This is a genomic window from Longimicrobiaceae bacterium (genome assembly GCA_035696245.1).
Classification (GTDB): domain Bacteria; phylum Gemmatimonadota; class Gemmatimonadetes; order Longimicrobiales; family Longimicrobiaceae; genus DASRQW01.
In genome coordinates, this window is record DASRQW010000369.1 from 1 (window position 1) to 49,521 (window position 49,521).

Sequence of the window (49,521 nt, forward strand, 5' to 3'; positions counted from 1 at the left end):
ATGCGCGGCGGGAGGCTACGCGCCGGCTTCGACGACGGAGTGGTCGCCGAGATCGACCTGGCCCTTCACGCCCTTCACCCGCGCCTCGCTGCCGATGAGCGAGTCGTGCAGGTCCGCGCCCTCGATGGTGGACCTGGCGCCCACGATGGTGTCGCGCAGCCTGCTCCCCCGCACCGTCACGCCGGCCGAGAGCGTCACGTTGGGCCCGATCTCGCAGTCCTCCAGCGTCACGCCGTCTGCCACGTGCACCGGCTCGTGCACCGTCACGCCGTCCTTGGCGGCCGGGCTCCTGCCGCGCGAGGTGGAGAGGACGTGCAGGTTGGTCTCCAGCAGCGTCTCGGGCTTGCCTGCGTCGTACCAGCCCTCCACGGCCACCGTCTTGATCTTGGCGCCGTGGTCCACCATGTACTGGAACGCGTCGGTCAGGTAGTACTCGCCCGAGGCCCCGGGCTTGGAGCTCATCACGTGGTGGATGCCCTCGAAGAGCAGCTTGTGGTCGCGGATGTAGTAGAGCCCGATGTTGGCGAACTTGCTGACGGGCTCGCTGGGCTTCTCGATGATCTCGCGCATATTGCCTTCGTCGTCGGTCACGATGACGCCGAAGCGCTGGTAGTCCTCCACCTCCTTGGCCCAGATCACGCCCGCCACGTCGTCCGGCAGCGTCTTCACGATGGAGAGGTCGGCGTCGAACAGCGTGTCCACGAAGATGATGAGCAGCTCGTCGTCGGCATACGGCTCCGCCAGCTCCACGGCGCCGGCGGTGCCGTTCTGCACCGGCTGCTCCACGTACACGGCCTTGAAGTCCGGGTACTCCGTCTCCATGTACTGCTGCACCTTCTCCTTGAGGTGCCCCGTGATCACCACCGCCTCGTGCACGCCCAGCTCGCGCAGGTCGTCCAGGATGTAGCTCATCACCGGCTTGTCGGCCACCTTCAGCAGCGGCTTGGGCGTGACGTGCGTGTGCGGGCGAAGACGCGTGCCCTTGCCGGCCAGCGGGATGACGACTTTCACTCTGGGCTCTCCGTTGGATTCTGTTTGGGTCGGGATGGCGCGGCGTCCGCCCCGGCACGCCGCCGCCCGCCGCCGAGCACGTTCCGTACCGGCTCCGCGTGCAAGCCGGACGGTGGCCGACCTGCGAGATGCGAGATGCGTGGCCGCCTCGCCCGGCGCGCCGCCTGGCCACCGGCGGCGCCAACATACCCGCCCCTCCGCGACACCGTCAAACCTCCCCGGATGCCCGGCGGATGTAGCCTCGCTCACCAACCGCAGGGCTCGCATCTCCCGATCGCTCGCACACCCGGCGCCGCAGGGCTGCGAGCGCCCACAAGCTTCGGAAGATGCCAATCCGGCCGACACGCCGCCAGGCGCGTAAACGCGCGGGCTACGACGGCGCGAAGACCGCTCCGCGGCTGCGACGGAGAGGACCTACCGCTCCGGACCGTGCCACCCGACCCGAAGGATTCCCCCGCGCTACACGCTCCCCTCACCACACCACCGACACCGAGCTAAACCACGCCCCTGCAAGCAGTTCTCCCCTCTCCCGCTTGCGGGGGAGGGGCCGGGGGAGGGGGCACCGCTTCCGCCCGCCACACATCCACGGCATCCGCTCCATCCCCTTGCAGGCCAGGAATTTGCCGCACCCGGAGGGTATCTCCACAAGCAGGGCGCGCCGGGCCGGATTGCCCGCTTCTTGCACGCGCCCGAGCACGACGCCCCGAGCGGCGTTACGTTGTCCGCGACCCACCAGACCGACCGGACGCCGAACTTGAGATCCATGCCCACCAAGCCCGCCGCCACGCCCGAGCAGCCCGCGCCACCCGCGCTCCCGGAGCGCATCCCGGTGCTGCCCATCCGGAGCACCATCGTGTTCCCCATGGGCGCCACCGCGCTCCAGATCGGGTTCGCGCCCAACGTGGAGGCGCTGCTGGCCAACCCCGGCCGCGACCAGGTGGTGGCGATCGTGGCCACCAGCGACGACGACTTCCCGCTCGACCCCGCCACCATGCAGAAGGTGGGCGTGGCCGTGCGCGTGCTGGACCGGCTGAACCTGCCCGGCGGCACCATCCAGGCCACGCTCCAGGGCCTGCGCCGCCTGCACCTGGACGACGTGCGCCTGGAGGACGCCGGCTACTACACGGCCGCCCCCCGCCACGTGGAAGAGACCGTCCCGCCCGCCGAGGTGACGGACGAGCTGGTGGAGAAGATCCTGAACACGCTGGGCGGCGTGGCGGCCAAGGTCGAGCGCATCCCCGACGAGGTGCCGCGGGTGCTACGCATGAACCTGAGCGACCCCGGCCGCTTCGCAGACCTGGCCGCCACGCTCTGCAACCTGAAGCTGCCCGACCGCGACGACGTGCTCCAGGCGCTGGACGTGGCCGACCGGCTCCGCGTGGTGCTCGCCGCCCTGGAGGAGACGTGGGACCGCGTGCGCGCCATCGAGGACGGCACCGCCGGCCCCGAGCAGCCGTCCGAGGGCCAGCCGCGCGACCGCCCGGCCGAGATCCGCCGCCGCATCCAGGCGCTGCAGGCTGCGCTGGGCGAGGTGGACCCCAACGAGCGCGACGCCAACGAGGCGCTGCGCCGCATTGAGCGCGCGCAGCTTCCGCAGCGCATCGCGGCCATCGCCCGTCGCGAGGCCGAGCGGCTGCGCTCTTCGGGCACCACGGCGACCGAGGCGACCGAGCTGCGCACGTACCTCGACGCGCTGGTCTCCATCCCCTGGAACCGCTGCGCGGCCAAGGGCGGCATCGACCTGGCCGAGGTCGAGAAGGCGATCGACGAGGAGCACCTGGGCGTGGACGAGGCCAAGCAGCGGCTCATGGAGGTCATCGCCGTGGCCGAGCTGCGCGGCGACCTGCGCGGGCCGATCCCGTGCATCGTGGGCCCGCCGGGCGTGGGCAAGCGCACGCTCGCCACCGCCATCGCCCGCGGGCTGGGGCGCCCGTTCGTGCGCCTGGAGCTGGGCGGCCGCGGCGAGGGGCAGCTGGTGGGCACCCGCCGCAACCGCAGCGGCGCCGCGCTGGGGAAGATCATGGCCGCCATCCGCGACGCGGGCGCCAGGGACGCGGTGTTCCTGCTGGAGGAGCTGGACGAGGTGGGCCTCGGCTCGGTGGAGGGCGACCCCGTGGAGGCGCTGGAGGAGGCGCTGGACCCGGACAACCGCGACGAGTTCGTCGACCAGTACCTCGACGCGCAGTTCGACCTCTCCGACGTCTTCTTCATCGGCACCGCGGCGGACTTCTACCGCATCCCCCGCGACCTGCGGAACCTCTTCATCGAGATCCGCATCGCCGGCTACACGCCCGAGGAGAAGATCGCCATCGCGCGCGAGTGGCTGCTGCCCCGCATCGTGGCCGAGAACGGGCTGGCGGTAGAGGACGTGCAGGTCAGCGACGAGACGCTGCTCTTCCTCACCCGCGGCTACGCGCGCGACGCGGGCGTGGGCAACCTGCGCCGCTCGCTGGCCGCCGTCATGCGCCACCTGGCCCGCCGCAAGGCCGGGGGCGAGACCGCGCCGTGGACCATCGGCACGGCGATGCTCGAGGAGATATTGGGCTACCCGCGCTACAGCATCACCCCGGCCGAGAGCGCGCCCGAGGTGGGCGTGGTCACCGGCCTGGCGTGGACCGCCTCCGGCGGCGAGCTGATGTTCATCGAGGCGCTGAAGATGCCGGGCACCGGGCGCCTCATCATCACCGGCCTGCTGGGCGACGTGATGCGCGAGTCGGTGAACGCCGCGTTCAGCTACGTGCGCTCACGGGCCGAGGCGCTGGGCATCCCCAACGAGGCGTTCGGCGACAACGACATCCACGTGCACTTCCCGGTGGGCGCCACGCCCAAGGACGGCCCCTCGGCCGGCGCGGCGGTCACGCTCGCCATCGCCTCGTCGCTCAGCGAGCGCCCGGTGCGGCACGACGTGTCGCTCACCGGCGAGGTCACGCTGCGCGGCAAGATCCTGGAGATCGGCGGGCTCAAGGAGAAGGTGCTGGCCGCGTACCGCGCCGGCCTGCGCCGCGTGATCCTGCCCACGGCCAACCGCCGCGACCTGCGCGACGTGCCGGCCGACGTGCGCGAGAAGATGGAGTTCCACTTCGTGGACCGCATGGACGAGGTGCTGGACATGGCGCTGCTGGAGCACCCGGTGGGCACGCAGTACCTCAAGGACGACTCCGCCCGCCCCTCCGCCCGCCCGGAGAAGCAGGCGGCCGACGCCCCGCGCGCCATGGGCTGACGCCTCCCCCCTCCCTCGTCCGGCAGACGGAGGGGCGATGCTGGAGCGATGAAACCCGGGATCGGGCGCGGCATGCCGCGCCCGATCTTCATTCGCCGCTTGTCACGAGTGCCGCTCACGCCAATATTTCAGGCCACGGCACGCGCGCCTCGCCTCACGGCAGCGGCGGGGGCGGCGTGGTGTTCGACGGCGGCGGCGTCACGATCGTCCCGCTGCCCAGGATGCCGTTGTCGTGCACGGCCGGCGCCCCGCGCTCCGGCACGGCCGGCGCGGTGGGCGAGGAGCCGCACGCCGCGAGCACCGCCGCGGCGGCGAGCACGGCCAGGCCGCGGAAGTGGACGGAGAGGACGGCGCGCGCGGAGCTGTGGTGGTTCGTCATGGTGGTCCTCCTGAAAAGATGGTTTGGTGGGTGGATTGTCGTGGATGGATCTGGGCCGCGGCGGAGCCGCCGGGGCCGGCGGAGTGCAGGCGCGCTAGGTCATCCGTCCTCCTCTTCGAAGTTTCCCTTCCCGCGGCCGGGCACCATGCCCGGGCCGCGTCTCACAAGCTCCGGCGCGGCCCGCACGAAATCCGCACGGCCGCCGCACGGTCCCTCCGCACCGCCCCCTTCCCATGGTTTTGACGGCTTGACCGACGGATTTTCCCTCCGCATCCTGGGCGCGCCCGCGCTGGTGTGCCGCGGCGTGCCTTGCGCCGCCGGGCTGCGGCGCAAGGACCTGGCGCTGCTGGTCTACCTGCGCGTGGAGCACGGCCGGGCGCATCCGCGCGCGCGCCTGGCGGCCTTGCTGTGGGGAGAGACCGACGAGGACCGCGCGCGGCACTCGCTCACTCAGGCGCTGGGCCGCGTGCAGAAGGTGCTGGGGAGCGCCGCGATGGGCTTCGAGCACGATGCCGTGCGCTGGACGGCGCCGCTGCCGTGCGACCTGGACTGGATGGAGGGAGATGCGCACCCGGCCTGCTCCGCCGGGTGGACGGCCGCGTTCCTCGACGGGTTCGGGGCAGGCGCGGGGGCGCGCGACTTCGAGGAGTGGGCCGACGGCGCGCGCGAGCGGGTGCGGCGGGCGCAGGGCGCGCTGCTGGAGGGGTGGGGCGCGGCTGCGGAGGCCGCAGGCGAGTGGGAAGCGGCGTGGCGGCTGGCGGACCGGGCCGTGGCGGTGGACCGGCTGCGCGAGCAGGCCCACCGCCGCCTCATGCGCGCGCTGGCCGCACGCGGCGAGGCGAACCTGGCGCTGCGCCACTACCAGGACTTCGCCGCCTGGCTGGACGAGGAGATCGGCGGCGCCCCCGACGCGGAGACCACCGCCCTCGCCCGCGAGCTCCGCACCTCCGTTGCCAGGCCCGCCGTCCTCGAGAGAATCCCGGAGCCGCGCATCCCGCCTGTGGCGCTGGCGGACGTCGCTCCGCTTCTCGACACGGTAGATGCACCGCTGCCGGAAGATGCGGCGCTTTCTCACACGTCGTCTCTACCCAGGACGCCTGCCATCACGCCTCAAAGGTCAGCGGCCGAAGGGTTCGCCGCTGTGGAGGAAGATGCGGAGCACTCCGGAGATGAGCATACCCGAGATGCGGATGATGTAGACGCGGCGCGAGCGGCCGAAGATCGAAGGGATGCAGCGGATACGCACTTCACCACGCTCTCCGGGCGCGCAGCCGGGACGGAAGGCACGGACGATCTGCAGCCACGTGCCGATCCGGTGCGGCGATTCCGCACCGTCCACGCCGTTGCGACGGCTCTGCTGATGCTGGCGGTGGTCGCCCTGCCGCTCGCCTTGCATCGGGGGAGCGGTGCGGCGGAGATGCGGGATGCGCCGGCGGTGGCGCCGCCCGGCTACGGCGAGGTGATCCGGGTCGCGGGGCACGCCGCGGCGTACCTGTTCATGGGCGACACCGTGTACGAGTACCCGGACTCGGCCACGCTGCGGGCGTGCACGGGCGGCTGGCCCGACGTGGCGCGCGAGGTGCCCACTCTGCCGCGGCTGCCGCGCCGCGTCCTTCCGTCGGTGAACGACCGGCCGTGGATGGGCAGCGCCACGCCCATCGTCTCCGACCACCCCAGCGACAAGACCGCGTACGTGGCGGTGGGGTGCGTGCGTGTGGGCATCCCGAACCCGCCCACGTTCGAGAGCATCTTCGGGCATGGCGGGTGGGACCGGATGATCGAGGTGCCGGACTCCGTGGTGCACAGCCTGCCGCGCCTGTTCGTCGCGCGCGGGCACCCGGTGCGCCCCGCGGGCACGCTCCTGCGCAGCCGCGACGGCCGCGTGCGCTGGATCCTCTTCCACGGTGGCGCTGCGGACGCATCGCCGCGCGCCCTCGCCGCCCACTGCCGCGCCCCGTCCGACGCCCTCGCGGCCACCGACGCCGAGTTCAACTACTACCGTCCCCACCGCCGCATCCTCACCTCATCCGGCCCCTGCGCCCCCACCCGCACCGCATCCACCAACCAAGACTGACGCACCTCCTGCTTGGATCGACGTCCCATCCCGCATCTCCCGACTACGCAACGCTTTCAGCCAGCCCCACACGTTGTCCGCAGGACGAACGCAGTCTGAACCCGGTGTGTGGATACCATAGGAGAGGTTGCGGTGCATTGAACGCAACCGATAAAGACGACCACCCGAACGCAAAAAGGGGCAGCCTTCTCAGGCCGCCCCTCCGTGCTCGTCTTCCGCCTCGTGCGCGTCTTCCAGCTCATCGGGCCGTTCGCGGGGCCGCGCATCTTCCGGCATGTTCTTGTCCGGGATGAAGCGCAGCACCATCGCGGCGATCCCGATGGCGGCAGCGACCAGCGCAAGCTCGCGGCGGTCCAGCGCCATGGCGGCCATCAGCACGGCGCCCGCCGCGAAGAAGAGCCCCAGCCGCAGCTGCAGGTGCCGCGCGGAGCCGGTGCGCGCGCCGCGGCTCACTTGGCGGGCGCGGCGCGGTCGCCGTCCAGGAAGCGCCGCACGCCCGCCTGCATGTCGTCCGTCATCCGGGCGACGACGTTCACGTCGGCCCCGGCGCGGATGCCCGCCTCGAAGCCCATGCCGTCGGAGTGGTACAGCAGCCGCTTGGAGAGCTGCACGGCGCTGGGGCTGCGGTCCGCCATCTCCGCCAGGAACGCGCCCACGCCGTCGTGGAACGCATCGTCCGGGAAGACGTGGTTGATGAGGCCCACCCGCTCCGCCTCGGCCGCGGGGATGGGGTTGCCGCGCACGATCAGCTCGAACGCGCGCTTCTCGGACACGTTGCGCCGCAGGATCGCCATCACCATCGCGGGCACGAAGCCGATCCGCACCTCAGGGTAGCCGAACTGCGCCGACTCTGCCGCCAGCACCACGTCGCACGCGGTCGCTAGGCCGCAGCCGCCCGCCAGCGCCCGCCCGCGCACCGCCGCGACCACCGGCTTGCGCATCTGCCGCGGCAGCAGGAACAGCTCCGCCAGCTCGTCCACGTCCTCCAGGTTCTCCATCACCGACGCATCGGCGATGCGGCGCAGCGCGGAGAGGTCGGCCCCGGAGCAGAAGTCCTTCCCCGCCCCCTCGATGCACACCACGCGCACCTCCGCGTCGGCATCCATCGCCCGCAGCGCCGCTTTGAGGTCCGCCACCAGCTCCGCGTTCAGCGCGTTGCGCTTGTCCGGCCGGTTCAGAGTGATGCGCCCCACGCCCGCCGAGCGGCTGGTGAGCAGCCGCTCGCCGCCTTCGCTCACGCCGCGCCTCCGGAAGCCGCCAGCGCCGCGATCTCGTCCGGCACGTCGATCTCCATCCGCAGCATGGCGGTGGAGAGCACCTTGCCCTGCGCGTCGGTCTTGAGCGACACGGTGCCGCCGCCGCCCAACGAGTTGTGCAGCAGGAAGTTGAGCGCCTCCAGGTTGGGCAGCTCGAACCGTTCCACGCCGCCCAGGCAGATGCCCTCGAAGTGCTTCTTCACGCGCTCGGTGGTCACCTGCTCCACCAGGTGCGGGTAGAACTCGGGCCGGAGCGCGATGACGCCCACGTTCGCGGTGTCGCCCTTGTCGCCCGAGCGGGCGTGGGCCAGGTGCAGCAAGCGGATGCGTGCCATCGTTCTCGGAAGATGTGGTTCGGAAGATGAAGCTCGGCAGATCGCAAGAGGTTCGTACGCAAGCCCGCAGCGCCCTCGGCCGATGCGCGGCCCTCGATCCGCGAGTCCTCCGTGGAAGCGCAGCCGCCGATCCCGGTCCGACGCGGATGCGAAACCCGCGACCGCGCCGATGCCGCGGAAGCAGCCCGCGCAGGCGGGCTTCGTGCCGTTGTTTCCCCCGGGTTCACCCGCCAGGCGTTCGGCCGACGACATTCATTCCATGCAGGGCGACGTCGACGGAATACAAGAAAGCACTCCCCCACGCGGGCTGCAAGCCGTGCGCCCACGCCGGGTCTCATCCACAGTCCTCCGCGCATCTACCGATCCCGCGCCCCGTCCTTCGGCGCGGGCCAGGCTCAGTCGCCGCCGATCATCGACATCAGCGCGCCGCCGCCTACCGAGACGAGCACGAACACGAACGCCAGGCCGATGATGCCGTAGCCCAGCGTGAGGAACACGCTAGCCACGATGGCGGCGAGGACGAAGACGGGAGTCCACGGGGAGACGCGAACGGTATGCATGGGGACCCTCCGGGAGAAGGAGAGAGGTGCTGCGGGTCCGGACCCGCGCCGCAAGAAGCACACCCCTCCCCGTATCTCCCGAATGCCCGCAAACGTCTGTGGTCCGCGGTTTTCCGCGCTGTCGCGCCGCCGCTACGAGTGGTAGTTGGGCGCCTCGCGCGTGATGGTCACGTCGTGCGGGTGCGACTCGCGCAGGCCCGCGCCGGTGATGCGCATGAACTGCGGCTCGCGGCGCAGCGCCTCGACGTTCGCGCAGCCCACGTAGCCCATGCCGGAGCGCAGGCCGCCCACCAGCTGGTAAATGGTGTCCGCCGCCAGGCCCTTGAACGCCACGCGCCCCTCGATGCCCTCCGGCACGAACTTGCGCGCGTCGCTGCCCTCCTGGAAGTAGCGGTCGGCCGAGCCCTCCTGCATGGCGGCCAGGCTGCCCATCCCCCGCACGATCTTGAAGCGCCGCCCCTCCAGCAGGAACGACTCGCCCGGGCTCTCCTCCGTGCCCGCCAGCATCGACCCCATCATCACCGAGTGCGCGCCCGCCGCCAGGGCCTTCACCACGTCGCCGCTGTACTTGATGCCGCCGTCGGCGATCACCGGCACCTGCCCCGCTGCGCCTTCCACCGCGTCCATCACGGCCGTGAGCTGCGGCACGCCGATGCCCGCCACCACGCGCGTGGTGCAGATGGAGCCGGGGCCCACGCCCACCTTCACCGCGTCCACCCCGCGCTCCACCAGCGCCGCCGCGCCCTCGCGGGTCGCCACGTTGCCGGCGATGAGCTGCACGTCCGGGAAGCGCTCGCGCACCCGCGCCACGGCGTCGAGCACGCCGGCCGAGTGTCCGTGCGCCGTGTCCACCACCAGCACGTCCACACCCGCGCCGATCAGCGCCGCCGCCCGCTCCAGGTCGCGCGCCGACGCGCCGATGGCCGCGCCCACGCGCAGGCGGCCGTGCTCGTCCTTGCACGCGTTGGGGAACTGCCGCCGCTTGCGGATGTCCTTCACCGTCAGCAGGCCGCGCAGCATGCCGGCCGCGTCCACCACCGGCAGCTTCTCGATTCGGTGGCGGTGCAGCACCGCCTCGGCGTCCTCCAGCGAGGTGCCGACCGGGGCGGTGACCAGGCCCTCGCGCGTCATCACCTCGCTCACCGGCCGGTCCGCGTCGGACTCGAACTGCAGGTCGCGGTTGGTGAGGATGCCCAGCAGCACGCCCGTTTCGCTGACGACCGGGAAGCCGCTCACCGAGAAGCGCTCCATCAGCCGCATGGCCTCGCGCAGCGTCGCGTCCGGACGGATGGTGACGGGGTCCAGGATGATGCCGCTCTCGGAGCGCTTCACCCGGTCCACCTCCTCGGCCTGGCGCTCGGGAGGCATGTTCTTGTGGATGATGCCGATGCCGCCCTCGCGGGCCATGGTGATGGCCATGCGCGACTCGGTCACGGTGTCCATGGCCGCGGCCACGAAGGGGATCGCCAGCTCGATGCCGCGGGTGAGCAGGCTGCGCACGTCGGTGTCGCCGGGGTGCACCTCGCTGCGGCGGGGCACGAGCAGCACGTCGTCGAACGTAAGGCCCTCGCCCGCGAAGCGCGGGGCCGGGGTGTCGTCACGGGTCATCGGGCCTCCGGAAAATGACGCGCCCGCCGGCCCTCTTCTCCTTGCGGAGAGCGGAGGACGGCGGGCGCCGTTGCGTCAAAAGCGTCGTGCCATGGGTTCCATGGGGAAAGATAAGGGCCCGGCGCGACGGGTGTCAACGCCGGGCCCATGCCCGCTTTACGCGCTACGGCCGGCGGTCAGCCGAAGCGCTTGCCCAGGACCCGGCGGATCGGCTCGGGCAGGAACGACGAGGCCTTGTCGAGCCCGGCAAGCGCCCGCTCCAGGCTGCTCATCTCCCCCTGCCAGTGGTCCAGCAGCACCTCCATCCCGGCGTTGTTCACCAGGCGGCTCAGCGCCAGCATGATGACGTACACGTCGTCGATCTCGCCGATGAGCGGGATGGTGTCGGGCAGGAAGTCGAACGGCAGCGCCACGTAGGCCAGCGCGGCCACCACGATGCCCTTGTCGGCGCGCGAGACGCGCGGGTCGCGGGCCAGGCCCCACAGCAGGCGCCCGAAGTTGGGGATGTCGCGCACCAGCGCCATCACCGAGTCGCGGCCGCTCTCGGCCGCGGGCTCGGCGCGCGGCCCCCGCCGCAGCCGCGGCGCCTGGATGCGGCGCCCGCTGGGGAGGATCTCCTCGTCGTCGCGGTCGTCGTCTTCCTCGTCGCGGAGGCGGAACCCTCGCTGCCTGTGCTCAGCCATGTGTCATCACGGTTGTGGTGGACCTGCGCTGCTGCCCGGGAGCTGCTTCGTGTCGCCCTCCGCGGGCGGGCGGCTGCCGCCCGTGACCGTGTCGGTCGCGGTGGTGACGCCGTTCTCCACGGTGCGGATGATCGTCTTGCCCGCCTCGCTGATGCCGCTGAAGAAACGGTCGGCGGTGCCCAGCACGCCCAGCGTGCCGCGGATGGTGCCCATCGCCAGGCCCTGGCCGCGCATCTTGTCCTCGAGCAGCTCGCCGAACTTCTGCACGGTGCCGGGCTGGCGCAGGCTGTCGCGGGCGTACTTGGAGGCGAGGAACTCGACGTAGTCGAGCGCCTGGTACAGCTGCGCCTCCGGGAGCGCTTCGATGTGCCGCAACAGGCGGCTGCGGAGGACGTCGTGCATGGGAAACCCTTCCGTCGCGGTGGGGGCGCGGGGGCAGGGCGCGAAAAGCGTGCCCGCCCCGGCGCGGATCGGTGCTGCCCGTTGTACGCCGCCGCCCTCGCGGGGGTTTCGCCCCGCCGCCAATCTACCGCGCCCCGCATCCCCCGGAAACCGCACGGTTGTTCGGGAGATGCACATCCACCGAACTCGTCGCCCCATCTCAAAACGACGGCCTCACGCGGAGGCGCGGAGTCGCGGAGAACAACCCTCGTTCTCATGCTGTTCTCCGCGTCCTCCGCGTCTCCGCGTGAGCCATCGTCGGTTCGGACGGGGTGATGGCGGTTCCATCGAGGCGAAGAGGTGTACGGAGGATGTGGGGAAAACGCCGATTGACGCGGAGTCCTCGCGGCGTCAGGTTTGGGTCTTCGCTCGGAGTTCGCGGCTTCGCACCTTTCGGGACGTTCATCCCATGCCCATGTACCCACTGCGCCCGGTCGACGTCTCGGCGGGCGCCACTGCGCTGTACGACCGCTGGCTGGACGAGATCCGCGAGGCGCTGGAGCGCGGCGACGACCGGTGGGAGCTGTGCCGCCGCACGCTCACGGGAATCTTCCACCCCGGCCTGGCCGACGCGGATCCCGCGACCCTGCCGCTCTCCGCGCAGGTCGCGCTCGCGCAGATGGACGCGCGCAACGTGACGCTGGAGCCGGAATACTACTTCGAGGTGGACCTGGAGCGCTTCTACGCGGTGAAGCCGCTGCTGTGGATGTGGCAGATGTTCGACCGCTCGCCGCTGGGAGGCGACGTGCACCTGGGCGTGCGGTTCCGGCGCACGCTGGCGCCGTTCATCTTCAAGCGGGTGGGGCGCAACTTCAAGTGCTTCCACTTCGTGGAGTTCAGCTACGGCTACAACATGGAGGTGGGCGACGACGTGGTCATCCACCGCAACGTGCTGCTGGACGACCGCGGCGGCATCGAGCTGGGCGACCGCGTCTCCATCTCGGACTACGCGAACGTCTACTCGCACACCCATTCCATCGTGGACCCGGTGGACGTGAGCAACCTGAAGACGGTGATCGGCGCGGGCGTCCGCATCACCTACCACGCCACGGTGCTGGCCGGCACGCACGTGGGCGACAACGCCATGGTGGGCGCCATGGCGGTCGCCACCCGCGACGTGCGCGCCTGGCACGTGAACGTGGGCATCCCCGCCAAGTCGGTGCGCGTGAAGCCCAACGCGCCGCCAGAGGCGTACAAGACCGTCCTCCGCCAGCCGGCCGAAGGCGAACTGGCCCAGCCGGGCGAGTGACCGCGCGGACACCACGGAAAGCGAGACGTAGCATGCAGGATAGCAGCGTGCAGGACGCGGGCGCCGCCACGGTGCCGGTGGAGATCACGGACCCGGTGAACGCGCAGATCCTGGCCGTCTCCGAAGACCGCATCCAAGGTTTCCAGCCCGACCCGTTCGCGGAGATCGCGCGGCAGTCCGGGGTGGACGTGGACACGGTGCTGGAGCGCATCCGCGCCATGCTGGCCGCGGGCACCATCCGCCGCGTGCGGCAGACGATGATGGCGACCAACCTGGCGCCCGGCGCGCTGGTCGCCTGGAGCGTGCCGGCCGAGAAGCTGGACGCGGCGTTCAACTACATGTTCCAGGAGGACCCCTTCTCCGGCCACGTCGTCCTGCGGTCGACGGACGGCGCGACGACGGGGTCGCAGTACAAGCTGTGGACCACGCTGAAGGTGCCGCAGGGCTACTCGCTGCCGAAGCATGCGGAGCTCCTGCGCGAGAAGGTGGGCGCCGAGTCCTACCGGGTGATGCCGGCCAAGCGCCTCTTCACGCTGGGCGTGGGCCATGTGCGCCGGCGCGGGATGGAGCCCGGCAGCCGCAGCGAGGAGCCGGGCCAGGTGCTGGACACCAACGTGGTGGAGCTGACGGACCTGGAGTGGCGCGTGCTGGTGGCGGTGAAGCGCGAACTCGCGGTGGACGAGGTGCGGCGCGACCCTTGGCGCGCGCGGGCGGAGGAGGCCGGCATCCCGCTGGACGAGTTCCTGTCCGTCGCCCGCGGGCTGAACGAGCGCGGCGTGGTGGGGCGCTTCTCCACCTTCCTGGAGCACGTGAAGCCGTCCGCCGGGGGCACACGGGTCACGCGCTACAACGCGCTCTTCCACTGGCAGGTGCCGCCGGGGCGCGAGATCGACGCGGGACGCGAGGTGGGGCGCCACCACATCATGACGCACGCCTACTGGCGCGAGGGCGGGCCGGAGTTCGGCAACGTCAACGTGATGGGCGTGGCGCACGGCACCGACAAGGCGCTGGTGCTGGAGCACAAGGCCGCCATCGACAAGCACCTGGAAGAGGCGGGCATCCCCATCGGCTACACCAACGTCTTCTGGGGCGGGCGGAGCGAGATCAAGCCGTCGGAGATCTCGCCCCAGGCGTACCGCGAGTGGTGCGAACGGATCGGCATCGACCCCGAGACCATGCGCGAGAGCTGACCCCTGCGGCACGCGGACACCACGTCCGCGGGCCGCTTCGCTACGGGGCGGCCATCCGGCCGTGGCCGATTCGGATTCGAAGCGGGTTACGATGATGCAATGCCGGCATTACGGAAGTGGCTGCAATAGCGCGGACGGACGCCGGGCGAGAAGTGGCCCTTCGATGCCGGTTTTCAGGAGATGATACTTCTCCCGCCAACTGCTGCGACCGCGAGAGGTATCAGCTTGGGGACGCGAGGGATGCCTTGTACGTGACGGAGGCGGGCTTTGCAACGGGGGACTTGTTTTTTGGTGAAGCGGCAGTAATATCAATGTCCATGAACACAATTCTAAGTGACAAGCAATCCGACCTGCTCAGGTATCTTTACCGGCAGACCGGGCCCGTTCCGGTAGACCACCTGGACGGGCGCTCGCTGCGTGCCCTGCGCTCGCGCGAGTTCGTGGACGAGCGCAAGGGCTGGGTGACGCTGAGCGACGCCGGGCGCACGCACTTCGAGTCGTCGGGACGCCGCGAGCCCAAGCGCAGGCGCAAGGACTCGGCACCGCGCAACCCGCGGGCGGAGGCGATCGCGCGGGCCATCGAGGCCCTGGACGCCGCCCTTCCCCCGGACGCGGAGGTGGCGGTGGGCCCCATGTTCGCCTATGCGGACGACGTGGTGCAGGGCCTGCGCGACTATGCGCGCGGCCTGGCGAAGAGGCCTCCCGCCTCCGCCGCCGCCTGACACGCTGAAGGGCCGGGCACCGCAACGGTTGCCCGGCCCTTCATGCGTCGCTATCTCCCGTCCCGGTCGCGACTTCGCAACCTTTGTTCGGCCGCTCCGCTCCCGCGGGTGCGGCCGAATTCGCTTTACCGTCAATTTCAATCCGCACATTGCGTTGCGTCTGCCGTTCACCTAGCACGGGTCAAGTCCGTTCCGGGACGCGGAGCCGGTCCGTCGAAACGGCTAGGCAGCGCCCGTCCAGTCCGTGAGCCGGTGCACCAGCGGGTCGATGCGCGTGCGCAGGTCCAGGTCGCTCACGTGCGCGGCAGCCTCGCGCAGGTAGGCGATGAGCAGGCCGATCTCGCCCTGCGCCAGCTCCTCGGCCAGGGCGCGCGGGTCCAAGCCCAGGTCTGCGGCCGCGAGCGAGACGGCCTGAACGCAAAGCTCCTCCAGCGTCTCGTCGCCCCGGTCGTCCGCGCGCCCCCCGTGAACGGCCTCTGCCATCGCATGCTCCGGAAGATGTGTTTCGGTCGGGTGGGGCAGCGCGCAATGGCGCTGCGTGTCGTTCATCACCCGACACCGGGCCGGGGACGATGAGGGCTCCGGCGCCCGCGCCAGCGCACCCCTAACCTTGACAGGCGCCACTCCGAACCTAGATGCTGTCGGCGCGGCGGGCGAATCCAAGGGCTGACGCGCCCGGGGGACGCATCCAAGCCGATGGCCCGCCCGGCGCCTGCGACCGCGCCAACGATGTCACGTGAACCAGGAGAGTCGATCATGAGCGAAGCGGGCGACGGGCAGCGCGACAGCCGTATCCAGGATCTCGTCCACGGCTACTTCATCGCGTTCCAGAACGCGGACCGCGCCGCGATGGAGGCGCTGCTGCCGGACGACTTCACGTTCACCAGCCCGTACGACGACCACATCAGCCGGGCGGCGTACTTCGAGCGTTGCTGGCCCCACTCGGGCTCGTTCCGCTTCCGCGAGCCGATGAAGTTCTTCGTGGCGGGCGACGAGTGCGTCGTGCTCTACGAAACGGAAGGCAAGCCCGGCGGCACCTTCCGCAACGCCGAGCTGTTCACCTTTCGCGGCGACCTGGCGCACTCGGTGGAAGTCTTCTTCGGCTTCGTGCCCGGCGCCAATGATCCGAAACTGCCCGAGCCCGGCACCCCGTCGGCATAGGGAGGATACATCTCTCGCTGGCTCCGTGGGACGCGAAAACGGCACGCCGGCGAGTCTGTCGGCGTGCCGTTTTCCGTGCCGGGGCTCGCGGGCTTACGGCTTCGGCGAAGGGGCTGCGGCTGCGGGCTGCGCGGAAGACGCAGGTGCCGCGGAGGCAGGTGCGGCGGCGCGGCGGGCGGCGTCGGCTTCGGAGACGGTCTTGAGGCTGGTGAGGCCTTCTTCAAATGACTTTCCGACCATCTTGTCCATGCTGGCCACGAGCGAGATCGCCTTGCCCAGCGTCGTGTTCGGGCCGGACATCGCCCACGTCACCTTCGTACCCTGCGGCGTGGGCTGGAAGGTGAACTCGGTGAGGGCGTGCGACTCCATCGGCTTCAGGAAGTGCAGGTCCAGCGCGATGCGCTGCCCGGGGGTGCTCTCCTTGATGGACATGCTTCCCTGCCCCGCCTGCGAGTTGCCGGACCAGCTGTACATCGCGCCGACTCCCGCCTCCGTGCCGCCGTAGGTGCGCGTCATGGCGGGGTCCAGCTTCTCGAACGGCGACCAGCGGTTCCACTGGTGGAAGTCGTTCACGTAGCCGTACACCACCTCCGGCGGCGCGTCGATCACGGCGCTGCGCTCCACGCGGAAGGTGTCCGGGCGCGTCGCGATGGCCACAGCGAGCCCCAGAAGCAACACCACCAGGCCGATCCCGATCTTCTTCGCCATCGCACCATCCTCCTTCTCGGGTGAGCATTCCTGTCCGGTGAGCACAACTTGCATTTGACAAGCTTGCATTGTCAAGAGAAGCGTTTTAGCATGGTGGCATGCCGAAGCGAGCGTACGGACAGTTCTGCGGCCTGGCGCGGGCGCTGGAGATGGTGGGCGAGCGGTGGGCGCTGCTCATCGTGCGCGACCTGCTGGTGGGGCCGCGCCGCTACACGGACCTGCGGCAGGGGCTGCCCCGCATTCCCACCAACATCCTCTCCGCGCGGCTCAAGGAGCTGGAGGCGGCGGGGATCGTGGGGCGGCGCGTGCTGCCGCGCCCGTCCGGCGCGGTCGTGTACGAGCTCACCGAATACGGGCAGGAGCTGGACGACGTGGTCCTGCGCCTGGGCCGCTGGGGCGCACGGACGCTGGGCGAGCCCGCGGCCGGCGAGGTGGTCACGGCGGACTCGATGGTGATGGCGATGCGCTCCACCTTCCGCCCGGAAGCCGCGAACGGCCTCCGCGCCACGTTCGAGCTGCGGCTGGGACCCACGACGATCCACGTCCGCATAGACCGCGGGCGGCTGCAGGCGGAGGAGGGCCCGCTACCGGGCGCCGACCTGGTGATCGAGACCGGGCCGATGCTCAAGGCGCTCATGGCGGGCGAGATCACCCCGGCGGACGCGGTCGCCGCCGGAACCGTGCGCCTCACCGGCCGCGAGGAGCTGCTGGAGCGGTTCGTGGAGGTCTTCCGCATCTGAAGGGACGTGTCGGCACAGCAGGGAGATGCGGATCTACCGACGTCTTCAAAACGGCATGGATGCTGGAAGTTCTTCCATCTATCGAGCCGTATGAAAGATGTTGGCGGGGCGTGTCGATTTCGCGGTGCCTCGTTCGACGTGTTGATAGAGCCGCGATGGAGCCGGGCGAAAGCCGCCCGGCGCGGGCTCCGAACCCCAATTGTACAGGAGAGGTCCCATGCGCTTCATGGTCATGGTCAAGGCGACCCCGGATTCCGAGGCGGGCGTGATGCCCAGCCAGGAGCTGCTCACCGAGATGGGCCAGTTCAACGAGGAGCTGGTGAAGGCCGGCGTCATGCTGGCCGGCGAGGGGCTGCACCCCAGCAGCAAGGGCGCGCGCGTCCGCTTCAGCGGCGACAAGCGCACGGTGATCGACGGGCCGTTCGCGGAGACGAAGGAGCTGGTCGCGGGCTTCTGGCTGCTGCAGGTGAAGAGCAAGGAAGAGGCGATCGAGTGGATCAAGCGCTGCCCGAACCCCATGCCCGGCGAGAGCGAGATCGAGATCCGCCAGGTGTTCGAGGCCGAGGACTTCGGCGACGCGCTCACGCCGGAGCTGCGCGAGGCCGAGGAGCGCCTCCGCGCCCAGTCCGCCGCACAGCAGCGGTAGCGCTCCAAACCGCGGACGCCACGCACTCCGCCGCCGCGCGCCCCGCGGCGGCGGGTGCCGTCGACCCCTCATGCATCCGCCGCGACGCCCGGCACCGCATCACCGCAGGTCACTTCCACCTCATCCCGAGAGAACCCCATGAAGCTCAACCCGTACCTCTTCTTCGGCGGCCGCTGCGACGAGGCGATCGATTTCTACCGCGGCGCGATCGGCGCGGAGCTGGAGATGGCCATGCGCTACAAGGACGGCCCGCAGAACTCCGATCACCCGCTGCCCGAGAACTGGGGCGAGAAGGTGATGCACGCCAGCCTGCGCATCCCCGGTGGCGACGCGCTGCTCTGCTCGGATGGTGACCAAGCCGGCGAGCCCACCTTCACCGGCTTCCAGCTCTCGCTGGAGACTGCGACGGACGAGGAGGCGGAGCGCGTCTTCGCGGCGCTGTCCGACGGCGGCAAGGTGACGCAGCCGCTCATCCACACCTTCTTCTCCTCGCGCTTCGGCATGGTGGAGGACCGCTTCGGCGTAGGTTGGATGATCACCGTCGCACAGGCGGCGTGATCCCGCGCCGCCCTGCATCTCCCGCGTGTTCGCAGACAAAGGCGCGGACGGGAGATGCGGGCGCGTCGGCGACCGTCTCGCAGGCGTGGGGACGCGGGCCGTCCGATGATGTCGATCTCGCGCCCGCTCGTTCGACGTGTGGGTAGGGACCGCTCCGGCCGGACGGCCGGGCATGCGGCCTCGAACCCTAAATGCAAGGGAAACAAGACGATGCGCTTCATGATGCTCTACAAGCCGGGCAGCGACCAGGAGAACGCCGGCCCGCCGTCGCCCGAGTGCATGGCCGCGCTGGGGCAGCTCGTCGAGGAGATGACCGCTCGCGGCGCCATGATCGCAAACGACGGGCTCCAGGCCAGCTCCAAGGGCGCCCGCGTGCGGATCGACGACGGGAAGGTGGTGGTGACCGACGGCCCGTTCACCGAGACGAAGGAGCTGATCGCCGGCTATGCGATCATGGAGGCGGCCGACAAGGCCGAGGCCATCGAGTTCGCCAGACGGTTCATCACGGTGATGGGCGAGGGCGAGACGGAGGTGCGGCAGATGCACGACGCGGCGGGCGGCGCGGACGACTGCGCGGCGGCGCATCTGGCGTCCGCCACGGCGTAGCGGCGGCCGCGCGGTGACGGCACACGACACGCACCGCGCGATCGACGCGGTTTGGAGGATCGAATCGGCCAGGCTCATCGCCGCCCTCGCGCGCCGCGTGGGCGACGTGGGCCTGGCCGAGGACCTGGCGCAGGACGCGCTGGTGGCTGCGCTGGAGCGCTGGCCGGTGACGGGCGTGCCGGACAAACCGGGCGCCTGGCTGATGGCCGCCGCCAAGCGCCGCGCGGTGGACGTGTTCCGCCGCGGCAAGATGCTGGACCGCAAGCACGAGGAGCTGGGCCGCGAGCTGGAGACGGCGCGCGAGCATGCCGTGGAGGAGCTGGACGAGGCGCTGGACGACCCGGTGGGCGACGACCTGCTGCGGCTGGTGTTCATCGCCTGCCACCCCGTGCTCTCGCGCGAGGCGCGGGTGGCGCTCACGCTGCGCCTGCTGGGCGGCCTGACCACGGACGAGATCGCCCGGGCCTTCCTGGTGCCCGAGGCCACGGTCGCGCAGCGGATCGTGCGCGCCAAGCGTACGCTCACGGCGGCGCGCGTGCCGTTCGAGGTGCCGCGCGGGCCGGAGATGGCGGCGCGGCTCGCGTCGGTGCTGGAGGTGGTATACCTCGTGTTCAACGAGGGCTACGCCGCCACGGCTGGCGACGACTGGATGCGGCCAGCCCTCTGCGAGGAGGCGCTCCGACTCGGGCGGATCCTGGCCGAGCTTGTGCCGCAGGACTCGGAGGTCCACGGGCTGGTGGCGTTGATGGAGATCCAGGCGTCGCGCTCCGGCGCTCGGGTGGGGCCGCGGGGGCAGCCGGTGCTGCTGCTGGAGCAGGACCGCGGGCGGTGGGACCAGCTGCTCATCCGCCGCGGGCTGGCGGCGCTGGCGCAGGCGGAGGCCCTGGGCGGCGCGCTGGGGCCGTACGCGCTCCAGGCCGCCATCGCCGCCTGCCACGCCCGCGCTCGCACTGGCAGCGAGACGGACTGGGAGCGCATCGCCGCGCTGTACGACGCGCTAGCGGAGGTGGCGCCATCACCCGTCGTCGAGCTGAACCGCGCCGTCGCGCTCGCGATGGCGTTCGGGCCCGCGGCGGGGCTGGCGCTGGTGGACGAGCTCGCGGACGAGCCGTCGCTCAAAGGCTACCATCTGCTGCCCAGCGTGCGCGGCGACTTCCTCTTCAAGCTGGGCCGCCTGTCCGAAGCTCGCGCGGAGTTCGAGCGCGCCGCCTCGCTCACGCGCAACGCTCGCGAGCGGGAGCTGCTGATGAGCCGCGCGGCCGCGTGCAATCCGCTGCCGGTGGTGCCGTTGGGGTGAGGGATGGATGCAGAGAGGGTGTCGCGTGCTGAAGGACGCCCCCTCCCCCGGCCCCTCCCCCAAAACTGCCTGAGGGAGGGGAGACCAAAAGTGCGGCCCGCGGCTGAGGCACGTGGTTGACGAACTTCTCGAAGGGCGCAACCGCTTACGCCGCCGTGAATTGCTCCCCTCTCCCGCTTGCGGGGGAGGGGCCGGGGGAGGGGGCACCTTTCCCCAGCCTCCACCTTCCTCGACCCGCCAATCATCCGCGGTCACCACGAAATCAGCGGGGATGCGCCGTTTTCGACGCATCCCCGCTGTTCGTTCTGCATCTACCGTCACGCCCCGCCGTTCATCTCCCGAAAAGCCTCACCGGGTCGAAGACGGGCGGTGGAACTCGGCGTTGGCGTTCCAGGCGGGGACGATGGCGGAGTTCGCGAGCGAGGTGCCGAAGTCCAGCACGATCTGCGCGAGCTGCGCGGCGCCCGCCATGTCGAAGTCGGAGCGGTACTCGTCCGACGGCTGATGGTAGTGCTTGGAGGTGTACTCCTCCTCCTGCGCGGAGCCCCAGCCCGCGGGGCGGCCGAAGAAGTCCGTGCCCGCGCCGATGGAGACGGACGGCACGCCTGCCTTGGCGAACGAGAAGTGGTCGCTGCGGTAGAAGCCACCGCGCTCCGGGTGCTCCTCGGGGCTGATGCGCATGCCCATGGGGCGGATGAAGGCGGCGAGGCGCGGCCCCAGCGTGCTCTTGGTGTCGCCCAGCACGCGCAGGTCGCGCACGCGCCCCAGCAGGTTGCCGCCGTCCACGTTCACGTTGGCGACGATGCTGCCGATGGGCACCGGCGGATGGTCCGCGAAGTAGCCGCTGCCCAGCAGCCCGGACTCCTCGGCCGTGACGAAGCCGAAGATGAGCGAGCGCTTGGGGTGCGGCCCCTGCGCGGCGGCACGCGCGACGGCCAGGATGTCCGCAACGCCCGACGCGTTGTCGCTGGCGCCGTTGTAGATCGAGTCGCCGTTCTCCTTGGGCCCGATGCCCAGGTGGTCCCAATGCGCCGTGAACGCCACGTACTCGCTCCGCAGCCGCGGGTCGGAGCCGCGGACGAGGCCGACGACGTTCTCGGACTGCATGTGCGCCACGGTGTTGCGGAACGAGGCGTTCAGCGTGATGCCCGTAGGCACCGGGCGGAAGTCGCGCGACTCGGCCTGGCGGCGGAGCTGCGCCAGGTTCAGCCCGGCCTGCGACAGCAGCGACGCGGCCGCGCTGTCCGTGATCCACCCGCGGAAGGCGAGCGGCGCGGGCGAGCCGGCGGGGCGCGGCAGCATGCGCTGCTCCTTGGCCCACGAGCCGACCACGGTGTGCCACGGGTAGCCCGCCGCATCGGTGGTGTGCACGATGAGCATGCCCGCGGCGCCGTGCCGCTCCGCCTCCTCGAACTTGTACGGCCAGCGTCCGTACCACGTCATCGCCCGGCCGCCGAACAGCGCCGGATCATTGGCCGGGGCGGGCGGGTCGTTCACGAGCACCATCAGCACCTTGCCGCGCACGTCCACGTCCTTGTAGTCGTCCCACCGGTACTCCGGCGCGACCGAGCCGTAGCCGACGAAGACGATCTCCGCATTGGCGGCGCTGGTTTCGTTGGCGGAGCCGCCCCACACGACAACGTCTTCCGGGTAGCGGAAGCTGGCCGTCGCCCGGCCGCTGGCGGAGACGCGGATGGTGGACGGGTCGGCGCCCACCACGTCGATGGGCACCTGCTGGAAGTACGAGCCGTTCGCGCCCGGCTCCACGCCGAACGCGCGGAGCTGGCTGGCGATGTACTCCGCCGCCAGGCGGCCGCCGCGGGTGGCGGGGGCGCGACCTTCCAGCAGGTCGCTGGAGAGGAAGCGCAGGTGCCCGTCGATCTCGGCGGCCGTGATCTTCGCGGTCGCGGCGGCGCGCGGGGCCGCCTGCGCCGCGAGCGTTCCGGCGGAGGCGCAGAGGAGCGCCAGGGTGTGCAGTGCTCGCTTCATCGTGTCCGATGGTGGGAGGGTGGACCGCACCGCGCATCTCGTCCGTCCGCATCTGCCGATCGGGACGGACAACGCGTGCACGGGAGATGATGTCGATCCCGCAACGTAGGAAGCACGCGGGACGGAGGAAAGGGCGCGGATGCGCATCGTCCGCATCGTCCGCATCGTCCGCATCGTCCGGGGATGGGAGGCGGGGGATGGGCATCGGGCGATCAGCCGTTCCCATCCGACGAACACGAAGACGGCCGCACCTCGAGGGAGAGATGCGGCCGTCGTTCATCTGCCGGCCGGCGGATCAGTGGTTCGAGCGGACCGAGACGGACTGCTCGTACCCCATGGTCGATGCGATGCCATCGATCAGCCCGGCGGCGTAACGGGCGGCCTGCGTCGCACGCAGCACGTAGTCGTCCCACTCGCGGTTCCCGGAGGTGGACACGAGGTGGCTCTCCATCAGCTCTCCCTGCGGGCCGACCACCACGTGGATGCGGATCCCGCTGGGCGGCGTCATGTTCTCGAACGCGGGCAGGATCACGTGGATGCGCTCCAGGCCCAGCGGTTTGCAGACCTCCGAGCTGCCCATCCGCACCACCGGGCCGGCCGCCGGGAACTGCACCAGCATGCGGAAGCTGCGCTCCTCCGTGCCCGGCTTGAGCGACGCCCGGACCAGCGAGGCGAGGCGGTCGGAGGTTCCCTCGGGCAGGAAGTAGTCGATGGGCACCACCCGGGTCACGCTGCCGCGGTTGTCGTAGACGATGGAGAGGAGGATGCGAGCGCTGTCGCCCTGCACGCGCATCTGCGCCGCGGCGCCGGTGAGGTCCGCCATGAGCGCGGCCGAGTCGGCCACCGAGCTCAAGGTAGGGATGCGGCCGGCGACGGTGCAGCCCGAGCGCGGCGGGGGACGGTTGCTGAGCAGCGCCTCGGCGCGCTTCTGCGCACGTGCGGCGGACGGGACGGCGGCGCAGGCGGCCACGAGCGCGAAACCCGATAGGGCGCGTCGGATGCGAAGGTGTGTCGGATGCAAGGTGTGGATCTCGGGGAAGGGGGAGCTACTCCCAGCAGTGAATTGGACATGCAATCGCTTCATGTAAAGAGAGCGGCAATTGCAGGAGCGTACTGCGCATGGAGGGCTGCAAGACTGGCGAAGCCACTGGTAAGTGTCGCTAACTCGGTGAGGAGAGCACGCATCGCAGCGCCGCGGCGATTCGGCTTGGGAGCGGCACCTTCGGAAGCCAATACGCTGAGGAGTTCGAGAACCTGATTTTTGCGGCCCGTGTCAACGTCCTCCAACTCGGCAAGTTTTTCAGTGAACGCGCGGAAGGCAGCGGCTCCTGGTTCATCTCCACCTGAGTGCATAGCACCAACGGCACTATCGACAGCACCGATGTATCCGGTGTTGAGAAGACCGACAGTGCTGTTGTTGATGTGAATGTTGTGCATGGTCACATCTCCGCTTTGAATGATAGTCCGCGGGTAGCGAGGAGGAAACCGTGGAGTGAGACCAGGCATCCCAGTCATCAAATCCATTTGCGCGCCGATGTGGTTGAGCATTCGTTCGCTGCGCTCTATTTCGCGATCCGTCATCTCTGAAATTTTGGATCGGCAATCGAGACAGACTGGAATTTGCTCACGTCCCATGAGCCACAAAGCAGGTTTAGAGCACTGGGAGCATCGCATAAAACACCTTGAACGAATTAGGCTGTAGATGTTTCGTCTAACCGCGTCTCCAAACTTAGGCGCGCCGGCAGTATTCACAAGTTCGCCGCACCCTTCCAGAATTGCAACCGGGAGTAGCGGGGCATGAGTCCGGATGCACGCGCGCGGAGGTCCTGCTATATTGCCGCCAGCGCGGCTCGGACGTTCGACCGAACGCGCGCACCGACACACATCCACCGAACCCAGACGACCGGAGCAGGGACGGCAATGGCCCTCGACGCATACCTCAAGGCGAACCGCCAGCGCAACCTGGACGAGCTGAACGAGTTCCTCCGCATCCCGAGCGTGAGCGCGAAGAGCGAGCACAATGCGGACACGGCCCGCGCGGCGGACTGGCTGGCCGGCCGCATGCGCGAGGCGGGGATGACGGCGGTGGAGGTGATCCCCACCGAGGGCCACCCCATCGTCCTCGGCGAGTGGCGCGGCGCCCCGGCGGGCGCGCCCACGGTGCTGCTGTACGGCCACTACGACGTGCAGCCGCCGGAGCCGCTGGACGAGTGGACCAGCGAGCCCTTCGAGCCCGAGGTGCGCGGCGACAAGCTTTTCGCCCGCGGCTCGGTGGACGACAAGGGCCAGGTGTACCTGCACCTCAAGGCCGTGCAGGCGCACATCGCCACCAGCGGCTCGCTGCCGGTGAACGTCGTCTTCGTCGTCGAAGGCGAGGAGGAGGTGGGCTCGCCCAACCTGGAGAAGTTCCTGGCCGCCAACTCCGAGCGCCTCCAGTGCGACGTGGTGATGATCTCCGACACCACCATGTTCGCGCCGGGCCTGCCGTCCATCACCATCGGCCTGCGCGGCCTGGCGTACATGGAGGTCCGCGTGCAGGGGCCGGCGGTGGACCTGCACTCCGGCGCGTACGGCGGCGCCGTGGTCAACCCCGCCAACGCCCTGGCGAAGATCATCGCCGGGCTGCACGACGACCAGGGCCGCGTGACGGTGCCCGGCTTCTACGACCGCGTGGTCTCGCTCACGGCCGAGCAGCGGGCGGGCATCGGCGAGCTGCCGTTCGAGGAGGAGGGGCTGCGGGAAGAGGTGGGCGCGGTGAAGCTGGGCGGCGAGGCGGGCTACGGCTCGCTGGAGCGCATCTGGGCGCGGCCCACGCTGGACGTGAACGGCCTGCTGAGCGGCTACACGGGCGAGGGCGCCAAGACGGTGCTGCCCGCGAAGGCCATGGCGAAGATCTCCATGCGGCTGGTGCCGGACCAGGACTACAAGGAGATCGAGAAGCTGTTCACCGCGCACGTCCGCTCCCTCGCGCCCGAAGGCGTGACAGTGGAGGTGGAGGCGCTGCACGGCGGGCAGCCGTGGTACTCCGAGCCGCAGGGCCCCATCTTCGGCGCGGCGGAGCGGGCGCTGGAGAAGGCCTTCGGCCGCAAGCCCGTCTTCATCCGCGAGGGCGGCTCCATCCCCATCGTGCAGGCGTTCCAGAAGCGCTTCGGCGTGCCGGCCGTGCTCATCGGCTTCGGGCTGCCGGGCGAGAACGCGCATGCGCCGAACGAGTGGATGAGCATCGACAACTTCCACCGCGGCTCCGAAGCCATCGCCTCCATGTACGACGAGCTGCGATGAGCTTCGACCCGGCGGCGGAGCGCGCCCCGGCGGCCGAGGCCGAGGCGCGCGCCTTCGTGGACGAGCACGTGGCGCGCCTGGCGCCCGTGCTGCGCGAGGCCAACGCGGCGGCGTGGGACGCGGCCGTGGGCACGGACGGCGACGCGCACGCCCGCTCCGCCCGCGCCCGTGCGGAGGTCAAGCGCCTGTACTCGCACGCGGGAGATGCGGGGCGTGTCCGCGCATGGCTCGCTTCCTCCCACGTGGCGGACGCGCTGCTCCGGCGGCAGCTGGTGCTGCTCGACCACGAGTACACGGCCAACCAGCTTCCGGAAGAGACCATCGAAGACCTGGTGCAACGCGCCTCCACGCTGGAGCGCGCCTTCCACACCTTCCGCAGCACGCTCGACGGCGAACGGGTGACGAACAACCAAGTCAACGACGTGCTGGCGGCGGAGATGGACGAGGGGCGCCGCCGCCGCGCGTGGGAGGCCAGCAAGCAGATCGGGCGCGAGGTGGCCGAGCCGCTGCGCGAGCTGGTGCGGCGGCGGAACGCGGCCGCACGGTCGCTGGGCTTCCGCGACCACTACGCCATGGAGCTGTCTCTCCAGGAGCTGGACGAGGACCGGCTGTTCGCGGTGATGGACGAGTACCGCGACCGCAGCGACGAGCCGTTCCGCGCCTTCCGCGCGGAGATGGACGCCGGGCTGGCGCGCCGCTTCGGGGTGGACACGGCGGACCTGCGGCCGTGGCACTGGGCCGACCCGTTCGCGCAGGAGGCGCCGTCCACCGGCGGGCTGGACCTGGACGTCCACTTCGCCGGCCGCGACCTGCTGCCCGTGGCGGCGGAGTTCTTCCGCGGCCTGGGGATGCCGGTGGACGGCGTGCTGGCGCGCAGCGACCTGTTCGAGCGCGAGGGCAAGGACCAGCACGCCTTCTGCATCGACGTGGACCGCGAGGGCGACGTGCGCATCCTGTGCAACCTGCGCAGCAGCGAGAAGTGGATGGGCACCCTGCTCCACGAGCTGGGCCACGCCGCGTACGACCGCGGCATCCCGCGCTCACTGCCGTACCTGCTCCGCACCCCGGCGCACACGCTCAGCACCGAATCCATCGCCATGTACATGGGCCGCCTCACGCGCGACCCCGCGTGGCTACGCGAGGTGATGGGCGCGACCCTGAGCGAGGAGGACGCGGCGGACATTCGCGCGCAGCTCCGCGCCAGCATGCTCGTGGCGACGCGGTGGATGCTGGTGATGGTGTACTTCGAGCGCGAGCTGTACCGGAACCCCGACCGGCCGGACCTGAACGCGCTCTGGTGGGACCTGGTGGAGCGCATCCAGCTCGTCCGCCGGCCGGACGGGCGCGACGAGCCGGACTGGGCGGCGAAGATCCACCTGTCGCTCTCGCCCGTGTACTACCACAACTACCTGCTGGGCGAGCTGATGGCCTCGCAGATCTACGCCGCGTCGCGCCGCGGGGTGCCGGAGGGGCGCAGCGTGGCGGGGCAGGAGTCGGTGGGCCGGTTCCTCCGGGAGCGCATCTTCTCGCCCGGCGCGTCGCTGGACTGGAGCGGCCTGCTCGTCCACGCCACCGGCGAGGAGCTGGCCCCGCGCTACTTCGTGGACCAGTTCGTCCACGCCCGATCCTGAGCAGAACCCGCTTCCTTCGGAGACGAGCGGATCGATGGCGGGAAACGTGCAACACGGCGGGGCCGAGGATCATCATCCTCAGCCCCGCCGATTTTGCGTTCACGTTCAGCGGACCGGGCTGATCGTGGTCGATGGTGAGACGAGGTCCGAGGTGTGTCGGCTCTGAACGACTGCCGCGGATCTTGTGAGAGCCGGAGGGTTCGGAGCGCGCGGAGACGGTGCCGCCTCCGCCATACCCTCCACCGCAGGGCCCGAGAGGGAGCTACTTTGTTGCACGAGCCGGGTTTGGGTGTTATCTAACGTCAATGCGGCGCGTTCGGCAGACCGCAAAGGCAGCGAAAATCCTCCAGCTCGAATCCGAATCCTCCTTCCGAAGTCAGTTCCGCGAGAGCGGTCCGGGAGGGGTCCTTCCCGCCGCGACGGCGATTCGGGCGACTGGAGAGCACGAGCGGCGCCCGATTGCGATCTCCCGCGCGCCGGGTGTTCCGCACGGGCGGGGGGATGCTCCGGCGCCCGAGGCGTTCTCGGCCAGGCGGCGCGGGGCTGCGCGACCAAGGTTCGCGGCGTCACCATGAACCTGGCCGGCAGTATGCAGGCGTGATCTGTTTCGCGTGTTCCTACGCAGGCGCACGGACCGAGGGAGAGGTGAGATGAGCTTGTGGGACGACAACGCCCCGCCCCCGCCCGGCGGCGCGGAGCAGGCCGGGGGCGAACCTGGCGGGAGCCTGGCCACCGACGGCTCCGGGCTCTACCGTCTGCTGGTGGAGAGCGTGCAGGACTACGCCATCTTCGCGCTCGACACCGACGGCCGCATCCTGAGCTGGAACGCCGGCGCCGAGCGCCTCAAGGGCTATCGCCCCGCCGAGATCATCGGGCAGCACTTCTCCGTCTTCTACCCGCCCGAGGACCTGGCCGCCGGCAAGCCCGAGCGCGAGCTGCGCGACGCCGCACGCGACGGCCGCGTCGAGGACGAGGGCTGGCGGGTACGCAAGGACGGCTCGTGGTTCTGGAGCAACGTGGTCATCACCGCGCTGCGCGACGAGGCCGGCGCGCTGGTGGGCTACGCCAAGGTCACGCGCGACCTCACCGAGCGCCGCCGCGCCACCGAGATGCTGCGCCAGAGCGAGGAGCGCTTCCGGCTTTTGGTGCAGAACGTGAAGGACTACGCCATCTTCATGCTCGACCCGCAGGGCTACGTGGCGAGCTGGAACGAGGGCGCACAGCGCATCAAGGGCTACACCAGGGACGAGATCGTGGGGCGGCACTTCTCCACCTTCTACCCCGCCGTGGACCTGGCGGCCGGCAAGCCCGCCTGGGAGCTGGAGATCGCCAAGGCCGAGGGGAAGTACGAGGAGGAGGGATGGCGCATCCGCAAGGACGGTTCGCGCTTCTGGGCAAGCGTGCTCATCACCGCCGTGTACGGCGACCGTGGCGACCTGCTGGGCTTCGCCAAGGTGACGCGCGACCTCACCGAGCGCCGCGCGACCGAACTGCGCATGGTGGCGGACGCCCGCCGCCTCGCCGAGGCCGAGGCTTCCAGCCGCACCAAGAGCGAGTTCCTTACCTCGCTGTCGCACGAGCTGCGCACGCCCATCAACGCCACGCTGGGCTACGCCGAGCTGATCGAGATGGGCGTGGGCGGGCCCGTGACCGTGCAGCAGGGCGAGTACCTGGCGCGGATCCGGGCCACGCAGCAGCACCTGCTGGGCATCATCAACGACCTGCTCAACTACAGCCGCATCGAGGCGGGGCAGGTGGAGTACGAGCTGGGGCCGGTAGCGGTGCATCAGGTCGTGGAGACGGTGGCGCCCATGCTGGAGCCGCAGGCGAAGGCCAAGGGGGTCACCATCGGCCACGGCCCGTGCCCGGACGGGCTGGTGGGCCGTGCGGACCGGGCCAAAACCGAGCAGATCGTGCTGAACCTGATGGGCAACGCGGTGAAGTTCACGCCCGCGGGCGGCCACGTTCGCGTGAGCTGCGGCGCGCGGGGAGACCTGGTCTACATCGAGGTGGCGGACACGGGCGGCGGCATTCCGGCAGACCAGCACACCGCCATCTTCGAGCCCTTCGTTCAGCTCGGCCGCTCGCTCACGAGCGGGCACGAGGGCACCGGCCTGGGCCTGGCCATCAGCCGCGACCTAGCGCGCGCCATGGACGGCGACCTCATCGTGGAAAGCACCCCCGGGAAAGGCGCGACGTTCACGCTGACGCTTCGGGGGATGTAGAGCAGCCCTGCCCGGCCGAGAAGCAAAGTGACCCTCCTCCAGAGCAGCCGGGAGAGGGTCGATTCGTGTGTGGTAGCCGCCCGCCTGGGGATCCGGCGCGGCCGTCATTGCACCTGAAGGCGCGGGCTACGACGGTGCGAAGACCGCGTTCGCGGGCTGCTCCGGGAGCGCGCCTCGCATCGGGAGACGTAGCGCGTGGAGGATCGATCGATTCGCTTGGGATCGTTGGATGCGAGCCGTGGCTGGCGGCTAGGCCGTCTCGGCGTCCTCGGGCACCTCTTCGGGGACGGGGAGGGTGAAGCGGATGGTGGTGCCGTGGCCGACCTCGCTGGTGGCCTCCACGGTGCCGCCGTGGCGCTCGATGAGGTGGCGGACGATGGAGAGCCCCAGCCCGGTCCCGCCCTCGGCCCGCGACCGCGCCGTGTCCGCGCGGTAGAAGCGCTCGAAGATGCGCGGCAGGTGCGCCGCCGGGATCCCGGAGCCCGTGTCGCTCACCTCGATGGCGACCCACGACTGCTCCGCATCTCCCGAAGCCACCGACCGCTCCGCATCTTCCGCGATGCCGTTCCGCCCCGCATCCCCCGAAAATCCGGCATCCGCCGGGCGCGCCGCGTCTGCCGAACGCGCCGTCTCGCCCAGTCGGCCCGCATCGTCAGACCCTGCCGCATCCCCCGTCCGTCCTGCATCTCCCAACCGTTTCGCCGGCGTCGGAAGGGCGACGGTGGATGCGGCCTTCCCTGCACTGCCGTTGCCACCGTTCGCGACAGACGGACCCGCTCCGTTGGCCGGGAAGGCACCGGGGCCTTGGGCCGGGACGGCGCGGACGCGGATGGTGCCGCCGGGGGGAAGGTAGCGCAGGCTGTTGCTGAAGAGATTGGACAGCACCTGCCGCAGCGCGGACGGATCGGCGGAGACGTACTCGGCCTCCGGGGCGCCTTCGATGGCGAAGCGCGCGTCCTTGCGGGCCGCGTCGGCCGCGAAGGGGGCCCAGGCCTCGGCGGCGACCTCGGGGACGGAGAGGATCTCCGGGTGCACGCGCCAGCCGCCGGACTCCAGGCGCGACAGGTCCAGCAGGTCGTCCACGATGCGCTGCAGCCGGTCGGCGTTGTCCTTGACGGTGCCCGCGAACTGGCGGCGAAGGTCGGGCGGCAGCGAGTCGTCCAGCAGCGTCTCGCTGTAGCCGCGGATCACGGTGAGCGGCGTCTTCAGCTCGTGCGAGGCGTTGGCCACGAAGTCGCGCCGCACCCCCTCCAGCCGCCGCAGCTCCGACACGTCCAGGAACACCATCACCGCGCCCCCGCCGGGCAGCGGCTGCGCGGTGGCCAGCAGCTGCCGGTCCGCGTCGGCCATCTCGGTGGGCGCGCCGGCGCGGCCTTCCATGGCGTGGCCCAGCAGCTCGCGGAAAGCGGGCTGCCGCGTGACCGTCTCGGGGTCGATGCCGCGCGGGTTCCCGGCGATCGAGAAGATGCGGCGCGCCGCGGGATTGGCGCGGCGCACCCGCCCGTCGCGGCCCACAGCGATCACGCCCTCGGACATGGCGTCGATCAGCGCCTGCACGTCGGCCCGCTCGCCCTCCAGCTGGCCCAGCCGGCGCTGTAGCTCGGCCGCCAGCGTGTCGAGCGCGTCGGCCAGCTCGCCCAGCTCGTCGTGGTCGTGCAGCGGCGAGCGGCGGTCCAGGTCGCCCGCCGCCATGGCCCGCGCCACGCCCGCAAGCTGCCGCAGCGGCCGCGTGACCGCGATGCTGAAGCCGAACGAGAGCAGCCCGGTGAGCACCAGCGCCACCAGCCCCACGCCGAAGATGCCGTTCTGCACCCTGCGAACCGCGGCGTGCATCTCGTCGAGCGTCACCGCCACGCGGATCGCCTCGCCGTGCGGGCCGGGCGCGGCCACGTACATCTGCTCGCTGCCCAGGGAGTGGCTGCGCCGCACGTCCTGCCCGATGCGGCCGGCCAGCGCGGCGGCCACCTCGGGCCGGTGCGCGTGGTTCTCCAGCGCGCGCAGGTCCGCGCCGTCCACCCGCGAGTCGCCCAGCACGCGCCCTGTGCGGTCGATGATGGTGACGCGGCGGCCGCTCAGGTTGCCCAGCCAGTCGGCGAGCGAGTCCGGCGGGAGGCCGGCGTTCTGCGCGACCATGGCGCGCGCAAGCACCACCTCGCGGCGCATGTCGGCCGCCACCATCTCCATCAGGTGGCTGCGCAGCGTGCTGCCCACGCCGAAGGTGAGCGCGCCCACCACGGCGGCGGTGATGGCGAGGTAGCTGAGGAAGAGCTTCTGGTCTGCCCTGAGACGCACCGCACCTGCTCCTTGCGAGGGCGCGCGGGTGAGGCGCGAGGGGAACTTCGGGAGGGGGACGACGTGAGATGCGCGGCCGGCGGAGATCGTCCACCGCCCACGCATCCGCGGTGGTGCGTCAGGCGCGGGCCAGGCCGCCGTCCGCGCGGAAGCGGTAGCCGAAGCCGCGCACCGTCTCGATCCAGTCGGCCTCGCCCTCCAGCTTGTTGCGCAGCCGCTGGACGTGCATGTCCACCGTGCGCGTGGCGATGTTGGCCGTGACCTCCCACACCGCCTCCAGCAGCTGGCGGCGGCTCTGCACGCGGCCGCGGCGCTCCATGAGGGTGAGGAGCAGCTTGTACTCGGTGGGCGTCAGGTCCAGCTCGCGGCCGTCCACCTCGGCGCGGGTGGCGCCGGTGTCCACCGTGAAGGGGCCCACGCGCACCACCTTGCCGCCCTTGTTGGCGGGCGGCGCCTGCTGCACGCGCCGCAGCACCGCGCCCACGCGCAGGATCAGCTCCTGCGGCGAGAACGGCTTGGCCACGTAGTCGTCGGCCCCCAGCCGCAGCCCGGCGATGCGGTCCTGCTCCTCGCGGCGGGCGGTGAGCAGGATCACGGGGATCTCCTGCGTCTCCGGCCGGCGGCGAAGCTCCTCCAGCACCTGCAGGCCGCTCATGCCCGGCAGCATCAGGTCGAGGACGATGAGGTCCGGGCGCTCCAGCTCGGCGGCGCGGATGGCCTCCGGGCCGCTGGCGGCGGTGCGCACGCGGTAGCTCTCGCGGGCCAGGTGATAGGCCACGAGCGCGGAGATGTCGGGCTCGTCGTCCACTACCAGGATGTGGGCGGTCATCGCTTTGCGCGCTTCGGCGGGCTGGGCGGGGCCGGCCCCGATGAGGCCGGGGAACGGCTGTGCGGCAATGTGCGGCTGCGTCAAAGTCCCTCGCAAGGTTCACCTCCGGCGGCGTGAGCGCGGCTCCAGACCCGCGGATTGTATCGGCCCCGTGTCACGTATCGGTCACGAACCTGGAATCGCGCCGTTACGATTGCCGTCCGCACCGCATCCGAAGCGGATTCCGTTACATCGACCGACACCCATCTGCCTATTCGTGCACGACGAGGCGCATCTCAGGTTGTCGACGATCCTCGTCAAGCGTGGTCGATAAACAGCTTACACGAGCTCCGCACTCGAATGTAACGGAAAAGAAGGAGGATGGTGTGCAGCCGATCGGACGATGCTCGTCCTTCATCTCCAGAATGCACGTCAGGAGATGTGCTTCTGGCGATGAGTTCGTGCGGACGCGACCGGATTTCCTCTTCCTGACGACGGGCGATGTCGTGCTGCCGGCCTATCGCACGCCATCATGCGCTGACCCGGATGCGCGCCAGTGGGAGGCGTCTCCGCGCGACGGACGGCTTGCCGCGCTGATGAGGACGTGGTGCGGGGGTGATGGAGAATGGTGCGGAAACTTGCACGGGACATGCATGGCGGGCCGATGTGCGAGGCGCCGCGGCTCCCCCATTTTTCCGCCGCGCTGCTGGGCTTCCCGGCGCTGCGCGGACCCAACGTTCGTCGCCTGCGGGGTGTCTTCCCGGGCAGACCCGGCTTCCCCGGCGGGGGAAGCGACAACGCCATACGAGAGACCCGAATACCCATGGCCGTGCCGATGCGTTACCTGCGGTTCCTCGCCCTGCTGCTCCTGCTCGCCCCCGGCGCGCTGGCCGCGCAGGTTGGCGTGACCACCGACATCATCAGCGGGCGCGTGCTGGGGCCCGACGGCAAGCCCGTTCCCGGCGCCCGCGTGCAGGCGCTATCCGCCGAGTCCGGCGTGACCCGCGGCGCCACCACCAGCGCCGAGGGCCGCTACACCATCACCTTCCCGGACGGCGGCGGGCGCTACCGCGTGACGGTGAACGCGCCCGGCGTGGGCGTGGCCGTGAGCACCGTCGCCCGCTCGGCCGACGAGGACGTGCTGCTCGCGAACTTCCGCCTCACCACGCAGACCTTCGCCCTCCAGGCCGTGGAGGCCCGCGCCCAGCGCGCACCGGCGCCGGGCCGCAACGAGTCCGCCGGGGGCACCGAGCGCGGCGTCTCGGGCGAGCTGGCGAACCGGCTGCCGCTGGAGAACGTGGACGCGGCCACCATCGCCAGCCTGGTCCCCGGCGTGGTCACCACCCCGTCGGCCGACTCGTCGGAGAGCCGCAACAGCTTCTCGGTGGCCGGCCAGCGCGCGTCGCAGAACCAGATCACGCTGGACGGCACGTCGTTCTCGTCGCGCCTCACGGGCGGGCAGGCGGGCGGCGGGTCGCCCATCGGCGTGCCCCAGGAAGGCATCCGCGGCACCAACGTGGTCACCAACACCTTCGACGTGGCCCGCGGCGAGTTCTCCGGCGGCCTGGTGGCCATGACCACGCGCAGCGGCACCAACAACGTGCAGGGCTCGTTCAGCTACGCGCTGCGCGACCCGGCGCTCCAGACCACGGCCGGCAGCGCCTTCACCGGCGGCGGCTACACGCAGAACCGGCTGAGCGGGGGCGTGGGCGGGCCGCTCATCAAGGACAAGCTCTTCTACTACACGTCGTTCACCCTCCAGCGCCGCAGCGACGACCTGTTCTCGCTCACGCCGGGGCAAGACGCGCCCATCGAGGCGCTGGGCGTGGCGCCGGACTCCGTCTCCCGCTTCCTGGGCATCCTGGGCTCGCGCTACGCGCTGCCGGCCACCGGCCAGACGGGCGACTTCACCCGCGTGGGCGACGCGCTGAGCACGCTGGGGCGGGTGGACTATACCATCAACGACCGGCAGACGCTCACAGTGCGCGGGCTGTACAACCGGTCCACGCAGGACAACGCCCGCATCGGCTTCCTGGACACGCGCCAGAACGGCGGCCAGGCGGGCTCCACCAGCTACGGCGGCATCGCCACGCTCACCTCGCGGTTCGGGGAGAGCTGGATCAACGAGCTGCGCGCCTCGTACAACTCCGACGTGCGCGAGCAGGACCCGTACGCCGTGCTGCCGGAGGGCCGCGTGCGCGTCGCGTCCGAGCTGGACGACGGCACGGTGGGCGTGAACACGCTGGTCTTCGGCGGCGACCGGTCCATGCCCACCAGCACGGCCGAGCGCACGGTGGAGGTGAGCGACGAGCTGTCGCGCCTGCTGCGCGACACGCACCGGGTGAAGCTGGGCGCCTTCTTCAACCACGCCGGCTTCACCCAGCAGACCACGGCCAACCGCCTCGGCTCCTTCTCCTTCAACTCGCTGGCGGACCTGGAGGCGGGGCGCGCGGTGTCGTTCACGCGGTCACTCTCCCCCGGCGACGTGAGCGGCGGCGGCATCAGCTCCTCCCTGTACCTGGGCGACACGTGGCGGCCCACGACGCAGCTGCAGCTCACGTTCGGCCTGCGCGGCGAGATGTCGCGCTTCGACAACACTCCGGCGGCGAACCCGCTCATCCCGCAGCTCTTCCCCGGCTACGCGACCGACCGCGTGCCCAACGAGCTGCACGTGAGCCCGCGGGCGGGCTTCAGCTACCGCCTGAGCGAGCAGGGCGCGCCGCTCCGCCTCGTCCGCGGCGGCGTGGGCGAGTTCCGCGGGCGTGCGCCGTACTCGCTGTACGCGGGCGCGCTCCAGCAGACGGGCCTGGGCGGCGGCGAGCTGCAGCTCAACTGCATCGGGCCGCAGACGCCGGTGCCCGACTGGGCCGCGTACGCCGGCGACCCGGCCACCATCCCCACCCAGTGCGTGGGCGGCGGATCGGGCACGGTGGATCCGCTACGGCGGCCCAACGTGACGCTGTTCGAGAACGGCTTCGGGGCGCCGCGGACCTGGCGCGCGTCGTTCGGCTACCAGACGCAGCTGCTGCGCACCCTGGGCGCCACCATCGACGCCAACTACACGCTGGGCGTCAACCAGTTCGACGTGCGCGACCTGAACCTGAACACCACGCCCGCCTTCGCCCTCCAGGACGAGGGCAGCCGCCCGGTGTTCGTGCCCGCGTCCAGTATCGTGCCCACCACGGGCGAGGTGTCGCTCTTCGAGTCGCGCCTGCACCCGGAGCTGGCGCACGTGTTCGCGCTGGACTCGGACCTGCGCTCGCACACGGCGCAGGTCACGCTGGGGCTGAACGGCTCGCTGCCGCGCCGCATCTTCTTCCAGACGTCGTATACCTTCTCGCGCAGTACCGACCAGTCGTCATTCTCGGGCGGCAGCGGCCTACAGGGCTTCGGTGCGGTGCCGGTGGCGGGTAACCCCAACGTGCGCGAGTGGGCCACCAGCGACCTGGAGCGGCGGCACTCGTTCAACACCATCCTGGGCTGGCCGGTCAACTCTGCGCTGGACCTCACGCTCATCGGCCGCGCCTCGTCCGGCGGCCCGTTCACGCCGCTGGTGGGCGGCGACATCAACGGTGACGGGCTGCGCAACGACCGCGCGTTCATCTTCGACCCGGCCAGCGCGCCCGACCCTGTGCTCGCGCAGGGGATGCAGAACCTGCTGGCCGGCACGTCCGGCCGCGTGCGCGAGTGCCTGGAGAGCCAGCTCGGCCGCGTGGCGAGCCGCAACAGCTGCCGCGGGCCGTGGACGGCCTCGCTCGACGCGCGCGCCGCCATCCACCCGGACCTGGGCGGGCAGCTCGGCCGCCGGCTCACCCTGTCGGTCGATGCGAGCAACCTGCCCGCGGGCGTCGACCGGCTGCTGCACGGCAGCGACAACCTGCACGGCTGGGGCAGCAACGGCTTCGGGCAGGACCCCACGCTGCTGTACCCGCGCGGGTTCGACGCCTCCACCGGCCGCTTCCTCTACCAGGTCAACGAGCGCTTCGGCGAGACGCGCAGCTCGCGCTTCGGTCCCGGCTCGTCGTTCCAGGTGGCGCTCACCGGGCGGCTCACCGTGGGCCGTCAGGCTCCCGCGGGCGGGTTCGGCGGCGGGCTGGCGGGCATCGCGTTCGGCGGCTTCGGCGGCGGGGGTGGAGGCGGTGGAGGCGGTGGAGGCGGTCGCGGCGGCGGCGGGGGTGGTGATGGCGGCGGCCCCGGCGGTGGCGGGGGTGGCGGGGGCGGGTTCGATGTGGGTAACATCCTCACGCGCGTGATCCCGGACCCCATCACGCCGCTGATCGCGCTCAAGGACACGCTGCACCTGACCGACGAGCAGGTCGCGCGCCTGCGGGCTATCGGCGACTCGCTGAAGGTGAAGAACGACTCCGTGGCGGCCGAGATCCGCGCCGCGCTCGCCCCGCCGGCCGACACCACCGCCGCAGGCCGCGCGGGCGGACGCCGGGCGGGCGGTGCCGGCGGCGGCGGGAACTTCGGCGAGATCTTCCAGCGCTTCGGCCCGCGCATCACGCAGGCGCGCACCAACGTGCAGAAGGCGCTCGACGAGGCCAAGGCGGTGCTCACGGCGGACCAGTGGCGGAAGGTGCCCGCCGCCATCCGCAACGTCCTCGGCCCCTTCGGCCCCGGCATCCCCGGCGGCGGCGGCGGACGGCCCCGCGGGTGATGCATCCCCGCCCGCCCGTGCGACGAACGGCGGGTAATCGGTAGATGAACGAGAAACCCCGGTCCTCTTCGGAGGATCGGGGCTTCTCGTTTGGGTCGATGGTGTGGCGGTGAGATCGTCGCGGGCGGAAAGGGCCCCCTCCCCCGGCCCCTCCCCCAAAACTGCCTGGGGGAGGGGAGACCAGAAGTGCGTGGCGTGGGGTGGGAGGCGGCCGTAAGGCTAAGCAAGCCTTGAAGATACCCGGATCGTTCGGTGTGGTTGTCGGCCCGTTTGCCGACGCCGCAAACAGATCGGACGGGCGACGTCCGTCGATCGCCGTATACCGCCTCGTCGCGCCGGCTCCGAATGCCAGGCTGGACGCAAACCTCACCCTCGCGACGATTTAGCTCCCCTCCCCCAGGCAGTTTTGGGGGAGGGGCTGGGGGAGGGGGCGCCCTTCATCCCGCGCTCACCCGAACGGCACCAGCCGGATGCCGTACGTCGCCAGGTCGATGCTCATCCCGTGCACCTTACCCTTCCCGTCGGCGATGGCGAGCTTCCGGGAGCGCACGTCCTCCACGAACTTCGGGTTGGCGGCCTCGGCGCGGCGGTTGGCGACGATGCGCAGGCGGGCGACCTCGGCGTCCTCGCGGCTGAGCGTGGCTGGCAGCGCGGCGAAGTCGGCCTGGATCTGCGCCTTCGTCGCGTCCTTGATGCTGCCGTTCTGCACCACGATGTCGAACATCAGCGCGGCGGCGCGCTCGGACCACACGCCGTACGCGGCGCACATCTTCAGGCCCTGCTGAAAGCGGTCGTTCGCGCCGTCCACCTGCATCTGCTGGAACGAGTCCACGCGGCCCAGCGCCTTGAAGCGGCTGCGCCACGGCTCCACCACGTGGTGCTTGTCGTCCTGGATGCCCGCGGCCCAGGCGAGCTGCGCCGCCTTGTCCTGTGCGAGCATCGCGTGCACCGCCGCGTAGCCGTCGCCGAACGCCGCCTTCATGTCGGCCGTGTGCTCCGTGTCCATGCGCTTGAGCAGCGGCTGGAGGGTGCCCTGGCCCAGGTTCCACTGCAGCACGCCCAGGCTGATGCCCTGCCCGTCGAAGCTGCCCGCCAGCCCGCAGAAGCAGTCCGGCACGCCCGCCTCCGTCTCGAACGCGGCGGTGAGCGCCAGGCAGCGGTACGCGAGCGGCTTCTCCGCCAGCGACGGGGCTTTCGGCGCGGCGGGCTGGAAGAGCGACGCCCAGGTGACCGGGTCCACGATTCCGGTGGTGGAGAGTCCGGCCTTCGCCTGGAACTGCTGCACCCCGCGCTCCACCCCGCCGCCGAACGCGTCGTCGATGGGGCCGGGGTAGAAGCCCAGCTCCTGCAAGCGCACCTCGATGCGGGTCACGTCGGGACCCCTGGACCCACGCTGGTAGACGGTCATTGCGGCCTCGTGAAACGGGAGGTTCGATGGATGGCGCGCAGTCGGGCGATGCCGCGCGGACGCACGGATGCGCCGCGGGAACCTTCGAGTCGTGCGCCTGGGAAGATGCGGGGTGAGGATGCGGCGGACGGGGAGGAGATGTCCGCTCGCGACACAATTTGGCGGGGGATCGGCGGGTTGGGAAGAGGCCCTCACCCGGCGGCCCGAGAGCCGCCACCCTCTCCCACAACCGCGTGGGAGAGGGAACGTACTGCGTGGTGTCGCGAGGGAAGGTTGGGTGTGCTTCAGCAGGATGGGCGAATTGCGTCGGCCGATGCGATGGGCACCGTCGCGTGCCGCGATCCACCGGCCGTAGCCGCGGAGGTGGGGTCCCGCCGTTGTAGCGCGCGGGTTTATCCTCCAGGGCGAGGCGGTCGGCGACTTCCGTTCGGCGCTGCCTATCCCCTCCACGGCGATTGCGGCGGCGACTGCCCATCCGGCGCTGTCTATCGCTAGGGCGGTGCGGCCGTGCTGCCAACTTCCGCTCAGGATCTCCAGCCGCGAGACCTCTCCCGACCGCCATCTACTGCCGGATACGATGGCTGAAGTGCGGCAGCAGGGCCGCGCTACTTCGCCGCGGCGGCGATCATGGGCTCGGGGTGGAGCTCCACCAGGCCCTCGTCCTTGAGGGCGGTGGGCAGGGTAAGGCGGAAGTTGCTGCCCACGCCGGGGGTGGACGTGACCTCGAGCGAGCCGTCCAGCAGGCGCGCCAGGCGGCGCGAGATGGGCAGACCCAGCCCGGTGCCCTGGTGCTGGTTGGGTTGCGAGAGCTGCACGAACTCGTCGAAGATCTTCTCGTGGTCTTCCGCGGCGATGCCCTCGCCGTGGTCCTGCACCGATACCTCCACCCCGCCCTCCTCGCGCGGCCGGCACGTCACCTCGATGGGCTTGCCCGCGCCGAACTTGATGGCGTTGGAGAGCAGGTTCAGCAGGATCTGCCGCACGCGCCGCGGGTCGGTGACCACCGTCACGGGGTCGCCCTCGGGGATCAGCGTCAGCTCCGACCCGTGCTCGTCCGCCAGGGGCCGTACGGTGACGAAGAGCTCCTGCACCAGCGCCGGGAAGGCGACCGTCTGCACCTCCAGCTCGATCTTGCCCGCCTCGATCTTGGACAGGTCCAGGATGTCGTTCACCAGTTCCAGCAGGTGCTTCGCGGCCTTGTTCGCCCGCTCGATGCCGTTGGTCTGCTCGGGGTTCAGCGGGCCGTAGATGTTGTCCAGGAGCAGCGAGCTGTAGCCCAGGATGGCGTTGATGGGGGTGCGCAGCTCGTGGCTCATGCTGGCGTAGAAGCGGCTGCGGGCGCTCATGGCCGTCTCCAGCTCCAGCTGCCGCACCTGCAATTGCTCGTTCGCCAGCTTCAGCTCGGCCGTGGTGTTCGCCAGGCTCACCGCCTGCTGCCGCAGCGCCTCCTCGGCCGCGTGGCGCTCGGAGACGTCGCGCGCAATGACGGTGAACACCTTCTCCGTCTTCAGGTCCAGGCACGAGACCGACGCCTCGATGGGGAACGACTGGCCGTCGCGCCGCACGCCCTGCATCTCCAGGCTGGGCGGTGCCGCCGGCGCGGGCTCGTCGGCTCCGCGGCCGCCGGCGCCCTGGCAGATGGCGGCCAGGTGGTCGCCGCCCAGCGAGGGGTTGAAGAAGCGGTCCACCGGCGAGCCCACCGCCTCCTCGGCCGGGTAGCCGAACATGCGCTCGGCCGCGGCGTTGAAGATGGTGACCTTCTGGCCCTCGTCGAAGGTGATGATGGCCTCCATGGCCGAGCCCACGATCTCGGCCATGCGCGCCTCGCTCTCCAGCAGGCGCGCCATGTGGCGCATCTCCAGCTCGCGGCGCTCGCCCTCGCGCAGCAGCTTCTCCTGCTCCTTCAGCTGCTCCGTCTTCAGGTACAGGTCCACGAAGACGCCCACCTTGCTGCGCAGCACGTCCGGGTGGAAGGGCTTGAACATGTAGTCCACCGCGCCCACCGAGTAGCCCTCGAAGACGAAGGCGTCCTCCTTGTTGATGGCGGTGAGGAAGATGATGGGCGTGTGGCGGCTCTTCTCGCGGCTCTTGATCAGCTTGGCCGTCTCGAAGCCGTTGAGCCCCGGCATCTGCACGTCGAGGAGGATGACCGCGAAGTCGTGGACCAGCACCTGGCGCAGCGCCTCCTCGCCGCTGGCCGCGCGCACCAGCTCGTGGCCCAGCGGCTCCAGGATGGCCTCCAGCGCCAGCAGGTTCTCGGGGCGGTCGTCTACCGTGAGGATCTTGGCCGCAGCGGGGCTCACGCCGCACCGTCCGTGCAGGGGGGAAGCCGGCGCCCGCGGATGGCCGCCAGGTACGGGGCTATGCGGCCCAGCGGCAGCACGCACGCCTCGGGCACCAGGCGCAGGGCGGCCTGCGGCATCACGCGGACGTCGGCGGTGGCGGGGTCCTGCACCACGCCGCGGCCGCCGCGGTCCACGATGCGGCGCAGGCCCCGCGAGCCGTCGCCGTTGGCGCCGGTGAGCACCACGCCGATGGCGTCGGGGCCGTACTCGTCGGCCACGGCCTCGAAGGTCACGTCGATCGAAGGGCGGCTGAAGCGCACCGGCTCGTCCACGGTCAGGGCGAAGGATCCGCCGTCCACCAGCATGTGGTAGTCGGGAGGGGCGATGTACACTCGGCCGGGCAAGATCTCTTCCTTGTCGGCGGCCTCGCACACCGGCAGCGCCGTGCACTCCTGCAGCAGCTCGCACAGCAGCTGCGAGTCCTTGCTGCGGTGCTGCACCACGGCCACCGGGATGTCGAAGTTGCCCGGCAGCCCGCCCACCAGCGCCCGCAGCGCCGTGAGCCCGCCCGCCGAGGCGCCCACCACCACCATCCGGTACCCGGGCGCGACCCCGTCCACTACCTGACCCTCCGGTAGATCTTCTCGCGCGGGTCCAGCGCGTCGTAGCACGGCTCGAACCGCGAGAACCGCAGCGACTCCTTGTTGCCCAGCGCCAGCACCCCGAACATCGCCAGGCTGTTGTAGAAGAGCTCGTGCACCCGGTTCTGGAGGTCGCGGTCGAAGTAGATCATCACGTTCCGGCACAGGATCACGTTGAACTCCGAGAAGGAGCCGTCGGTCACCAGGTTGTGCTGCGAGAAGACCACGTTGCGCGTGAGCGACGAGTTGAACAGCGCCCCGTCGTACATCGCCGTGTAGTACTCCGAGAACGACCGCTTGCCCCCCGCGCGCATGTAGTTCTGCGTGTACTCCTGCATCTTCTCCAGCGGGAAGATGCCGGCCTTGGCCCGGTGCAGCACCACCTCGTTGATGTCGGTGGCATAGATGCGGGCGCGGTCGTACAGCCCCTCCTCCTCCAGCAGGATCGCCATGGAGTACACCTCCTCGCCCGTGGAGCACCCCGCGTGCCACAGGCGGATGAAGGGGTACGTGCGCAGCAGGGGCACCACCGTCTCCCGGAACGCCAGGTAGAAGCTGGGGTCGCGGTACATGGCCGTGACGTTGATGGAGAGATCCAGCAGCAGCTTCTCCATCATCCCCGAGTCGTGCAGCACGCGCTCCTGCAGCGCGCTCACCGTGCGCAGCCCCTCGGCCTGGATGCGCTTCCAGAGCCGGCGCTTCAGCGAGGTGTAGGCGTACGAGCGGAAGTCGAAGCCGTAGTGCCGGAACACCCCCTCCAGGAGCAGCTCGATCTCCAGCTTCTCCAGGTCCTTCGCGTAGCTGTCGGGCGTGTCGGGCAGTGTGACCGCGTTGTCCGCCGGCATGTCGCTCCGTTGCAAGTCGCTGCGGCGCCGCATCATGCGGACGCCCCTGGCCGGAGCACAGGCAAAGCCGGTGCCGCGCCCCCGGCCGCGCACGCGCGCCGCCGAGGGAACGGCCCCCTCACCCTCCCTACCGGTACAGCCACACCCGCATCAGCGACAGCAGCTGGTCGGTGTCCACCGGCTTGGTGATGTAGTCCGAGGCGCCCGACGCGATCGACTTCTCGCGGTCGCCCTTCATCGCCTTGGCCGTGAGCGAGATGATGGGCAGGTTCGCGAACGACTCCATCTCGCGTATGGCCTTGGTCGTCTCGTAGCCGTCCATCTCCGGCATCATCACGTCCATCAGCACCAGGTCCACGTCGGGGTTCGCCTTCAGTGTCTCGATGGCGTCCCGGCCGTTCTCGGCGAAGACCACGTTCATCCCCTGGCTCTCCAGCACGCTGGTGAGCGAGAAGATGTTCCGCACGTCGTCGTCGACCACCATGATCTTCTTGCCGGCGAAGGTGCTGTCGGCATTGTGCAGCTGCTCCAGCATGCGGCGCTTCTGCTCGGGCAGGCGCGCCTCGATGCGGTGCAGGAAGAGCGCGGTCTCGTCGAGCAGCCGCTCCGGGCTCTTCACGTCCTTGATGATGATGGTCTCCGCGTACCGCCGGAGCTGCGTCTCCTCCTGCGGGCTCAGGTCCTTGCCCGTGTAGATGATGATGGGCGTGTTCTGGAGCTCCGGGTTGCTCTTCACCGTCTCCAGCAGCTTGAAGCCGTCCATGTCGTGCAGGCCCAGGTCCAGAACCATGCAGTCGAAGTGGCTGCCGCCCAGCTGCTCCAGCGCCTCCTGCGCGCTGCCCACCGCCACGATCTCCACGTCGTCCTCGCCCACCAGCTCGATGATGCTCTTGCGCTGGGTCTCGTCGTCCTCCACCACCAGCAGGCGCTTGACCGCGGTGGAGATGAAGGTGGAGATCTGCTCGAACGCGCCCTCCAGCGCCTCCTGCGTGACCGGCTTCTCCAGGTAGCTGATGGCACCCGAGCGCAGCCCCTGCTGCCGCTTGTCGGCCGCCGAGACGATGTGCACGGGGATGTGGCGCGTCTCTGCGTGGTGCTTCAGCCGGTCCAGCACCGTCCACCCGTCGATGCCCGGGAGGTCGATGTCGAGCGTGACCGCGTCGGGCCCGTACTGCGCCACCAGGTCCAGCCCGGTTTCGCCGTCGAGCGCCACGATACCCTTGAAGCCCTTCTCGCGGGCCATGTCCAGCAGGATGCGCGCGAACGGCACGTCGTTCTCCACGATGAGCACCGTGCGGTCGCCCGGCTCGATGGCCGCCCGGTCGTCGTGGATGGCGCCCTGCCCGCCCTCGCGCGGCACCCGCCGCCGCTCGGGCGCCGGGGCCGGGATCGACCGCGTGGCCGTGCCCGCCGGCAGCGCCCCGGCGTTGGCCATCGCCCGCCGCTCCTCGGCGGCCTCCACGTCCTCGTCCATCCCGTCGTCGCCGCTCCAGTGCTCCGGCAGGAAGAGGGTGAACGTGCTGCCCTCGCCCTCGGCGCTCTCCACGCGGATCTCGCCGCCCAGCAGGCGCGCGATCTCGCGCGAGATGGACAGGCCCAGGCCGGTGCCGCCGTACTTGCGGCTCGTGGTCCCGTCCGCCTGCTGGAACGCCTCGAAGATCAGCCGCTGCTTGTCCCTCGCGATCCCGATGCCGGTGTCGCTGACCGCGAAGGCGATCACCGTCTCCGCCTCGTCGAGCGTGGGGTTGGCGAAGCGCCGCCCCTTGTCGGCCCGCCGCACGGTCAGCTTCACCCCGCCCTCGGCCGTGAACTTGACCGCGTTGGCGATCAGGTTCTTCAGCACCTGCTGGAGGCGCTGGCCGTCGGTGTAGATGCTCTCCGGCAGCTCGCCGGCCAGGTCCACCTCGAACTGGAGGCCCTTCTGCTCGGCCACCGGCTGGAAGCTGCGCTGCACGTAGTCGCGCACGTCGGCCAGCAGCACGTCGCTGGGGTTCACCTCCATCTTGCCCGCCTCGACCTTGGAGAGGTCGAGCACGTCGTTGATCAGGTTCAGCAGGTCGGTGCCCGACGCCAGGATGGTCTGCGCGAACTCCACCTGCTTCTCGCTCAGGTTCCCGTCCTTGTTGTCGGCCAGCAGCTTGGCCAGGATCAGCAGCGAGTTGAGCGGCGTCCGCAGCTCGTGGCTCATGTTGGCCAGGAACTCGGACTTGTACTTGGACGACAGGGCGAGCTGCGCCGCCTTCTCCTCCAGCGCCAGGCGCGCCGCCTCCACCTCGCTGTTCTTCTGCTCGACCTTGCGGTTCTGCTCGGCCAGCAGCGAGGCCTTCTCCTCCAGCTCCTCGTTGACCTGCTGGAGCTCCTCCTGCTGGTCCTTCAGCGCCTCTTCCGAAGCCTTCAGCGTCTTCGCCTGCGACTCCAGCTCGGCGTTCGTGCGCCGCAGCTCGTCCTGCTGCGCCTGCAGCTCCTGCGACTGGCTCTGCAGCTCCTGCGTGAGCTTCTGCGACTGCTCCAGCAGCTCCTCGGTGCGCATGTTGGCGGTGATCATGTTGAGCACCACGCCCACGCTCTCGGCCAGCTGGTCCAGGAAGACCTGGTGAATGTCGGAGAACGGAAGGAACGAGGCGAGCTCGATGACCGCCTTCACGTCGCCCTCGAACAGGATGGGCAGCACCATGATGTTCCGCGGCGGGGCCTGGCCCAGCCCGGAGTTGATCATGATGTAGTCGTCCGGGACGCCGGTGAGCAGGATCGACTTCTTCTCCAGCGCCGCCTGCCCCACCAGCCCCTCGCCCAGGTGGAAGCGGTTCGCGACGTGCTTGCGCTGCTTGTACGCGTAGCTGGCGATCAGCTTCAGCACGGGCGTCTGCCCGTCCTGGTCCATGATGAAGAACGCGCCGTGGTGGGCCGAGACCAGCGGCGTCAGCTCGCTCATGATGAGGCGCGACACCGACTCCAGGTCCTTCTGGCCCTGCATCATGCGGCTGAACTTGGCCAGGTTGGTCTTCAGCCAGTCCTGCTGCTTGTTCGTCTCCGTGGTCTCGCGAAGGTTCGCGATCATCTGGTTGACGTTGCGCTTCAGCTCGTCGAGCTCGCCCTTGGCCTCCACCGTGATGGTGCGGGTCAGGTCGCCCTCGGTCACCGCCGTCGCCACGTCCTTGATGGCGCGCACCTGGTTGGTGAGCGAGTTGGCCATGGCGTTCACGTTGTCGGTCAGCGCGCGCCAGGTGCCCGCCGCGCCCGGCACCTCGGCCTGGCCGCCCAGCTTGCCTTCCGTGCCCACCTCGCGGGCCACGCGCGTCACCTCGTCCGCGAACACGGAGAGGCGGTCGACCATGGAGTTGATGACGTCCTTGATCTGGAGGATCTCGCCCGCCGCCTCGACCGTGATCTTCCGCGTCAGGTCGCCGTCCGCGATCGCCGTCGCCACGGCGGACACGTCGCGGAGCTGAACCGTCAGGTTGCCTGCGAGCTGGTTCACGTTGTCGGTGAGGTCGCGCCACACGCCCGCGACGCCTTCCACCCGCGCCTGCCCGCCCAGCTTCCCTTCCGTGCCCACCTCCTTGGCCACGCGCGTCACTTCCGACGCGAATGCGCTCAGCTGGTCCACCATCGTGTTGACGGTGTCCTTCAGCTGGAGCATCTCGCCCTTCACGTCCACCGTGATCTTGCGGCTCAGGTCGCCGCGCGCCACGGCCGTGGTCACGTCGGCGATGTTGCGCACCTGGCCGGTCAGGTTACTCGCCATGAAGTTCACGGAGTCGGTCAGGTCGCGCCAAACGCCCGCGACGCCTTCCACCCGCGCCTGCCCGCCGAGGCGGCCTTCCGTGCCCACCTCGCGGGCCACGCGCGTCACCTCCGATGCGAACGAAGAGAGCTGGTCCACCATGATGTTCACGGTGTTCTTCAGCTCCAGCATCTCGCCCTTCACGTCGGCCGTGATCTTCCGGCTCAGGTCGCCGCGCGCCACCGCCGTGGTCACGTCGGCGATGTTGCGCACCTGGCCGGTGAGGTTGCTCGCCATGAAGTTCACGCTGTCCGTCAGGTCCTTCCACGTGCCGCCCACACCGGGCACGTTGGCCTGCCCGCCCAGCCGCCCCTCCGTGCCCACCTCTCGCGCCACGCGCGTCACCTCGTCCGCGAACACGGAGAGGCGGTCGACCATTCGGTTGATCACGTCCTTGATCTGCAGGATCTCGCCCTGCGCCTCGACCGTGATCTTCCGCGTCAGGTCTCCGTCGGCGATGGCCGTCGCCACGGCGGACACGTCGCGGAGCTGCACCGTCAGGTTGCCGGCCAGCTGATTCACGTTGTCCGTCAGGTCTCGCCAGACACCGGCGACGCCCTCGACTCGGGCCTGGCCGCCGAGCTTCCCTTCCGTGCCCACCTCCTTCGCGACGCGCGTAACCTCGGACGCGAAGGCGGAGAGCTGGTCCACCATGGTGTTTATGGTGTTCTTGAGCTGGAGCATCTCGCCCTTCAGCTCCACCGTGATCTTCTGGCTGAGGTCGCCGTTCGCCACCGCGGTGGTGACGAGGGCGATGTCGCGCACCTGGCCCGTCAGGTTGCTCGCCATGAAGTTCACGCTGTCCGTCAGGTCCTTCCACGTCCCCGCGACTCCAGGCACCTCCGCCTGGCCGCCGAGTACGCCTTCCGTGCCCACCTCCCGGGCCACGCGCGTCACCTCGTCCGCGAAGACCGAGAGACGGTCGACCATTCGGTTGATGACGTCCTTGATCTGAAGGATCTCGCCCTGGGCCTCGACCGTGATCTTCCGGGTGAGGTCGCCGCTCGCGATGGCGGTTGCCACGGCGGACACGTCGCGCAGCTGAACCGTCAGGTTGCCTGCGAGCTGATTCACGTTGTCGGTGAGGTCGCGCCAGACACCTGCGACGCCTTCGACTCGGGCCTGGCCCCCCAGCTTCCCTTCCGTGCCTACTTCCTTCGCGACGCGCGTCACCTCCGATGCGAATGCGGAGAGCTGGTCCACCATCGTGTTGATGGTGTTCTTCAGCTCCAGCATCTCGCCCTTCAGCTCCACCGTGATCTTCTGCGACAGGTCACCGTTGGCGACCGCCGTCGTCACCAAGGCGATGTTGCGCACCTGGCCGGTCAGGTTGCCGGCCATGAAGTTCACGCTGTCCGTCAGGTCCTTCCACGTGCCCGCCACGCCCGGCACCTGCGCCTGCCCGCCGAGCACGCCTTCGGTGCCCACCTCTCGCGCCACGCGCGTCACCTCGTCCGCGAAGACGGAGAGGCGGTCCACCATGGAGTTGATGACGTCCTTGATCTGAAGGATCTCGCCCTGCGCCTCGACGGTGATCTTCCTCGTCAGGTCGCCGTCCGCGATGGCGGTCGCCACGGCGGACACGTCCCGCAGCTGCACCGTCAGGTTGCCGGCGAGCTGGTTCACGTTGTCGGTGAGGTCGCGCCACACGCCCGCGACTCCCTCCACCCGAGCCTGGCCGCCGAGCACGCCCTCCGTGCCCACCTCTCGCGCGACGCGCGTCACTTCCGATGCGAAGGCGGAGAGCTGGTCCACCATCGTGTTGACGGTGTTCTTCAGGTCCAGCATCTCGCCCTTCACATCTACCGTGATCTTCTGCGACAGGTCGCCGTTCGCCACCGCGGTGGTCACGAGGGCGATGTTGCGCACCTGGCCGGTCAGGTTGCCGGCCATGAAGTTCACGCTGTCCGTCAGGTCCTTCCACGTCCCCGCCACGCCCGGCACCTGTGCCTGGCCGCCGAGCACGCCTTCCGTGCCCACCTCTCGTGCGACTCGCGTCACCTCGTCCGCGAAGACCGAGAGCCGGTCCACCATGGAGTTGATGACGTCCTTGATCTGAAGGATCTCGCCCTGGGCCTCGACCGTGATCTTCCTCGTCAGGTCGCCGTCGGCGATGGCCGTCGCCACGGCGGACACGTCGCGCAGCTGCACCGTCAGGTTGCCGGCCATCGCGTTCACGCTGTCGGTCAGGTCCTTCCACGTGCCGCCCACGCCGGGCACCTCCGCCTGGCCGCCGAGCACGCCTTCCGTCCCCACCTCGCGCGCGACTCGGGTCACCTCCGATGCGAAGGAGCTGAGCTTGTCCACCATCGTGTTGATGGTGTTCTTCAGCTCCAGCATCTCGCCCTTCAGCTCCACCGTGATCTTCTGGCTGAGGTCGCCGTTCGCCACCGCGGTGGTGACGAGGGCGATGTCGCGCACCTGGCCCGTCAGGTTGCCGGCCATGAAGTTCACGCTGTCCGTCAGGTCCTTCCACGTGCCGCCCACGTTGGGCACCTCCGCCTGCCCGCCGAGCACGCCTTCCGTGCCCACCTCGCGTGCCACGCGCGTAACCTCGTCCGCGAAGACGGAGAGGCGGTCGACCATGGAGTTGATGACCTCCTTGATCTGAAGGATCTCGCCCTGCGCCTGCACGGTGATCTTCCGGGTCAGGTCGCCGTCGGCGATGGCGGTCGCCACGGCGGAGACGTCGCGGAGCTGTACCGTCAGGTTGCCGGCCATCGCGTTCACGCTGTCCGTCAGGTCCTTCCACGTGCCGGCGACCCCGGGCACCTCCGCCTGCCCTCCCAGCACGCCCTCCGTCCCCACCTCCCGCGCGACTCGCGTCACCTCGGAGGCGAATGCGGAGAGCTGGTCCACCATCGTGTTGACGGTGTTCTTCAGGTCCAGCATCTCGCCCTTCACGTCCACCGTGATCTTGCGGCTCAGGTCGCCGCGCGCCACGGCCGTGGTCACGTCCGCGATGTTGCGGACCTGGCCGGTGAGGTTGGACGCCATGAAGTTCACGCTGTCGGTCAGGTCCTTCCACGTGCCGGCGACGCCCGGCACCTCCGCCTGGCCGCCCAGCACGCCCTCCGTGCCCACCTCGCGGGCGACTCGCGTCACCTCGCTGGCGAACGAGGAGAGCTGGTCCACCATCGTGTTGACGGTGTTCTTCAGGTCCAGCATCTCGCCCTTCACGTCCACCGTGATCTTGCGGCTCAGGTCGCCGCGCGCCACGGCCGTGG

At 70.3% G+C, this 49,521-nt stretch carries 36 protein-coding genes; 15 read left to right on the forward strand and 21 right to left on the reverse strand.

Translation table 11 applies throughout. From position 1 onward, the window contains the following. Positions 1–15: 15 nt before the first annotated feature. Positions 16–1,011, reverse strand: a complete 996-nt coding sequence (locus tag VFE05_16750) for a sugar phosphate nucleotidyltransferase (protein ID HET6231726.1) — start codon at positions 1,009–1,011, stop codon at positions 16–18. 763 nt (positions 1,012–1,774) lie between these two features. Here VFE05_16750 and lon point away from each other — a divergent pair. Beyond that, entirely contained in the window at positions 1,775–4,231 is a 2,457-nt protein-coding gene (gene lon, locus VFE05_16755; GenBank protein ID HET6231727.1) for an endopeptidase La, read from the forward strand. Between the two features lie 154 nt (positions 4,232–4,385). Here lon and VFE05_16760 read toward each other — a convergent pair whose 3' ends face one another. Beyond that, a complete protein-coding gene (locus VFE05_16760; GenBank protein ID HET6231728.1) occupies positions 4,386–4,610 on the reverse strand; it encodes a hypothetical protein in 225 nt (74 codons plus the stop codon). Between the two features lie 247 nt (positions 4,611–4,857). Here VFE05_16760 and VFE05_16765 point away from each other — a divergent pair, with 247 nt between their 5' ends. Then, positions 4,858–6,684 carry a bacterial transcriptional activator domain-containing protein gene (locus VFE05_16765; GenBank protein ID HET6231729.1) on the forward strand — a complete coding sequence of 609 codons (1,827 nt, stop codon included), beginning with the start codon at positions 4,858–4,860 and terminating at the stop codon, positions 6,682–6,684. Between the two features lie 189 nt (positions 6,685–6,873). Here VFE05_16765 and VFE05_16770 read toward each other — a convergent pair whose 3' ends face one another. The 7 genes from VFE05_16770 to VFE05_16800 form a co-directional block, all read right to left on the reverse strand. Then, on the reverse strand, positions 6,874–7,137 hold the full coding sequence (locus VFE05_16770) for a hypothetical protein (GenBank protein HET6231730.1): 264 nt from the start codon (positions 7,135–7,137) through the stop codon (positions 6,874–6,876). Next, on the reverse strand, positions 7,134–7,922 hold the full coding sequence (locus VFE05_16775; GenBank protein HET6231731.1) for an enoyl-CoA hydratase-related protein: 789 nt from the start codon (positions 7,920–7,922) through the stop codon (positions 7,134–7,136). Before VFE05_16775 ends, VFE05_16770 begins: the two co-directional genes overlap by 4 nt. Next, complete coding sequence (locus VFE05_16780) at positions 7,919–8,275, reverse strand: hypothetical protein (GenBank protein HET6231732.1); 357 nt, start codon at positions 8,273–8,275, stop codon at positions 7,919–7,921. The genes VFE05_16775 and VFE05_16780 overlap by 4 nt, the downstream gene beginning before the upstream one ends. 395 nt (positions 8,276–8,670) lie before the next feature. After that, on the reverse strand, positions 8,671–8,835 hold the full coding sequence (locus tag VFE05_16785) for a hypothetical protein (protein HET6231733.1): 165 nt from the start codon (positions 8,833–8,835) through the stop codon (positions 8,671–8,673). 132 nt (positions 8,836–8,967) lie between these two features. Beyond that, positions 8,968–10,443, reverse strand: a complete 1,476-nt coding sequence (gene guaB, locus VFE05_16790; protein HET6231734.1) for an IMP dehydrogenase — start codon at positions 10,441–10,443, stop codon at positions 8,968–8,970. 176 nt (positions 10,444–10,619) lie between these two features. Further along, positions 10,620–11,126: a YkvA family protein gene (locus VFE05_16795; GenBank protein ID HET6231735.1), complete on the reverse strand. Its 507-nt coding sequence runs from the start codon at positions 11,124–11,126 to the stop codon at positions 10,620–10,622. A gap of 6 nt (positions 11,127–11,132) precedes the next feature. Next, positions 11,133–11,528, reverse strand: coding sequence for a DUF2281 domain-containing protein (locus VFE05_16800; GenBank protein ID HET6231736.1), 396 nt, complete (start codon positions 11,526–11,528; stop codon positions 11,133–11,135). A gap of 448 nt (positions 11,529–11,976) precedes the next feature. Between VFE05_16800 and VFE05_16805 the strand changes: the two genes are divergently transcribed. From VFE05_16805 to VFE05_16815, 3 genes are all read left to right on the forward strand, one after another. Then, the gene (locus tag VFE05_16805) at positions 11,977–12,816 is read left to right on the forward strand and encodes an acyltransferase (protein ID HET6231737.1); all 840 of its coding nucleotides are present in this window, start codon (positions 11,977–11,979) and stop codon (positions 12,814–12,816) included. A 32-nt stretch (positions 12,817–12,848) separates the two neighbouring features. Beyond that, positions 12,849–14,006 carry a hypothetical protein gene (locus VFE05_16810; protein ID HET6231738.1) on the forward strand — a complete coding sequence of 386 codons (1,158 nt, stop codon included), beginning with the start codon at positions 12,849–12,851 and terminating at the stop codon, positions 14,004–14,006. A gap of 311 nt (positions 14,007–14,317) precedes the next feature. Beyond that, positions 14,318–14,728, forward strand: a complete 411-nt coding sequence (locus VFE05_16815; GenBank protein ID HET6231739.1) for a hypothetical protein — start codon at positions 14,318–14,320, stop codon at positions 14,726–14,728. A 222-nt stretch (positions 14,729–14,950) separates the two neighbouring features. Here the strand turns inward: VFE05_16815 and VFE05_16820 are convergent, their stop codons facing one another. Next, positions 14,951–15,211, reverse strand: coding sequence for a hypothetical protein (locus tag VFE05_16820; GenBank protein HET6231740.1), 261 nt, complete (start codon positions 15,209–15,211; stop codon positions 14,951–14,953). A 273-nt stretch (positions 15,212–15,484) separates the two neighbouring features. On the opposite strand from VFE05_16820, the gene VFE05_16825 reads away from it, so the two are divergent. Beyond that, the gene (locus VFE05_16825; protein HET6231741.1) at positions 15,485–15,889 is read left to right on the forward strand and encodes a nuclear transport factor 2 family protein; all 405 of its coding nucleotides are present in this window, start codon (positions 15,485–15,487) and stop codon (positions 15,887–15,889) included. Positions 15,890–15,982: 93 nt separating this feature from the next. Here VFE05_16825 and VFE05_16830 read toward each other — a convergent pair whose 3' ends face one another. Further along, positions 15,983–16,597: an SRPBCC family protein gene (locus tag VFE05_16830; GenBank protein HET6231742.1), complete on the reverse strand. Its 615-nt coding sequence runs from the start codon at positions 16,595–16,597 to the stop codon at positions 15,983–15,985. Positions 16,598–16,695: 98 nt separating this feature from the next. Here VFE05_16830 and VFE05_16835 point away from each other — a divergent pair, with 98 nt between their 5' ends. The 5 genes from VFE05_16835 (at position 16,696) to VFE05_16855 (ending at position 20,444) form a co-directional block, all read left to right on the forward strand. Further along, positions 16,696–17,337: a helix-turn-helix domain-containing protein gene (locus VFE05_16835; GenBank protein HET6231743.1), complete on the forward strand. Its 642-nt coding sequence runs from the start codon at positions 16,696–16,698 to the stop codon at positions 17,335–17,337. A 217-nt stretch (positions 17,338–17,554) separates the two neighbouring features. Continuing rightward, positions 17,555–17,983 (forward strand): YciI family protein, encoded by a 429-nt coding sequence (locus VFE05_16840; protein HET6231744.1) that lies wholly within the window; start codon positions 17,555–17,557, stop codon positions 17,981–17,983. A gap of 138 nt (positions 17,984–18,121) precedes the next feature. Further along, the gene (locus tag VFE05_16845; GenBank protein ID HET6231745.1) at positions 18,122–18,541 is read left to right on the forward strand and encodes a VOC family protein; all 420 of its coding nucleotides are present in this window, start codon (positions 18,122–18,124) and stop codon (positions 18,539–18,541) included. A gap of 210 nt (positions 18,542–18,751) precedes the next feature. Beyond that, positions 18,752–19,147: a YciI family protein gene (locus VFE05_16850; protein ID HET6231746.1), complete on the forward strand. Its 396-nt coding sequence runs from the start codon at positions 18,752–18,754 to the stop codon at positions 19,145–19,147. A 13-nt stretch (positions 19,148–19,160) separates the two neighbouring features. Continuing rightward, the gene (locus tag VFE05_16855; protein HET6231747.1) at positions 19,161–20,444 is read left to right on the forward strand and encodes an RNA polymerase sigma factor; all 1,284 of its coding nucleotides are present in this window, start codon (positions 19,161–19,163) and stop codon (positions 20,442–20,444) included. Positions 20,445–20,792: 348 nt separating this feature from the next. Here the strand turns inward: VFE05_16855 and VFE05_16860 are convergent, their stop codons facing one another. The 3 genes from VFE05_16860 to VFE05_16870 all read right to left on the reverse strand — a co-directional run bounded on the left by VFE05_16860 (position 20,793) and on the right by VFE05_16870 (position 24,014). Beyond that, a complete protein-coding gene (locus VFE05_16860) occupies positions 20,793–22,433 on the reverse strand; it encodes a M28 family peptidase (GenBank protein ID HET6231748.1) in 1,641 nt (546 codons plus the stop codon). A 295-nt stretch (positions 22,434–22,728) separates the two neighbouring features. Further along, complete coding sequence (locus VFE05_16865; GenBank protein ID HET6231749.1) at positions 22,729–23,403, reverse strand: hypothetical protein; 675 nt, start codon at positions 23,401–23,403, stop codon at positions 22,729–22,731. Between the two features lie 110 nt (positions 23,404–23,513). Next, a complete protein-coding gene (locus tag VFE05_16870) occupies positions 23,514–24,014 on the reverse strand; it encodes a hypothetical protein (GenBank protein HET6231750.1) in 501 nt (166 codons plus the stop codon). Positions 24,015–24,353: 339 nt separating this feature from the next. Here VFE05_16870 and VFE05_16875 point away from each other — a divergent pair, with 339 nt between their 5' ends. The 3 genes from VFE05_16875 (at position 24,354) to VFE05_16885 (ending at position 29,571) form a co-directional block, all read left to right on the forward strand. Next, entirely contained in the window at positions 24,354–25,715 is a 1,362-nt protein-coding gene (locus tag VFE05_16875) for a dipeptidase (protein HET6231751.1), read from the forward strand. Further along, positions 25,712–27,346, forward strand: a complete 1,635-nt coding sequence (locus tag VFE05_16880; protein HET6231752.1) for a M2 family metallopeptidase — start codon at positions 25,712–25,714, stop codon at positions 27,344–27,346. Before VFE05_16875 ends, VFE05_16880 begins: the two co-directional genes overlap by 4 nt. Before the next feature lie 650 nt (positions 27,347–27,996). Next, positions 27,997–29,571, forward strand: a complete 1,575-nt coding sequence (locus tag VFE05_16885) for a PAS domain-containing sensor histidine kinase (GenBank protein ID HET6231753.1) — start codon at positions 27,997–27,999, stop codon at positions 29,569–29,571. A 249-nt stretch (positions 29,572–29,820) separates the two neighbouring features. On the opposite strand, the gene VFE05_16890 is transcribed toward VFE05_16885, so the two are convergent. Together VFE05_16890 and VFE05_16895 are read right to left on the reverse strand one after the other, a co-directional pair. Beyond that, positions 29,821–31,863 carry an ATP-binding protein gene (locus tag VFE05_16890; GenBank protein ID HET6231754.1) on the reverse strand — a complete coding sequence of 681 codons (2,043 nt, stop codon included), beginning with the start codon at positions 31,861–31,863 and terminating at the stop codon, positions 29,821–29,823. A 118-nt stretch (positions 31,864–31,981) separates the two neighbouring features. Further along, complete coding sequence (locus VFE05_16895; GenBank protein HET6231755.1) at positions 31,982–32,692, reverse strand: response regulator transcription factor; 711 nt, start codon at positions 32,690–32,692, stop codon at positions 31,982–31,984. Positions 32,693–33,494: 802 nt separating this feature from the next. On the opposite strand from VFE05_16895, the gene VFE05_16900 reads away from it, so the two are divergent. Then, positions 33,495–37,331 (forward strand): carboxypeptidase regulatory-like domain-containing protein, encoded by a 3,837-nt coding sequence (locus VFE05_16900; protein HET6231756.1) that lies wholly within the window; start codon positions 33,495–33,497, stop codon positions 37,329–37,331. 448 nt (positions 37,332–37,779) lie between these two features. On the opposite strand, the gene VFE05_16905 is transcribed toward VFE05_16900, so the two are convergent. From VFE05_16905 to VFE05_16925, 5 genes are all read right to left on the reverse strand, one after another. Further along, positions 37,780–38,739 (reverse strand): peptidoglycan-binding domain-containing protein, encoded by a 960-nt coding sequence (locus VFE05_16905; GenBank protein ID HET6231757.1) that lies wholly within the window; start codon positions 38,737–38,739, stop codon positions 37,780–37,782. A gap of 605 nt (positions 38,740–39,344) precedes the next feature. Then, positions 39,345–41,042 (reverse strand): ATP-binding protein, encoded by a 1,698-nt coding sequence (locus VFE05_16910; GenBank protein HET6231758.1) that lies wholly within the window; start codon positions 41,040–41,042, stop codon positions 39,345–39,347. Beyond that, positions 41,039–41,644, reverse strand: a complete 606-nt coding sequence (locus tag VFE05_16915) for a chemotaxis protein CheB (protein HET6231759.1) — start codon at positions 41,642–41,644, stop codon at positions 41,039–41,041. Before VFE05_16915 ends, VFE05_16910 begins: the two co-directional genes overlap by 4 nt. Continuing rightward, entirely contained in the window at positions 41,644–42,510 is an 867-nt protein-coding gene (locus VFE05_16920; GenBank protein HET6231760.1) for a protein-glutamate O-methyltransferase CheR, read from the reverse strand. The genes VFE05_16915 and VFE05_16920 overlap by 1 nt, the downstream gene beginning before the upstream one ends. A gap of 127 nt (positions 42,511–42,637) precedes the next feature. Next, positions 42,638–49,513: a HAMP domain-containing protein gene (locus tag VFE05_16925; GenBank protein ID HET6231761.1), complete on the reverse strand. Its 6,876-nt coding sequence runs from the start codon at positions 49,511–49,513 to the stop codon at positions 42,638–42,640. Positions 49,514–49,521: the final 8 nt, after the last annotated feature.

What these genes read in the sequence shown, in the direction of transcription:
- lon (HET6231727.1), top strand. Translation starts at nt 1,775, where the DNA reads ATGCCCACCAAGCCCGCCGCCACGCCCGAGCAGCCCGCGCCACCCGCG.
- VFE05_16760 (HET6231728.1), bottom strand. Translation starts at nt 4,610, where the DNA reads ATGACGAACCACCACAGCTCCGCGCGCGCCGTCCTCTCCGTCCACTTC.
- VFE05_16780 (HET6231732.1), bottom strand. Translation starts at nt 8,275, where the DNA reads ATGGCACGCATCCGCTTGCTGCACCTGGCCCACGCCCGCTCGGGCGAC.
- VFE05_16785 (HET6231733.1), bottom strand. Translation starts at nt 8,835, where the DNA reads ATGCATACCGTTCGCGTCTCCCCGTGGACTCCCGTCTTCGTCCTCGCC.
- guaB (HET6231734.1), bottom strand. Translation starts at nt 10,443, where the DNA reads ATGACCCGTGACGACACCCCGGCCCCGCGCTTCGCGGGCGAGGGCCTT.
- VFE05_16795 (HET6231735.1), bottom strand. Translation starts at nt 11,126, where the DNA reads ATGGCTGAGCACAGGCAGCGAGGGTTCCGCCTCCGCGACGAGGAAGAC.
- VFE05_16800 (HET6231736.1), bottom strand. Translation starts at nt 11,528, where the DNA reads ATGCACGACGTCCTCCGCAGCCGCCTGTTGCGGCACATCGAAGCGCTC.
- VFE05_16805 (HET6231737.1), top strand. Translation starts at nt 11,977, where the DNA reads ATGCCCATGTACCCACTGCGCCCGGTCGACGTCTCGGCGGGCGCCACT.
- VFE05_16810 (HET6231738.1), top strand. Translation starts at nt 12,849, where the DNA reads ATGCAGGATAGCAGCGTGCAGGACGCGGGCGCCGCCACGGTGCCGGTG.
- VFE05_16815 (HET6231739.1), top strand. Translation starts at nt 14,318, where the DNA reads ATGTCCATGAACACAATTCTAAGTGACAAGCAATCCGACCTGCTCAGG.
- VFE05_16820 (HET6231740.1), bottom strand. Translation starts at nt 15,211, where the DNA reads ATGGCAGAGGCCGTTCACGGGGGGCGCGCGGACGACCGGGGCGACGAG.
- VFE05_16825 (HET6231741.1), top strand. Translation starts at nt 15,485, where the DNA reads ATGAGCGAAGCGGGCGACGGGCAGCGCGACAGCCGTATCCAGGATCTC.
- VFE05_16830 (HET6231742.1), bottom strand. Translation starts at nt 16,597, where the DNA reads ATGGCGAAGAAGATCGGGATCGGCCTGGTGGTGTTGCTTCTGGGGCTC.
- VFE05_16835 (HET6231743.1), top strand. Translation starts at nt 16,696, where the DNA reads ATGCCGAAGCGAGCGTACGGACAGTTCTGCGGCCTGGCGCGGGCGCTG.
- VFE05_16840 (HET6231744.1), top strand. Translation starts at nt 17,555, where the DNA reads ATGCGCTTCATGGTCATGGTCAAGGCGACCCCGGATTCCGAGGCGGGC.
- VFE05_16845 (HET6231745.1), top strand. Translation starts at nt 18,122, where the DNA reads ATGAAGCTCAACCCGTACCTCTTCTTCGGCGGCCGCTGCGACGAGGCG.
- VFE05_16850 (HET6231746.1), top strand. Translation starts at nt 18,752, where the DNA reads ATGCGCTTCATGATGCTCTACAAGCCGGGCAGCGACCAGGAGAACGCC.
- VFE05_16860 (HET6231748.1), bottom strand. Translation starts at nt 22,433, where the DNA reads ATGAAGCGAGCACTGCACACCCTGGCGCTCCTCTGCGCCTCCGCCGGA.
- VFE05_16870 (HET6231750.1), bottom strand. Translation starts at nt 24,014, where the DNA reads ATGACGGATCGCGAAATAGAGCGCAGCGAACGAATGCTCAACCACATC.
- VFE05_16875 (HET6231751.1), top strand. Translation starts at nt 24,354, where the DNA reads ATGGCCCTCGACGCATACCTCAAGGCGAACCGCCAGCGCAACCTGGAC.
- VFE05_16880 (HET6231752.1), top strand. Translation starts at nt 25,712, where the DNA reads ATGAGCTTCGACCCGGCGGCGGAGCGCGCCCCGGCGGCCGAGGCCGAG.
- VFE05_16885 (HET6231753.1), top strand. Translation starts at nt 27,997, where the DNA reads ATGAGCTTGTGGGACGACAACGCCCCGCCCCCGCCCGGCGGCGCGGAG.
- VFE05_16895 (HET6231755.1), bottom strand. Translation starts at nt 32,692, where the DNA reads ATGACCGCCCACATCCTGGTAGTGGACGACGAGCCCGACATCTCCGCG.
- VFE05_16900 (HET6231756.1), top strand. Translation starts at nt 33,495, where the DNA reads ATGGCCGTGCCGATGCGTTACCTGCGGTTCCTCGCCCTGCTGCTCCTG.
- VFE05_16905 (HET6231757.1), bottom strand. Translation starts at nt 38,739, where the DNA reads ATGACCGTCTACCAGCGTGGGTCCAGGGGTCCCGACGTGACCCGCATC.
- VFE05_16920 (HET6231760.1), bottom strand. Translation starts at nt 42,510, where the DNA reads ATGCCGGCGGACAACGCGGTCACACTGCCCGACACGCCCGACAGCTAC.